The organism is Humidesulfovibrio idahonensis (genome assembly GCF_054657715.1).
In genome coordinates this window covers 1368460-1424635 of record NZ_BAAHYE010000003.1, presented here as the reverse complement: position 1 = coordinate 1424635, position 56176 = coordinate 1368460, and the positions used below count along the sequence as shown (strand labels likewise).

The 56176-nt window shown below is 66.0% G+C and carries 49 protein-coding genes, 1 tRNA gene and 1 other RNA gene (1 of these 51 cut by a window edge); 25 read left to right on the top strand and 26 right to left on the bottom strand.

Annotated elements, in window-relative coordinates; translation table 11 throughout:
• The 3 genes from ACYQ4W_RS12720 to ACYQ4W_RS12710 all read right to left on the bottom strand — a co-directional run.
• A protein-coding gene (locus ACYQ4W_RS12720; RefSeq protein ID WP_459857239.1) for a sigma-54 interaction domain-containing protein crosses the window boundary here: on the bottom strand, positions 1 to 867 show its 5' portion. The gene continues 426 nt to the left of window position 1, outside the view; 867 of the gene's 1293 nt are visible here — the first part of the coding sequence; its start codon is at positions 865 to 867; its stop codon lies beyond the left edge, outside the window.
• Between the two features lie 69 nt (positions 868 to 936).
• Positions 937 to 1365: a DUF1634 domain-containing protein gene (locus tag ACYQ4W_RS12715; protein WP_459857237.1), complete on the bottom strand. Its 429-nt coding sequence runs from the start codon at positions 1363 to 1365 to the stop codon at positions 937 to 939.
• Between the two features lie 82 nt (positions 1366 to 1447).
• A complete protein-coding gene (locus ACYQ4W_RS12710; protein WP_459857235.1) occupies positions 1448 to 2461 on the bottom strand; it encodes a sulfite exporter TauE/SafE family protein in 1014 nt (337 codons plus the stop codon).
• A gap of 342 nt (positions 2462 to 2803) precedes the next feature.
• On the opposite strand from ACYQ4W_RS12710, the gene ACYQ4W_RS12705 reads away from it, so the two are divergent.
• From ACYQ4W_RS12705 to ACYQ4W_RS12650, 12 genes are all read left to right on the top strand, one after another.
• Positions 2804 to 3871 (top strand): sigma-54 interaction domain-containing protein, encoded by a 1068-nt coding sequence (locus ACYQ4W_RS12705; protein ID WP_459857233.1) that lies wholly within the window; start codon positions 2804 to 2806, stop codon positions 3869 to 3871.
• 258 nt (positions 3872 to 4129) lie between these two features.
• Positions 4130 to 4555, top strand: a complete 426-nt coding sequence (locus tag ACYQ4W_RS12700) for a hypothetical protein (RefSeq protein ID WP_459857231.1) — start codon at positions 4130 to 4132, stop codon at positions 4553 to 4555.
• Positions 4552 to 4938 (top strand): response regulator, encoded by a 387-nt coding sequence (locus tag ACYQ4W_RS12695; protein ID WP_459857229.1) that lies wholly within the window; start codon positions 4552 to 4554, stop codon positions 4936 to 4938. The genes ACYQ4W_RS12700 and ACYQ4W_RS12695 overlap by 4 nt, the downstream gene beginning before the upstream one ends.
• An 88-nt stretch (positions 4939 to 5026) precedes the next feature.
• On the top strand, positions 5027 to 6289 hold the full coding sequence (locus ACYQ4W_RS12690) for a sulfite exporter TauE/SafE family protein (protein WP_459857226.1): 1263 nt from the start codon (positions 5027 to 5029) through the stop codon (positions 6287 to 6289).
• A gap of 2 nt (positions 6290 to 6291) precedes the next feature.
• Positions 6292 to 7020, top strand: a complete 729-nt coding sequence (locus ACYQ4W_RS12685) for a hypothetical protein (protein WP_459857224.1) — start codon at positions 6292 to 6294, stop codon at positions 7018 to 7020.
• Between the two features lie 181 nt (positions 7021 to 7201).
• Positions 7202 to 7813, top strand: a complete 612-nt coding sequence (locus ACYQ4W_RS12680) for a hypothetical protein (RefSeq protein WP_459857222.1) — start codon at positions 7202 to 7204, stop codon at positions 7811 to 7813.
• Positions 7814 to 7953: 140 nt separating this feature from the next.
• Entirely contained in the window at positions 7954 to 10065 is a 2112-nt protein-coding gene (locus ACYQ4W_RS12675) for a PEP/pyruvate-binding domain-containing protein (protein ID WP_459857219.1), read from the top strand.
• A gap of 6 nt (positions 10066 to 10071) precedes the next feature.
• A complete protein-coding gene (locus ACYQ4W_RS12670; RefSeq protein WP_459857217.1) occupies positions 10072 to 10296 on the top strand; it encodes a DUF4911 domain-containing protein in 225 nt (74 codons plus the stop codon).
• A 465-nt stretch (positions 10297 to 10761) separates the two neighbouring features.
• Positions 10762 to 11067 carry a hypothetical protein gene (locus ACYQ4W_RS12665; RefSeq protein ID WP_459857214.1) on the top strand — a complete coding sequence of 102 codons (306 nt, stop codon included), beginning with the start codon at positions 10762 to 10764 and terminating at the stop codon, positions 11065 to 11067.
• Positions 11064 to 12614: a portal protein gene (locus ACYQ4W_RS12660; RefSeq protein WP_459857212.1), complete on the top strand. Its 1551-nt coding sequence runs from the start codon at positions 11064 to 11066 to the stop codon at positions 12612 to 12614. The genes ACYQ4W_RS12665 and ACYQ4W_RS12660 overlap by 4 nt, the downstream gene beginning before the upstream one ends.
• 114 nt (positions 12615 to 12728) lie before the next feature.
• Positions 12729 to 13310, top strand: coding sequence for a phage connector family protein (locus ACYQ4W_RS12655; protein ID WP_459857209.1), 582 nt, complete (start codon positions 12729 to 12731; stop codon positions 13308 to 13310).
• A gap of 171 nt (positions 13311 to 13481) precedes the next feature.
• Positions 13482 to 15011, top strand: coding sequence for a GGDEF domain-containing protein (locus ACYQ4W_RS12650; RefSeq protein ID WP_459857207.1), 1530 nt, complete (start codon positions 13482 to 13484; stop codon positions 15009 to 15011).
• Positions 15012 to 15552: 541 nt separating this feature from the next.
• On the opposite strand, the gene ACYQ4W_RS12645 is transcribed toward ACYQ4W_RS12650, so the two are convergent.
• The 3 genes from ACYQ4W_RS12645 to ACYQ4W_RS12635 all read right to left on the bottom strand — a co-directional run bounded on the left by ACYQ4W_RS12645 (position 15553) and on the right by ACYQ4W_RS12635 (position 20018).
• Positions 15553 to 17808 carry a vitamin B12-dependent ribonucleotide reductase gene (locus tag ACYQ4W_RS12645; RefSeq protein WP_459857205.1) on the bottom strand — a complete coding sequence of 752 codons (2256 nt, stop codon included), beginning with the start codon at positions 17806 to 17808 and terminating at the stop codon, positions 15553 to 15555.
• A gap of 197 nt (positions 17809 to 18005) precedes the next feature.
• Positions 18006 to 19223 carry a radical SAM family heme chaperone HemW gene (gene hemW, locus ACYQ4W_RS12640; protein ID WP_459857203.1) on the bottom strand — a complete coding sequence of 406 codons (1218 nt, stop codon included), beginning with the start codon at positions 19221 to 19223 and terminating at the stop codon, positions 18006 to 18008.
• 3 nt (positions 19224 to 19226) lie between these two features.
• A complete protein-coding gene (locus ACYQ4W_RS12635; RefSeq protein ID WP_459857201.1) occupies positions 19227 to 20018 on the bottom strand; it encodes a C40 family peptidase in 792 nt (263 codons plus the stop codon).
• A gap of 383 nt (positions 20019 to 20401) precedes the next feature.
• Between ACYQ4W_RS12635 and ACYQ4W_RS12630 the strand changes: the two genes are divergently transcribed.
• Positions 20402 to 21580: a MerR family transcriptional regulator gene (locus ACYQ4W_RS12630; protein WP_459857199.1), complete on the top strand. Its 1179-nt coding sequence runs from the start codon at positions 20402 to 20404 to the stop codon at positions 21578 to 21580.
• 24 nt (positions 21581 to 21604) lie between these two features.
• Positions 21605 to 22189 (top strand): LOG family protein, encoded by a 585-nt coding sequence (locus ACYQ4W_RS12625; RefSeq protein WP_459857197.1) that lies wholly within the window; start codon positions 21605 to 21607, stop codon positions 22187 to 22189.
• Positions 22190 to 22221: 32 nt separating this feature from the next.
• Here the strand turns inward: ACYQ4W_RS12625 and ACYQ4W_RS12620 are convergent, their stop codons facing one another.
• Positions 22222 to 22467, bottom strand: a complete 246-nt coding sequence (locus ACYQ4W_RS12620) for a DNA-binding protein (RefSeq protein ID WP_459857195.1) — start codon at positions 22465 to 22467, stop codon at positions 22222 to 22224.
• 507 nt (positions 22468 to 22974) lie between these two features.
• Here ACYQ4W_RS12620 and ACYQ4W_RS12615 point away from each other — a divergent pair.
• Positions 22975 to 23721: a S24 family peptidase gene (locus ACYQ4W_RS12615; protein WP_459857193.1), complete on the top strand. Its 747-nt coding sequence runs from the start codon at positions 22975 to 22977 to the stop codon at positions 23719 to 23721.
• 91 nt (positions 23722 to 23812) lie between these two features.
• Complete coding sequence (locus ACYQ4W_RS12610; protein WP_459857191.1) at positions 23813 to 24307, top strand: bactofilin family protein; 495 nt, start codon at positions 23813 to 23815, stop codon at positions 24305 to 24307.
• Between the two features lie 71 nt (positions 24308 to 24378).
• Here the strand turns inward: ACYQ4W_RS12610 and ACYQ4W_RS12605 are convergent, their stop codons facing one another.
• From ACYQ4W_RS12605 to ACYQ4W_RS12545, 13 genes are all read right to left on the bottom strand, one after another.
• Entirely contained in the window at positions 24379 to 25053 is a 675-nt protein-coding gene (locus ACYQ4W_RS12605) for a hypothetical protein (RefSeq protein WP_459857188.1), read from the bottom strand.
• 68 nt (positions 25054 to 25121) lie between these two features.
• A complete protein-coding gene (locus tag ACYQ4W_RS12600; RefSeq protein WP_459857185.1) occupies positions 25122 to 28013 on the bottom strand; it encodes a [protein-PII] uridylyltransferase family protein in 2892 nt (963 codons plus the stop codon).
• 22 nt (positions 28014 to 28035) lie between these two features.
• Positions 28036 to 28374, bottom strand: a complete 339-nt coding sequence (locus tag ACYQ4W_RS12595; RefSeq protein WP_459857182.1) for a P-II family nitrogen regulator — start codon at positions 28372 to 28374, stop codon at positions 28036 to 28038.
• Positions 28375 to 28398: 24 nt separating this feature from the next.
• On the bottom strand, positions 28399 to 29604 hold the full coding sequence (locus ACYQ4W_RS12590; protein WP_459857179.1) for an ammonium transporter: 1206 nt from the start codon (positions 29602 to 29604) through the stop codon (positions 28399 to 28401).
• 474 nt (positions 29605 to 30078) lie between these two features.
• Complete coding sequence (gene ispD / locus ACYQ4W_RS12585; RefSeq protein ID WP_459857176.1) at positions 30079 to 31317, bottom strand: 2-C-methyl-D-erythritol 4-phosphate cytidylyltransferase; 1239 nt, start codon at positions 31315 to 31317, stop codon at positions 30079 to 30081.
• A gap of 242 nt (positions 31318 to 31559) precedes the next feature.
• Positions 31560 to 31932, bottom strand: an RNA gene (gene rnpB, locus ACYQ4W_RS12580) — RNase P RNA component class A.
• Between the two features lie 9 nt (positions 31933 to 31941).
• A complete protein-coding gene (locus ACYQ4W_RS12575; protein ID WP_459857174.1) occupies positions 31942 to 32676 on the bottom strand; it encodes a zinc ribbon domain-containing protein in 735 nt (244 codons plus the stop codon).
• An 81-nt stretch (positions 32677 to 32757) separates the two neighbouring features.
• Positions 32758 to 33804, bottom strand: a complete 1047-nt coding sequence (locus ACYQ4W_RS12570; RefSeq protein ID WP_459857172.1) for a Nif3-like dinuclear metal center hexameric protein — start codon at positions 33802 to 33804, stop codon at positions 32758 to 32760.
• Positions 33805 to 34025: 221 nt separating this feature from the next.
• Positions 34026 to 34101, bottom strand: a tRNA-Ile gene (locus ACYQ4W_RS12565).
• Positions 34102 to 34252: 151 nt separating this feature from the next.
• On the bottom strand, positions 34253 to 34765 hold the full coding sequence (gene rfaE2, locus ACYQ4W_RS12560; RefSeq protein WP_459857170.1) for a D-glycero-beta-D-manno-heptose 1-phosphate adenylyltransferase: 513 nt from the start codon (positions 34763 to 34765) through the stop codon (positions 34253 to 34255).
• A gap of 4 nt (positions 34766 to 34769) precedes the next feature.
• Entirely contained in the window at positions 34770 to 35558 is a 789-nt protein-coding gene (locus tag ACYQ4W_RS12555; protein ID WP_459857168.1) for a YkgJ family cysteine cluster protein, read from the bottom strand.
• Positions 35555 to 37357: a glycosyltransferase gene (locus ACYQ4W_RS12550; RefSeq protein ID WP_459857166.1), complete on the bottom strand. Its 1803-nt coding sequence runs from the start codon at positions 37355 to 37357 to the stop codon at positions 35555 to 35557. Before ACYQ4W_RS12550 ends, ACYQ4W_RS12555 begins: the two co-directional genes overlap by 4 nt.
• The gene (locus ACYQ4W_RS12545; RefSeq protein ID WP_459857164.1) at positions 37342 to 39525 is read right to left on the bottom strand and encodes a glycosyltransferase; all 2184 of its coding nucleotides are present in this window, start codon (positions 39523 to 39525) and stop codon (positions 37342 to 37344) included. The genes ACYQ4W_RS12550 and ACYQ4W_RS12545 overlap by 16 nt, the downstream gene beginning before the upstream one ends.
• A gap of 147 nt (positions 39526 to 39672) precedes the next feature.
• Here ACYQ4W_RS12545 and ACYQ4W_RS12540 point away from each other — a divergent pair, with 147 nt between their 5' ends.
• The 3 genes from ACYQ4W_RS12540 to cysS all read left to right on the top strand — a co-directional run bounded on the left by ACYQ4W_RS12540 (position 39673) and on the right by cysS (position 43874).
• On the top strand, positions 39673 to 41307 hold the full coding sequence (locus ACYQ4W_RS12540) for a sigma-54 dependent transcriptional regulator (protein ID WP_459857161.1): 1635 nt from the start codon (positions 39673 to 39675) through the stop codon (positions 41305 to 41307).
• 443 nt (positions 41308 to 41750) lie between these two features.
• Positions 41751 to 42119 (top strand): hypothetical protein, encoded by a 369-nt coding sequence (locus ACYQ4W_RS12535; RefSeq protein ID WP_459857158.1) that lies wholly within the window; start codon positions 41751 to 41753, stop codon positions 42117 to 42119.
• Between the two features lie 297 nt (positions 42120 to 42416).
• Positions 42417 to 43874 carry a cysteine--tRNA ligase gene (gene cysS, locus ACYQ4W_RS12530; protein WP_459857156.1) on the top strand — a complete coding sequence of 486 codons (1458 nt, stop codon included), beginning with the start codon at positions 42417 to 42419 and terminating at the stop codon, positions 43872 to 43874.
• A 129-nt stretch (positions 43875 to 44003) separates the two neighbouring features.
• On the opposite strand, the gene ACYQ4W_RS12525 is transcribed toward cysS, so the two are convergent.
• From ACYQ4W_RS12525 to ACYQ4W_RS12515, 3 genes are all read right to left on the bottom strand, one after another.
• Positions 44004 to 45083, bottom strand: coding sequence for a glycosyltransferase family 9 protein (locus ACYQ4W_RS12525; RefSeq protein ID WP_459857153.1), 1080 nt, complete (start codon positions 45081 to 45083; stop codon positions 44004 to 44006).
• 14 nt (positions 45084 to 45097) lie between these two features.
• On the bottom strand, positions 45098 to 46792 hold the full coding sequence (locus ACYQ4W_RS12520) for an ABC transporter ATP-binding protein (protein WP_459857151.1): 1695 nt from the start codon (positions 46790 to 46792) through the stop codon (positions 45098 to 45100).
• 243 nt (positions 46793 to 47035) lie between these two features.
• The gene (locus tag ACYQ4W_RS12515) at positions 47036 to 47551 is read right to left on the bottom strand and encodes an acyl-CoA thioesterase (protein ID WP_459857149.1); all 516 of its coding nucleotides are present in this window, start codon (positions 47549 to 47551) and stop codon (positions 47036 to 47038) included.
• A gap of 166 nt (positions 47552 to 47717) precedes the next feature.
• Here ACYQ4W_RS12515 and ACYQ4W_RS12510 point away from each other — a divergent pair, with 166 nt between their 5' ends.
• Together ACYQ4W_RS12510 and ACYQ4W_RS12505 are read left to right on the top strand one after the other, a co-directional pair.
• Positions 47718 to 48629 (top strand): protein-L-isoaspartate O-methyltransferase family protein, encoded by a 912-nt coding sequence (locus tag ACYQ4W_RS12510; protein WP_459857148.1) that lies wholly within the window; start codon positions 47718 to 47720, stop codon positions 48627 to 48629.
• An 8-nt stretch (positions 48630 to 48637) separates the two neighbouring features.
• Positions 48638 to 49942 carry a CE1 family esterase gene (locus tag ACYQ4W_RS12505; protein ID WP_459857145.1) on the top strand — a complete coding sequence of 435 codons (1305 nt, stop codon included), beginning with the start codon at positions 48638 to 48640 and terminating at the stop codon, positions 49940 to 49942.
• 334 nt (positions 49943 to 50276) lie between these two features.
• Here the strand turns inward: ACYQ4W_RS12505 and ACYQ4W_RS12500 are convergent, their stop codons facing one another.
• The 3 genes from ACYQ4W_RS12500 to ACYQ4W_RS12490 all read right to left on the bottom strand — a co-directional run bounded on the left by ACYQ4W_RS12500 (position 50277) and on the right by ACYQ4W_RS12490 (position 52969).
• On the bottom strand, positions 50277 to 50810 hold the full coding sequence (locus ACYQ4W_RS12500; RefSeq protein ID WP_459857143.1) for a carboxymuconolactone decarboxylase family protein: 534 nt from the start codon (positions 50808 to 50810) through the stop codon (positions 50277 to 50279).
• Positions 50811 to 50929: 119 nt separating this feature from the next.
• Positions 50930 to 51532 (bottom strand): TetR/AcrR family transcriptional regulator, encoded by a 603-nt coding sequence (locus ACYQ4W_RS12495; RefSeq protein WP_459857140.1) that lies wholly within the window; start codon positions 51530 to 51532, stop codon positions 50930 to 50932.
• A gap of 72 nt (positions 51533 to 51604) precedes the next feature.
• Positions 51605 to 52969, bottom strand: a complete 1365-nt coding sequence (locus ACYQ4W_RS12490; protein ID WP_459857138.1) for a phosphomannomutase/phosphoglucomutase — start codon at positions 52967 to 52969, stop codon at positions 51605 to 51607.
• A 496-nt stretch (positions 52970 to 53465) separates the two neighbouring features.
• Between ACYQ4W_RS12490 and ACYQ4W_RS12485 the strand changes: the two genes are divergently transcribed.
• From ACYQ4W_RS12485 to ACYQ4W_RS12470, 4 genes are all read left to right on the top strand, one after another.
• Positions 53466 to 54191, top strand: coding sequence for a LexA family transcriptional regulator (locus tag ACYQ4W_RS12485; RefSeq protein WP_459857136.1), 726 nt, complete (start codon positions 53466 to 53468; stop codon positions 54189 to 54191).
• 174 nt (positions 54192 to 54365) lie between these two features.
• On the top strand, positions 54366 to 54596 hold the full coding sequence (locus ACYQ4W_RS12480) for a hypothetical protein (RefSeq protein ID WP_459857134.1): 231 nt from the start codon (positions 54366 to 54368) through the stop codon (positions 54594 to 54596).
• An 82-nt stretch (positions 54597 to 54678) separates the two neighbouring features.
• Positions 54679 to 55311, top strand: a complete 633-nt coding sequence (locus ACYQ4W_RS12475; protein WP_459857132.1) for a hypothetical protein — start codon at positions 54679 to 54681, stop codon at positions 55309 to 55311.
• Between the two features lie 51 nt (positions 55312 to 55362).
• Positions 55363 to 56154, top strand: coding sequence for a GGDEF domain-containing protein (locus ACYQ4W_RS12470; protein WP_459857130.1), 792 nt, complete (start codon positions 55363 to 55365; stop codon positions 56152 to 56154).
• Positions 56155 to 56176: the final 22 nt, after the last annotated feature.

The following is a 56176-nucleotide window of genomic DNA, read 5'->3' as shown; positions in this document are numbered from 1 at the left end:
GAGGCGCATGGGGCGTTCGCCTCCTGCGGGCACCACGGCCTTTTCGTCCAGCAGGCGCAGCAGGCGGCCCTGCTGGGCCAGGGGCATGTCGGCGATTTCAGAAAGATAGAGCGTGCCGTTTTGTGCCAGCTGGAACTTGCCGGGCCTGGGCGCGTTGCTCTCGCCCGATCCGCCTGCCTGGCCAAAGAGCTCCACGTCGAGCAGGGCCTCGGGCATGGGCGTGGCGTTCACGCGCACGAAGCTCTCGCGGGCGCGGGGGCTGGCCCGGTGCAGGGCCTCGGCGAGCAGGTCCTTGCCCGTGCCGGACTCGCCCGTCAAAAGCACGGTGGCGTCGCTTGCGGCCACGGCGGGCAGAATGCGCAGCAGGTGCTCCATGGCGGAGCAGCGGCCCACGATGGCGCCGGGGCCGGCCGTGCGCGTGAGCCGCGCCTCCAGCTCCTTCAGCGCGGTCAGGTCCTCAATGACATCGAGCGTGCACAGAAGATCGCCGCCCTTGTCGAGCACGGGCACGCTGGTGAGGCGCACCGGCACCTTGCGGCGGTGGCGGTTGATGAGCGTGCCCTCGCGGCTTTCCGCCTCGCACACGGGTATTTCGCTCTTGGCGCAGGCCACGCGCGGGCAGGCATGCAGGCAAAAGCTGCCGCGCAGCACATGCCGGCAGGGCACGCCGGCCACTTCCTCGCTGGTGTAGCCGGTAAGGCGCTCCAGCACGCTGTTCATGAACAGCGTGCGCCGCTCGCGATCAAGCACGGCCACTCCGAAAGGAAGGGCGCGCAGGATGTGCGGCAAATCGGCCCGATCCAAGCCGGCGGCGATGAGCCCGGCAAAGGGGGCCAAGGAAACGCTTGATGCCAAGGTGTTTTCCACGTTCATCTCCTCCAGGGGGGAAGTGCGCTTGTGTGCGGGCGCACTCCCCCTGCCCGGAAGGGCTGGAGGCTAGTGCCCGCCGCTGTTGACGAGGCCGGATGCGGCCAAAGCCAGCACCAGAATCTCGGCCAGAGCCATGAAGGCGAAACCTTTTTCGCCACGCTTGAGCATGGCTGGAATAAGCGGAATGTAGCAAACAAGAGTCATGGCCGCCAGGAGCACTATGCCCACGAAGTTGAGGAAGTCACCACTTCCGATAAGCGAGACCCAGCCCCAGCCGTGGGGCACATGGCCGAGCTCAAGGTAGGTGTTCACCGGCTGCGACCAGAGCAGCGGGACCTCCTTCAGGGGCACGTGCGGCGTGATGATGCCCGTGACATACAATATGTAGGTGACGGCCATGATGGCAAGGCCGCTCCAGGAGCCGTAAAACAGCATGTTGGCGTAGGTTATCTGCGCGGGCGAGGCCTTGCCATCGTGCTTCATCTTTTCGCTCATCGTCTTTCTCCTTATGGATGCGCTACCGGGCCGAATACGCCGGCCCGCGAATTGTCGTGAAGAAATGCGCGTGGTGCGCGGATTAGATGCCCAAGCCCTTCATGAGAGCCTTGCCGCCCGCCAGGAGCAGCACGCCGATGACCATGTACCGGATGAAGGTGGGCTTGGCCTTGGCCAAGAGCCGCACGCCGACAAAGGATCCCAGCATGAGGCCGATGATGCTCGGAATGGCCATGAGCGGGATGACGCAGCCCTTGTTCAGGTAAACCCAGGCGGCGGAGGTGTCGGTGATGGAGAGCAGGAACTTGCTGGTGCCCACGGCCACCTTCAGGGGTGCGCCCATGAGCAGGTTCAGCACCGGGACGTTGGCCCAACCGGCGCCCAGGCCGAACATGCCGGCCATGATGCCGATGATGACGAACAGCAGAAGGCCGGGCAGGGTGCGGTGGGTCTTCCATTGCACCAGTTCGCCCGTGGCGGGGTCGTTGTAGGCTCCATCCATGCCCAGGGCCATGCTCAGCGCGTCCTGCTTGGTCACCACGGGGTGGGCGGTGTTTTTAGACACCAGAAGCAGCACGGCGATGAACATGATGGTGCCGCCCAAGCAGAGCTGGACCACGTTGGTCGGCAGCGCCATGCCAAGATATGCGCCTACGATGGCGCAGGAGGAGGCGATGAGCGCCACGGGCATGGCCAGGCGCAAGCTGGCGAAGTTGCGCTTCAGCAGGCCGGGACCGGCCGCCAGGGCGCCTGCCAGGGCCACCATGAGGCCCGCGCCGCGCACGAAGTCGAGGTGGAAGGGAAAGAATCCGCTCACCAGGGGCACATACAAAACGCCGCCGCCGACACCGGCCAGCACGGCGATGATGCCGAGGATGAAGCAGAAGAACAGCAGCACGGTGGGCCACACCCACCAGGCGATGCCCGTCTCGGCGCCAAGGTGGGCCGCGCTTTGAGCCACTTCGGCGCCGGCATTGGCCACCGCGCCGGAAACGGCTTCGTTGCCGGAGGCAAAGGCGGCCACGGCAAAGAGCAGCACGCCGAACAACACGAACAGGGCGATTTTCGCCGGGAGACTCAGTCGATCCATCTTCATTCCCGCTCCTCTGAATCATCTCTGGATTGCCCAGCCTGCCTCGCCGGCCCTCGGCCCGCGCAGTGGACGCCCCCTCTTTATCAAGAAGCGGGCCAATAGCTAACATATTGAAATTACATGCTTGACTCTGTTTGTTGAAGCATGTAAACGGCAAGAACTTGCCGCATGGGCGGCAAGGACGTGCCGCAAGCGCGTGTTTGGCGACCCTGAGGCGCAATGTTGCGGACAAAGATGTTCGCCACTGCCGGCCCCAGAGCGCAAAACGCACGCAGCAGCCCCGCCAAGCCCGGCGGAAACGCCCACACTGCGCGGATATCCGCGAAAAGTGCGAGGAAGTTCATCATGATGGATCCGCGCGCCTATGGCGGCAAGATTTTGCCGCAGATGCTGGAGGCCGACCCCGAGGCCAGCGCCGCCATGCACGAGGCCGGGTTGCTCTTCCGGTCCGAGGCCATGCGCGCGCTGTATCGCGTGGCCATACAGGTGGCCGGCAGCGACGCGCCGGTGCTTTTGACGGGCGAGTCCGGCACGGGCAAGGAGATTTTCGCCCGGCTGCTGCACACCCTGAGCAACCGCAGCGGCCGCCCTTTTGTGCCGGTGAACTGCGGCGTGCTGACGGGCGAGCTCTTTGCGGACAAATTCTTTGGGCACGAGCCCGGCGCCTTTACCGGGGCCACACGGCTGCAGAAGGGCAGTTTCGAGCTGGCGGCGGACGGCACGCTGTTTCTCGACGAGGTGGGGGAGATCCCGCTTACCAACCAGGTGGATTTTTTGCGCGTGCTGGAGGAGCGGACCTTCAAGCGCCTGGGCGGCGAAAAGGACCTCGGCTTTCGCGCGCGCATCGTGGCCGCCACCAACCGCTCCCTGCCCGAAATGGTCCGCGCCTCGCGCTTCCGGGCGGATCTGTTCTACCGCCTGAACGTCATTCCCATAGCCTTGCCCTCCCTGCGGGAACGCAGCGACGATGTCGCGCCCCTGGCCGAGTACTTCCTTTGGTTGTTCGGGCACCACTACCATCGGCCGAACCTTCAGCTTTCGCCGGAGGCCATGGTGCTGCTCGGCCGGCACCATTGGCCGGGCAACGTGCGCGAGCTGAAGAACCTTATGGAGCGCGTGGCCCTGTTGCACAAGACCGACGAGCCCGTGCGCCCGGAGGACCTGCCCCTGGAGATGCGGTTGGAGCTGGGCCACGAGCTGCATCCGAATCTTCACCCCGCCTCCCCGCACCACCACCACGCGGAGCCGGAGGAATTGAACCTGGACGCCGTTGTCCGCTGCGCGGAAATAGGGGCCATGATGCGGGCCTTCAAGCACGCGGGCGGCAGCAAGCAGCGCACGGCCGAGCTTTTGGGCATCAGCCCGCGCACCCTGCGGCACAAGCTCGCCCAGTACAGCCTCAAGCTGGAGTGACCGCAGATCCGGACTCCGGCCTGCCGCGCAAAACTCCGGCTTTGTCCTGCCTCGTTGTATCGTTTTATTTCCCTCCATCTTGTCTGTTTTTCCATAGATCCATGCCGCGTTTAACGGACTGTAAAAAAAGCTGACACCATTCGGGGGCGGCGGGTGTCGCCCGCGCCGACACCTGGTCTACAAGTATCGTGATTTAAACATGTTGCGTGTGTTCCTCCCGTGGCATGGGAATTGCCTTTACCGAGGCCAGGAGCACCCATGTCAGTTGTACCCCGCCTCGACATCGCCATCATGGACAGAAACCCGCACGTTCGGGAGTTTCTCTGTCGCGAGCTGGCAGGGTTGGGACATGCGGCAAGCGCCTTGACGAGTCCCGTCAGTCTGCTGGAGGCCCTGTGCGGGCCGACGCCCCCGCAGGTGCTGGTGCTTGATCCGGAAGCGGCGGGCACCCGCCTGCCCGAAGTCGCCAAACGCCTGCGGGACCGCGCGGCCCAGGTGGCGGTTGTGCTGCACGTGTTCGAAGGGGCCGACCCTCAGCCCGGTTTTGATGGCGCGCTTGTGGTGGAAAAGCAGCCGGACATGGGGGCGCTCAAGGCAGCCCTAGCCTCCCTGGCCGCGCATATTTCCCGGCTTTCTGAGGCCGACGACGCACTGCGGCTGCGCCAAACGCGGGAGCGGGCATGAAGGTGCTTCTGGTTGATGACGAACAGGATTTCCGCGAGACCCTGGCCAAGCGCCTGGGCCGCCGCAACATCGAGGCCGCCACGGTTGGCAGCGCGGTGGAGGCGCTGGCCTGGCTCAAGGAGTCTTCCGGGGTGGACGCCGTTGTGCTGGACGTGAAGATGCCCGGCATGGACGGCATCGAGGCCCTGAAGCACATCGCGGCCAGCCACCCTGGCGTGGCCGTGCTCATGCTTTCCGGCCACGCCCATGTGGAGACGGCCATGAAGGGCCTGGAGCTGGGCGCTTTCGATTATCTGATGAAGCCCGTGGACATTGAGGAGCTTGTGTTCAAGCTCCAAGACGCCTGCGAGCACAAGGCACTTAAGGGCAAGACCGCCTCGTAGCGGGACGCCTGTTTTGTGGGGCAACGACTCGGGATTGCCAGACCGCAGTTCCGGTGAACCGACAACGTTTAGCATGGAGGAGAGATTGATGGGATTCAGTAGAGATCTCTACGAGATGATGAAGCAGGGTGCCATCGCCCAGGCGAAATGGGACATGGAGATGTCCCTGTCCATCCTGCACAACAGAAAGAAGATGCTGCTTCTGGCGCTCATGATCGTGCCCATCTTCGTCATCAACTACGCGTTCGCTTCCGACTTCATCGGCAGCAAGCACGCCTACGGTCCTGCCTTCTACTCCGACACCATCTTCCTGGTGTCCATCGGCATCGGCCTGGCGGCCGGCCTCATCACCGGCTGCATCGGCGCCGGCGGCGGCTTCATCATCACCCCGGCGCTCATGGCCGCGGGCGTCAAAGGCATCCTGGCCGTCGGCACGGACATGTTCCACATCTTCGCCAAGGCCATCATGGGCACCGCGGTGCACAAGAAGCTTGGCAACGTGTCCATGAAGCTGGCCATCTGGTTCCTCATCGGCTCCACGGGCGGCACGTTCGTCGGCGGCGCCATCCAGAACGGCCTGTACAAGAAGGACCCCATTCTTTCCGACCTGTTCATCAGCCTGGTGTACGGCGTCATCCTGGGCTTCCTCGGCTTCTACGCCCTGTTCGACTTCCTGAGCGCCAGCCGCGCCAGCAAGAAGCCCGGCGCGGTGAGCGGCGACGCCCACGGCGGCCCCTCCGGCACCACGGGCCTGGCCACCAAGCTGCAGAACTGGAAGCTCGCCCCCATGATCACCTTTGACGAGGACTTCGTTCCCGGCGGCAAGCAGATCTCCGGCTGGATCGTGGCCGTGGGCGGCCTCATCGTCGGCATGCTGGCCACCCTCATGGGCGCCGGCGGCGGCTTCGTCACCTTCCCCATGTTCGTGTACGTGTTCGGCGTTTCCTCCATGACCACCGTCGGCACCGACATCCTGCAGATCATCTTCACCGCGGGCATCGGCTCCATCACCCAGTACGCCATCTACGGCTTCGTGTTCTACTCCCTGGCCATGGGCATGCTGCTCGGCTCCCTTCTGGGCATCCAGATCGGCGCGCTGACCACCAAGGTCGTCAAGGGCATCCACATCCGCGGCTTCTACGCCATCAGCATCCTGGCCGGCTTCGTCAACCGCGTTGCCACCCTGCCCAAGAAGCTTGTGGAGCTCGGCTACCTGAACCTTTCCAAGGACATGATCAACGGCATCGAGATGGTTGGCAACTGGCTGTTCTGGGCGGTTGTGGCCTTCTTCGGCGTCTGGGTCTTCTTCAAGTTCTTCTCAAACATCGGCAAGCTTCGCGGGGAGGCCTAACCATGCTGGTTCATAACAAAGGACTGTTCGTTAAGGGGCTGACGCTGCTCGGATCCTTCTTCGTCGTGCTGTTTTTCATCTTCTCGCCCGTCATCACCGATGAGCAGGGCAAGAAGGTCAACGGCCTCACGTATTCCGACGAGCTGTTCAACAGCCTCGCCAAGGGTTCCGCCTATTACATTCCGGACGTGAGCAAGAAGCTGACGGGCATTGACGGCAAAACCGTGGACATCACCGTGAAGCAGAAGGACGAGGCCGCCGCGGCCGACGCCGCCAAGCTGGTGACCCTGGCCGGGCTGACGGCCGAAGCCAAGGACAACAGCGTCCACATCACCGGCGACCTGGGCAAGATGCTCACCGTGGTGGTGAGCGCTTCCGACAAGCTGTACATGAATGACGCCGATTCGGTTGGCGCCATGTTCGGCGGCGGCGACGGCATGAAGACCATGAAGACGTGGTGGGGCGTTCTGAACCCCATGGTGAAGGAGCTGCAGAAGCAGAAGAAGGTCGAAGAGGCCGACGCCGTGGCCATGGTCAACGCCAAGGCCATTGAGCCCGCCTACAACTTCTTCGGCATCAAGGGCGAGAAGGTTTCCGAGCGCGCCGGCGTGGCCGCTGGCCTCCTGTTCTTCTACGTTCTGTACACCATGTGGTATGGCTACGCCATTTTCGACATCTTCAACGGCATCGGCCTGTCCATGAGCAAGGCCAAGGTGAAGCAGGAAGCCTAGTCTTCCCGCCGCCTGACAAAAGACCAAGCACCCCCGGTGACCCTATGGCTGCCGGGGGTGCTTTTGTGTTCGGCGCAGGGGCAGGGCGGTCGCCAGCCCCGTAGTCCCGCCGGTTGTGGTCCGAGTTCGCGCGGGCCAGGGATGTTCTGCACCGCAACCCCAATTCGTAAATGAGGCCGACATGAGGAAACGGGTGATCCCGCTCTTGGTTGTTCTTGTCCTGGGCATAGGGGTGTATTCAAGCTACGAGGCCTATGCCTACTACCGGTACACCAAGGCCGTGCACGGCGCGTTGCAGTCCTGCTCCGCAAGAATCTCCCTTGTCCTGTCCCACACGGAGTACGAGCCGGCTGATCTGGAACGGGCCTTGCGCAACATCAACGAGGCCATCGCCTACGTCGACGGCATCGTCGCCGGCGTGCATGTCCATGCGGATGGCACCGTGCACTTCCGCGACGAGCAGAGCATGAAGTACATGCAGCTCTGCGCCGAGACCCTGCGCAAGGACAAGACCTTTGTCGAGGCCGCGCTCGAATACGCGAAAAGCCGGACGGATTCCGCGGCGCATGGGGTGGTTGGCGGCGGCGGGCCAGGCCATGGCGTCATGAGCCGCGAGCAGCGGTTCGGCGAGTTGATGCGCCAGCACGCGGCCCTGCGCGAGCAGCTGACCGAACTCTACAACGAGAATTATGAAATGCGCGAAGTGGCGGTCCCGCTGGAGGAGCTTGTCGACAGCGGGTCCATTGAGCACGCGCAGCAGGTGATCAACGCCTGCTACAATCAGCCGGGCTGAGCTGCCTTCCGTCCGCGCGGGCCAACGTCGGCACGCAACGGCCGGGTGCGGGGCGGGGCCCGGCGGCCTTGGCGCGGAGCCTGATGGGATTTGCTTTTTGCGTGCCGCGCCAGTATGACTAAAGCGTGAGGAGGCTGCCTGTGGCCGGTTTGTTTCGCGCTATCCGTTCCCTATTCGGCCATGCACAGCCGCGCGCGGCGCTGGACACCGGCGAAGCGCAGCGCATCGGCGCGGAGTTCCGCCGCCGCCATACCAATTTCCGCCTGCTGCTCACCGCGGGCAAACGCCTGCTTTCCACCATTGCCGACATGGAGCGCGCCACAACCGACGGCCGCGTCTTCGGCATGACCTTTCTGCGCGCGGGCGCAACCGCCGTCATCGTCAACGCCTTCCGTATGATCAAGCACCTGGAGGCCCTGGCCCCGGCAAGCGCCTCGCGTCTGCGGCCCCGGTTTCTGGAGCTCAGCGCCCAGGTGGAGGAAGTGCTGGGACGGCGCAAGCCTCCGGCCTGCGGCGAGCTGGTGGCCGACCTCGCCACCGTGGACGCCGGCCAGGCCGACCTCATGGGCGCCCGCCTGGCAGAGCTTGGCGAAGTGAAGAACCGCTTGGGACTGCCCGTGCCCGAGGGCTTCGTTGTCGGCGCGTGCGCGTATGAGCTGTTCGCCTCCCAGCCCGGCCTGCGCGAGGAGATGGCCCGGCGCATCCAGAGCCTGTACGACGCGGGCGCGCAGGACGATGGGGACGATGAGGGGCTGGCGAGCCACATTCCGACCATTTACGGAGCCGACGACGCGGCCCTGCAGGCCATGAGCCGCGAGATTCAGGCGCTCATTTTGGCCGCGCCCCTGCCGGAGGCCTTGGAGCGCGCCATTGCGGACGCCTGTGCCGGGCTCATGCAGTCCTGCGGCGAGGCGCATCTGTGCGTGCTGCCGAACAGCCTCGGCGAGGGCCAGGGCTTCACCGGCTCGTACCCGGCGCAGTATTCCGTGCCCTGTGCGGACGTTCTGAACGCCTACCGCCGCGCCGTGGCCAGCAAATACACCGCGCAGGCCATGGCCCGCAGACTTTCGCGCGGCATCCCGGACATCGATGTCTCCCTCTGCGTGGGCATGCTCGCCGTGCCGGAGTCCTCCACCCGCGGCACGTGCGGAAGCTCAAACCCCAGCGTTTCGGCCCGGGCGGCCGGCTTGGAGCCGGACGAGGCCCTGCGCCTGGCCGGGCTGGCCAAGCAGCTTGAGGAAGGCCTTGGCGCGCCGGTCCAGTTTGAGTGGATGCAGCGCCAGGACGGCGTCTTCAGCCTGCTGCGCTGCGGCCCGGAGCCCGCTGCGGACCAGGCCGGGCAGGACGAGTCCGCCGTCGCGCCCACAGGGCACTCGCACATGGAGGGCTCGCCCGTGCACATGCGCCTGCGTGAGCTGCTGGAGCTGCTCTCGCCCGCAACCCTGCCCGCGCCGGAGGACCCCGATTTCCGCGCCGCCAACTGCAAGAGCGTGCGCGACGTGGCGCGCATCGCCCACCAGCGCGCCGTCGACGCCATGTTCGACTTCGGCCGCAGCCAGCAGGACTTCTCTGAGCGGCAGGCCAAGCAGCTTTGGGCCAATGGCGCGGCCATGCAGTGGTGGATCATCAACCTTGAGGACGCCTTCTCCGCCGCGGCGGAGGGCAAGTTCATCCGCCTGGAGCACATCGACTCCCAGCCGTTCCAGGCCGTTTGGGCGGGCATCAGCGCCGTGCCTTGGGCCGGGCCGCCGCCGGTGGACATGCGCGGCTTTCTGTCCATCATGTACGAGTCCACCACCAACCCGGAAATCTCCATCACCGGCGATTTCGACTTTGGCGCGTGGAACCACATCCTGCTCTCCAAGGCCTATGTCTCGCTGTCCTCGCGCTTCGGCTATCATTTTGTGACCATCGAGGCCCTTGTGGGCGAACGCGCGCGCGAGAACTTCGTGAGCTTCCAGTTCCGGGGCGGCGCGGCGGAGATAACCCGGCGCGAGCGGCGCATTGCCTTTGTCTCCAGCATCCTGGCGGAGTTCGGCTTCGGCATCGAGGTGCGTGAGGACGCGCTCATCGCCCGCGTGGAGGGCCTGCCCACAAGCGAGCTCATGGACCGCCTGCGCGTGCTGGGCTATCTCATCATCCACACGCGCCAACTGGACATGATCATGCGCATTCCCGAGCAGGTGCGCATGCACCGCGAAAAAATCCTCCGCGAGATTGGCGAAATGCTCGCGCAACCCACCGCCAACTGAGGTCCCATGCGCTCCGAGATGCTCTACCTGCGGCTTGCCCGTGCGCAAGTGGCGTTTTTCCGTTTTCTTTTGGAGGCGCACGAGGGCCTGGCGCTGTTCACTTCCCTGGGGGCCGACGCCCAGGGGCGTGAGGTGCTTTGCCTGCGCTTTGCACCAAGCGCCAGGGCGGACGTGCGGCGCTTCCTCGCAAACGCCGGGCCCCATTGCACTCCCGAGATCCTCGTCGGATAGGGCGCCACATCTTCAACCGGGTGTTTGCACATCGCCCCTGCACTTTGGTGCACATGCCTGCACAAAAAACTTCGGCCGTCCTTGGCGAATGTCATGCGCCAACAGTATTATGTGCTGATAAAGCAGGAGAAAATAGTGTTGGCACGGCGCATGCTCAATAGGCAATAGATTTTGCGCAACGCGGGTCCGGGAGACGAACACCAAACCCACCCCACCCGAACACCCCACCCCATCTTACGGGCCAGCGGCGCACTATCTGGACTCCTTCCCCCTCCTCCCGAAAAAGGGCCGCTGCAACCGGCCCTTTTTCCTTTTTCAGCCCCTGGCAAAAAACCTGTCAAGACGCTAAAATTGTCCTTTTACCGGCCAATTCCTTGCCGATTTTGTCCTGCCGCCTTTGCCCGGGCTATACTCCCGTCAAACGGCCGGGCAAGCCCGCCCGGCCTCAAACCAAAGGGGGCCCCTATGGGCGGAGGCGGAGGCTTTTCTCCCATTTCCATCATCAGCGACGTGTTGTTCAGCGCTGCCAGCGGCGCGCTTGGCGGCAGGGTTCCTTCCGTGAGTTCAGCGGCGGACACTTCCGCCGCCGATGCCGCGCTGGAAGCCGCCGAGGCGCGGCGCAAGGCGGACCGCAAGAAGGCCGAGACCGCGCTCTTGGCCAAGGCCCGCCAGGCCGACCGCGCCGAACAGTCCGGCCAGGACGCCGCGGCCGAGACCCTGGGCGCGCCCAACGTGGCCGCCGTGCAGCTCAAAGAGAGGCTGGGGCAATGAGCGCGCACGAAAATACGGAGCGCAACGGCTCCCCCGCAGGGCAGCAAAAGGCCCTGGCCGTCATGGACCGACTTGCGGCGCTGCGCGTCGCGCGGGACCACTGGACGTCCACCTGGCGCGAACTGGCCGCGCAGATCATGCCCCGCAAGGGCGGCAATCTTACGGCCCAGGGCCAGCGGACGGACGATTCCGCCGTGTTCGACTCCACCCCGGCGCATTCGCTGGAACTGCTCGCCTCCGGACTGGGCGGACTTTTGACCAACCCGGCGCTGCCCTGGTTCGACCTGCGCCTGGGCCACGGCGCGCCGGACGGAGAGAACGTGCGGGCCTTTTTGGCGCAATGCCGCGAACGCCTGCTGGCCATCTTCAACACCGAGGCAACGGGATTCCAGGCCTGCGTGCACGAACTGTATCTGGACATCTGCCTCTTCGGCACCGCTGTGCTCTATGTGGAGCCCGACAGCGAATCCTTGGCGCGGTTCAGCGTGCGGCCCCTGTCCGAGACCTTCCTGGCCGAGGACGTGCGCGGCGTGGTGGACACGGTCATCCGCACCTATTCCCTCACCGCGCGCCAGGCGTGGCAGCAGTGGGGCCAGGCCTGCTCCCCGGATGTGCAAAGGCTTGCGCGCGAGAACCCCGAGGTGCGCGTCGACCTGGTGCACGCCGTGTTTCCCCGCGCGGACCGCGATCCGGCCAGTCCGGCCAACACGGACTTCCCCTTTGCCTGCTTCTTTCTGGAGCAAAATTCCGGGGTGATTCTGGAGGAGTCCGGCTATCTGGAGATGCCCTACATGTGCCCGCGCTGGGGCAAGGTCTCCGGCGAGGCCTATGGCCGCGGTCCCGGCCTCACGGCCTTGTCCGACGTGCGCGTGCTGAACGCCATGAGCCGCACCGCGCTGATGGCGGCGGAGAAGATGTCCGATCCGCCGCTCATGGTGCCGGACGATGGTTTCCTCGGCCCCATCCATTCCGGTCCCGGCGGCTTGTCGTATTACCGCGCGGGCTCGCAGGACCGCATCGAGGCCTTGCCCATCCGCGTGGACCTGGGCTCGGTGGAGGCCATGATCGAACGCCGCCGCCAGTCCATCCGGCGCATCTTCCTGGCCGATCAGCTCGCACCGGAGGCCGTGAACAGCACCGCCACGGAGGCGCTCATCCGTCAGAGCGAGAAGATGCGCATCCTCGGCCCGGTGCTGGGGCGCATGCAGACCGAGTTCCTCGCGCCGCTCATCGAGCGGGTGTTCAACATCCTGCTGCGCGAGGGCGAGCTGCCGCCCTGGCCCAAGTCCTTGCCGCAAGGCTCCCTGCGGGTGGACTACGCCACGCCCATCGCCCAGGCCCAGCGCCAGGCCGAGGCGGACAACCTGAACCAGGCCGTGCGCTACCTGCAGCCGCTGCTGGCCCAGAACGACCCCTTCCACATCCTGGACAACTTCGAGCCGGACGCCATCGCCCGTCATGCGGCGGATCTCTTCGGGCTGCCGCAGGACTACCTGCGGCCCAAGGAGACCGTGGAGACCCTGCGCCAGGCGAGGCAAAGGCAGTAGGCCGAACGGCCCTTCCCCAGGGGCGGGCCGTCAGAACCGGCCGCCGTGGAGAGCATCAAACACCGTCGGGGGGCCGATTCACCCCGGTCCCCGCAACGGGAAGAGGAGAACCACATGGCAACGAGCGTCATTGAAATTTGCAACAACGCCCTTATCGACCTGGGGGAGGAAGCCATCGCCTCACTGACGGACAGCACCAAGGCCGCGCGCCTGTGCAACCAGCGCTGGCCCGCCGTGCGCGACGCCGTGTTGCGCGCGCATCCGTGGAACTGCGCCACGCTGCAGGTCGAGCTGGCCGCAAGCGCGGGCGGGGCGGGCTGGCAGTATGAGGCCAGCTATCCGCTGCCCACGGACTGTCTGCGCGTGCTTTCGGTCTGCTCCGGCGGCGCGGCAGTCGAGGCCTGGGAAGTGCAGGCCGGGGCCATTCTCTGCGACGAGAGCGGCCCGCTCCAGGTGGCGTACATCACGCGCATAGACGACCCGCGCCTGTATGACCCCCTGCTGTGCGAGGCGCTCACCGCCAGGCTTTCGGCGACCCTGGCCTATCCCATCACGGCCTCCACCTCGCTGGCGCAGTCTTTTTGGGGCATGTACGCCGACAAACTGCGCGAGGCGCGCGGCGTCGACGCCCGGGAGGCTTCGCCCGTGGCCGCGCCGGCGCCCACAACCTGGCTGGCGGCAAAACTCGGCCGCTAAGCGTCGGCCTTTCCTGGTGCATCCGTATGGCCGGTGGCGCGTCTCTGAGTCGCCGGCCTTTTTTGACGGCGGCGAGGCGCAGGAAAAACAAGATGTACGTAGCGGGATGTCTTGGCTTCTTGTCCGGGGCGGGGCACAATCAAGGCGCTGGAAGCCGGGGCCCCCCTGAACATGGCGAACGAAGCAGCGGGAGAACGCACCACAGTGATGCAGAACAGGACAAGCCCGCTTTCCTGGGGCGGAGAATTCCGCGATGCCTTTCAGGAGGCCGTCTACCAGGACGAACGCATGCCCGAGCACCTGCGGCACGTGCGGCTGGTGCTGTTCTTCTCGTTCGTCTGCAACCTGCTGTTCCTGTACAATGACTGGCGATTTTTCGGCCAGCCGCATTTTGTCGCCGCCCTTGGCTCGCGCGCGGGCATCGCGGCGGCCTCTCTGGGCGGCCTGCTCGTGCTGCGCAGGATGCAGACGTTCCGGCAACTGCAACGCCTTTGCCTCGCCTGGGCCGCTCCGGTCATCATCGCCAGCGCCGTGCTGCTCAGCCCGGGCACCGATGTGGCCCTGGTCATCCTGTTCATGCTTCCCATCCTGTTCTATTTGGCCATGCCCATGTCCTTCAGCCGCACCGTCGCCACAGGCCTGGCCTGCAGCCTGGCGACGCTGTCGGGGTTTTTGTGGGCGGATCCCTCCTCGCCCACCCGCTATGGCGTGGGCCTGGCGCTGGCGACCGTCAACGTGGTGCTGGCCTTGGTGCTCATCCGCATGAACAGGCTGCAGCGCCTGGAATGGGCGGCGACGCGCGCGGTGTGGGCGGCGAACAGGGAACTGGCGGAGCAGCGGCAAATGCTCCAGACCCTGCTGCGCGCCGTTCCCGCGCCCCTGCTCATTCTGGCCCGAGACACGGGTCGGCTCATCCAGGCCAACGATGCGGCGCGCGCCTATTTCGGGTCAGAGACCCTCGGCGATTTGGCAAGACTGCTGGGAGCCTTCGGGCTGAAGCCCCAGGGGCTTGGGCGAGAGCCCGTCCTTGGCGAATGGACGGGCGCGGAGGGAGAGGTGCGCGAGGCGGAAATGGCTCTGGATCTGGGCGGCGGGGTGCGGCGCGATGTCTTGCTGGTGACCACCACGACCCAGGTGCGCGGGGAAGAGGCGATCCTGGCCGTCGTGGTCGACATCACGGCGCGCAAGGAGCTGGAGGCCCATTTGCAGCAATTGGCCAGCACCGACCCCCTGACCGGCCTGGCAAACCGTGGCGGCTTCTTCAGCCTCGCGGCCGAGGAGCTGAAGCGCACCCAACGCTACAAGCGGCCCTTGGCCGTGGTCATGCTCGACATCGACCACTTCAAGGACATCAACGACAGCTTCGGGCACGAGGCGGGCGATGTGGCGCTGCGGGCCTTTGCCGCCCTTTGCCGTTCGCTGCTGCGCGAGCTGGACGTCATGGGGCGCATCGGCGGCGAGGAATTTGCCCTGCTGCTGCCGGAGACGAGCCAGGAGAGCGCCAGGGTTCTGGCCGAGCGCCTGCGCGCGGCCGTGGCGGAACTCCGCCTGCCGGGCCTGTGCGCCTCCATGACCGTGAGCATCGGCATTTCCGAAGTATTGCCCGAGGAGACCGAGATCAGCCAGGCCCTTTCCCGCGCGGATCAGGCCCTCTACGAGGCCAAGCGGGCCGGGCGCAACCGCATCGCCGTGTTCATCTAGGGACGCCCCTCGCGACAAGGAGAAAGGGCTTGGGCGCGCTGCTGCACCCAAGCCCTTTTCGCTTCATGAGCACCCTCGACCGGGGAGCGCTTCCCTCGGTGTGGGCACCATATAATCCCACCATCATGACTGCCGGTTATGACCGCGCACGCACAAACCACGCACGGTTTGGCCGGATGAAAGCGGGCAGGACGTGGCTGCACGTCGCGCATCGGGGGAATCGGCGGATCAAGGGGATGACAGGAGGCGTCCAGGGCCTCTGGCCGTGCCGCCTGTCGATAGAACAATTCCGCTCTTCTTTTCGCCGGGTCCGGGGGCGGCCAGCCCCCGGCCGCCGGAGGCATACCCATGCACCCCAGTCGGCGTCACCTGGAGAATCAAGGGGCGCGGCCCCTTGGACCCCGCCAGAAGGCACGGGGCCCTCTGGACTCCCCATATAAAGAGAGAAGGCAGGTGGCGCGCTCTTGCCTTGGAAAAGAGAAGGGGCTGGAGGGTGAAGTCCCCCCCCAGCCCCCAGAGGCATATTTCTGTCGTTCTTATTTTAGCCGCACTTGGTGTAGCCGCACTGCTTGCAGCAGTGGCAGCCTTCCTCAAAGGTCAGGGCCTCGCCGCATTCCGGGCAGGTCTCCTTGCCCAGGGCGTTGGCGTGGGCGTTGGCGTGCTTTTCGCCGGTCATGTAGCGGTTCTCCAGCACCCAGGCCACGGCGTCGGGGATGGACTGCAGCAGGATCTTCTTCTGGAACTTGGGGTGCTCGCCGCCGATGCCCTTGAGCTGCTCGACGATGTCGCGCACCTCCACGCCGCTGCGCAGCGCCAGGGAGACGAGGCGGCCGATGGCCTCGGCCTTGGCGGTGATGGACTTGCCGGACTTGCCGATGGTGGCGAAGACCTCAAAGGGCTTGCCGTCCTGCTCGTTGATGGTGAGGTAGAGCGCGCCCAGGCCGGTGTCGACCTTCTGGGTGAAGCCGTAGACGATGTCCGGCCGCTTGCGCACCACGGTCTTGGGCTTGGCGCCCTCGGCCTCGCCGTCCTTCTTGTCCTGGCCGTCGCCGGTGCACAGCACCTGTGAGGCCTTGCAGCCGTCGCGGTACACCGTGACGCCCTTGCAGCCGTACTCGTAGGCCTTCCAGTAGATGTCCCAAATGTCTTCCTGGCTGGCGGAGCTGGGCAGGTTCACGGTCTTAGACACGGCGTTGTCGGTGAACTTCTGGAAAGCGGCCTGCATCTTGAGGTGCCAGATTGGCTCGATGTCCATGGCGGTGACGAACACGCGGCGGATGTCGGCGGGCAGGTAGTCCATGGACTGGATGCTGCCGCCCTTGGCGACCTCCTCCATGAGCTTGGGGCTGTAAGCCTCGGCCTTTTTCAGCGCCGCCTCGAAGAAGGGGTTCACCTCCACCAGCTTGTCGCCGTCCATGACGTTGCGCACAAAGCTGAGCGCGAACAGCGGCTCGATGCCGGAGGAGCAGCCCGCGAGAATGGACAGGGTGCCCGTGGGCGCGATGGTCGTGGTGGTGGCGTTGCGGTAGGGGCCCTGCTTTTTGGCGGCGTAGGTGCTGCCCTCATAGGCCGGGAAGGCGCCGCGCTCGTCGGCCAGGGTCTTGCTGGCCAGCTTGCTCTCGTCCTGGATGAAGCCCATGAGCCTTTCGGCCAGGGCGACGCCCTCCTGGGAGTTGTAGGGCACGCCCAGCTGGTACAAGAGGTCGGCAAAGCCCATGAGCCCCAGGCCGATCTTGCGGTTGGTGCGCACCATGTCGGTGATCTGCTGCAAGGGGTAGACGCTGGCCTCGATGACGTTGTCGAGGAAGTGCACGCCCTGGTGGATGACGGTGCGCAGGCCCTCCCAATCGATGCGGTCGTGGGCGGCTTCGTCGTAGAAGGCGGCCAGATTGATGGAGCCAAGGTTGCAGGCCTCGTACGGCAGCAGGGGCTGCTCGCCGCAGGGGTTGGTGGCTTCTATCTCGCCCAGCTGCGGGGTGGGGTTGTCGCGGTTGATGCGGTCGAGGAAGACCATGCCGGGATCGCCGGACTCCCATGCCTTTTGCACCAGCATGGAGAACACTTCGCGGGCCTTCAGGCGGTCGCGCACTTCTTTGTTGTTGGGCGCGACGAGGTCGTACTCCTCATCCTTGTCCACGGCCTGCATGAAGGCTTCGGTGAGGCCCACGGACAGGTTGAAGTTGTTCAGCTCGCCCTCGCGCTCCTTGGCCTTGATGAAGCGCAGGATGTCCGGATGGTCCACGCGCAGAATGCCCATGTTGGCGCCGCGGCGGGTGCCGCCCTGTTTGATCTGCTCGGTGGCGGTGTTGAATATGCGCAAGAAGGAGAGCGGGCCGGAGGCCACGCCGCCCGTGCTGCCCACGCGGGAGTCCGTGGGGCGCAGGCGCGAGAAGGAGAAGCCCGTGCCGCCGCCGGACTTGTGGATGAGCGCCGCGTGCTTCACGGCGTCGAAAATTTCCTCGATGGAGTCGCCCACGGGCAGCACGAAGCAGGCGGCCAGCTGGCCCAGGTCCGTGCCCGCGTTCATGAGCGTGGGCGAATTGGGCAGGAACTTGAAACTGGTGAGCAGCGTGTAATACTCCAAAGCCCTTTCGGCCACCTTGGCCTTGCCGCCCTTGAAATTGGCCTCCTGGGCCGCAATCTTGGCCGCCACGCGCCAAAAAAGCTCCTTGGGCAGTTCGTAGGGCTTGCCGTCCGGGCCTTTGCGCAGGTAGCGGCGGGAAAGCACCACTTTGGCGTTCTCGTTGAGAACAACATCGGGCAGGTCGGCAGGCATCGGCAGCAAGGTTTGGGTCATTGAAGCTTCCTTGAGGTGAGGTTAAGTTTTGAACCGGAGCTCTCTCCGGGGATTATAATGGGAAATCAGGCAAGTGGTGAGTATGGCTACTTACTATCAACATTCTCTAGAATAATCCATAAGCCGGGAAAGCAGGAACACCAAGGGCTTTCGGCGAAAATCCGCATGCCGCAACGGCTCCTGAGGCGGTATTTTTCTCATGTCTCAGGAATAATCCCAAGCCCCTCTTCAAAACCCAATGCGCGGATTATGCTGTTCGATACGAGCATGCCCGCGCGGGTCAGGCGCAGGCGCTGCGGCGACAGGGTGACGAGCCCCGCCTGGCCCAATTGCTCCAGCAGCTGCGGGTGCCGGCTGCGCAGGTCTGCTCCGGTGCGGGCCATGTGCGCTGCCAGGTCCAGACCATCCGCCGTGCGCAGGCCGAGCATGAGGGCCTCGCGGCCGCGGACTTCCGCGGAGAGTTCTTCGCGTCCAGCCTGCCCGACGTTGCCTGCCAGCACCAGCGCCTCCCAGGCGGCGAAGCTGGCGGGATTGGCCCAGCGCCATGCCTGGGCGGGCCTTTGCGCCGCGGAGGTCATGGTCGAAACCGCCGCCGGCCCGAACCCCAGCACATCGCGCCCCTGCCAGCAGGCCAGATTGTGGCGGCACTGCCGCCCCGGCCTTGCGAAGTTGGAGATTTCATACTGCGCGAAGCCCTCGGCTTCCAAAAATTCCCCGCCGCGCAGAAACATCTCGGCCTGGGCGTCCTCGTCCGGCAGGGCGGCCAGGGTTGCGGCGTCCGCAGCCAGCGGCGTGCCGGGCTCAATGGTCAGCCCGTAGCAGGACAGATGCTCCGGCTCCAGGGCCACGGCCTGGCGCAGGGTGGCGAGCCAGCTTTCCGGCGTTTGCCCCGGCAGGCCGAAGATGAGGTCCAGGCCGATGTTGTCGAACCCGGCCGCGCGGGCGTCGTGGAAGGCGTCCATGGCCTGCCGCGCGTCGTGCACGCGGCCCAGGGCGGCCAGGGCGCGGTCGTCCAGGCTCTGCACGCCCAGGCTCAGGCGGTTGACGCCAAGGGCGCGCGCCGTGCGCAACAGCTCCGGTCCGGCGGAGTCCGGGTTGGCCTCCATGGTGATCTCGGCGCCTGGCGCAAGGGGAAAGCGCTCACGCACCAGATCGAAAACGCGGGCCAGCCCTTCCGGGCCAAGCAGGCTTGGCGTGCCGCCGCCGAAAAACAGGCTTGGCGCCGGGCCAAGGGCGAAATTGTCCGCCCAGGCCGGGGCCTGCAGGGACATCTCCGTCTCCAGGGCGGCAAGGAAGCGGGCCAAGGCCGAGGCATCAGGCCCGCCCGGGCCCACAGGTTCGGAGAAGAACGCGCAGTAGCTGCACTTGGCCCGGCAGAAGGGCGTGTGCACATAGAGGGTGGGCGGCTGGCGCATGGCCTAGCGCGTGTATCTGCGCGCGCCCAGGTAGCGTTTGGACCAGTAGCCGTCGTCCATGTTGGCTTCGGAGATGCCGCGTCCGGGCCTGGGACTGTGCACGAACACGCCGTCCTCCATGTAGATGCCCACATGCCAGCGGCCGCGGCGGTTGATCTTGTAGAAGACGAGATCGCCGGGCTTGAGCGCGCTGCGGGGCACGGGATGGCCCACCGCGTACTGTTCCGCCGCGCTGCGCGGCAGGCTGATGCCGTGCTGGCGGAAGGTCCACTGGGTGAAGCCGGAGCAGTCGAACCCGGTGCCGGGCGAGGTGCCTGCGCGACGGTAGCGGCGGCCCTTCTGGGTCAGGCCGGTGCGCACTACGTCGAGGCCCAGGGAGGGCGGCAACTTGGCCAGGCGCTCCAAACGGGCTTCCACTTCCAAGTCGTCCAAGGTGGGGAATTCCGGAATATCCGTGGCCTTGGGCGGCGCCTCGGCCAGGCCGGGCAGGCGCAGCGAACCGGTTCTGCCGGGCGGGGTCAGGGGCACCTTGCCGGGCAACGGACCGGGCAGTTCTTGGGGCGCGCTGACAATGTAGCGCTCCGAATCCGGCAGGTGCTGCTCGGCCAGCAGGCCGGCGTTTTCGGCGCTGATGGGGTCCGGACCTGCGGAGGACGGACGCACGGAAGCGGGCAAGGGGGCGCAGGCCGCGCAGAAGAGGACTCCGGCCATGAGGCCCAGCATGCGGGCGGTCCGGTACTTTCGGCCAGGGGGGGCGCTGTTGCGGGCGGCGCGCCCGCGGGGGGTATGTGTCACGATGCGGTGTTGCTCCTTGGGGCCGCTCCGGTCATGGTTCCAGAGGAGGGTTCCATCTGGAATGAGGGGGAAGGACTTGGGGCGGCCAAGTGTCGGGGTCCGGTTCGCAGGCCAGCCAGGATGGGGCGGGCGTGAGGGGAAAGGCGTCGCCGGAGCGCGGTTCGAGGAGCTATAGCCTGAATTCCCCTCCGCCGCCAAGTGAAAAAGCGCATTGAATTCTTGTGCAAGTAATTGCCCGCCGCTTTGCGCACCGGGAGGCCGACCCCTCTTGACCACGCTTCGGCAAGAGGCTATCGAAAAGCATAAAAGCTTTGCAGTGCAATGGTTCATGTGACCTATCGGCAAGCGTCGATTATCGGACTGACGGAAGGCGGAGCGGCTTTATGACGGCGCAGACATGCACGCACCGGGATCTTGCCCGCGAACTTGGGGTCTCCGAGACCACCATCAAAAGTTACCGCAGCAAATTCCCCACATTTCTGCCAGTGGCGCGTGAGGGCAAGCCCGTGCGCCTGCACTCCGAGGCCCTGCCCGTGTGCCTGCGCATTCGCGATCTCTTTGCTCAAGGCTTATCGATAGTTCAAGCTGCGCAGGTTCTTAAAGCTGAATTCAAAGAATATCCTTTGAATCGTCGCTTGTCGAATCGTCAAGAGCCACGGGCGGGCGGCGGCCTTGCTGCCCCAGGCGACAGCGTCGAGACGGACCGTCCCGATGCCTTGGCCGCGCGCATCGAAGCGCTGACCAATGGGCAGGAGCAGGCTCGCGTCCGCATGGAGCAATTGGAGGCGGAGGTGCGCAACCTCGCCACCCTGGAAGCCGCGTCCAAGGCCCTGGTGGCGGAACTTGTGGCCGAGTTGCGCGCCGCCCGGGCAGTTGTTCCGCCTGGCGCAAACACGTCCGGCCAGGGGAGCGCGCAGACCGCGGCTGCCGGTTCAGGCGCTTCTCCAATGGCCGCGCCCGTGAATTCTTCTGCCGCGAACCACTCCGCGACTGCCCGCGCCGATGCGCCGGACATGGCGCGTCGCGTCGTGGACGCCGCAGCCAGGGCCTCCTCCCCTGCCGCTCCGCCGACGTCCGCAAGGGCGGATGCCGGAGCCGAAGCCGACAGCCGCGCGACTGTGCTCACCGCCCGCAAAATCGTCACAGTGCACGGCGCGGCCGGGCCGGTGGCCTCCTATGCCTTGGGCCGCGAGCCGGCCCCCGCGCCCCCCTTCCCGGAGCCGGAGACGCCGTCGCCCGTGTTCATGGCCTTGCCGGCCGTCATCCGCTCGGACCGGGGCGACTTTCTGGGCCTGCCTGGAGGCCAGAGCGTGCGGCGGCTGGTGGAGGTGCTTTCGCCCGACGGCGCAGCCAGTGTGACCTGGTTCGCCGAAGGGGCGGAGGCCTGGACCTGCGCCATTCCCCTGGGCCGGGCCCAGAACCGCGAGATTCTCTTTGAGCGCACCACCACCCCGCGCGGCAACCTCGTGGGGCTCATCCGGCGTATGCGCATCAACGAGGCTGAGGCGACCCCCGTGCAATTGCAGGAAATTTTCCGCCAGCTGCGCGACCAGATGGCGTGATCCCCCCATCCCCAAGGAGCAAGCATGAAGAGTGTCTGTGTCTTTCTCGGTTCAAATCCCGGCAACAAGCCCGAATATCTCGCCGCGGCCAAGGCCACCGGCACGGAGTTGGCCCGGCGCGGTCTGACCACGGTTTATGGCGGCTCCAATGTCGGGCTCATGGGCGCCTTGGCGGACGCGGCCCTGGAGGCCGGCGGGCAGGTCGTCGGCATCATTCCGGAGTCGCTGCGCAAAAAAGAGATCGATCACAACGGGCTGACCGAACTGCACGTGGTTGGCTCCATGCACGAGCGCAAGGCCCTTATGGCCAAGCGCTCCGATGCGTTCATCGCCCTGCCCGGCGGCATGGGCACCCTGGAGGAGCTGTGCGAAATCCTCACTTGGGCGCAGCTCGGATTCCACAAAAAACCCTGCGGCCTGCTTGATGTGGACGGGTATTACGCTTCGCTGGGGGCTTTTTTCGACAACGCCGTGTCCCAGGGCTTTGTGCAGCCCGCGCACCGGTCCATGCTGCTCACCGGGGCAACGCCCGGCGCCCTGCTCGACCAGTTCGCGACCTATGTCGCGCCCGTGGTCAACAAATGGATCGTCCGGCCGCAAGCTTTGTGAGGCGCGCGTCCGGCGTTGTCGTCGGGCCGGGGCTAGTGTTGGAGCGGAACGCAGGAGGGCAGGGTTTCCGGCAAATGCTGGTTGCGCTGCGCCAGCACCCAGCGCTTCAGGTCTTCCGGCAGGGCCCGCCAGGATCCCGATCCGTTCCGCCGCCAGGCAGGCAGGCCCATTTCTGCCACAAGGCGCACGATCTGTTTCGGATTTTCGCCCACGGCCTCGCAAATGGCCCGCGCTCCCTTGATGCAGATGCCGGCGTGCACGTCCATGATCGTCTCCATGTCTCACCTCTTTCGCTTGTTTTGTGTTGCGTCTGCCGGGGAGCCGCGGCTTCCTGCAGACGATGAAATTGCCGATTGACTATTCTCTGCGCCGCTCCATGTTGTGCTGCGCCCATCACGTGCACCCAGAATATTTGCCAATCACCAGACCGGCGGGCTGAGCCTGGATGCAACGTCTTGGGCCCTGCACGGATTGCCCGGCACGGCGGATAACCGGCACATGCTGCGCCTGTCCTGAATCATGCCATACAATCCAGGCTGTTCAGCCGATCTTTTCCCAGCCCGCGCGCCATTGCCGTCAGCCTGCGGCCTGGTGGGAGCGGCATCGTACAAGGCGGCAGTGGACTGCGCGGAATAGTCATCTTGCTTGCAATTATTTTGTCAAAACATCATCTAATTGTCAATATGATAAAACTATAAAGTATGGACTTGGACAAAATGTATGCTACAAATATGACAGACAGCTAACAGCGCGCACCTCACGGCGCGCAAGCACAGGGGGCTATTGTGGATTTCACCAGCAATCTGCGCGAGATGCTCTGGGCCAGAGTGGGAGAAAACAAGGACTTCGCCAACCGCAAGCGCATGGCCGACGCCCTGGGCATAGACCCGTCGCAGCTCAACCGTTTTATGGACGGCGAGCGCGGGCTTTCCGTGGAGTCCCTTGGGCGCATTCTGGACGGCTTGGGCGCGCGGGTCGTGCTCCCCGGCGCAGTGGAGCCGGATGATTCGGCTCGTGAAGTCTGCTTTGTGGCCCCGCGCCCCACAGGCACCGGGCGCGACGTGGCCCCGCCCAGCGCGGAGGACTATTTCGCCGTGCCGCTGGCCACGGAGGCTGTGGCCGCAAGACCCGGCCGCATCCCGCAGTCCGACATCCAGGGCTGGGTGCTGGTGTGGCGGCACCACGAATCCGTGCGCTTCCGGTCTGATCTGGTGGCGGTGACCGTGGCGCCGGGCGAGTTTTCCATGACGCCCATGCTCCATCCCGGCGACATCGTCCTGGTGGACCGAGCGGAAAAATCGCCGGACCCGCAAGGCAAAACCATGTTGGTGTGCGCGCCCGACGGCGCGTGCGCGGTCAAGCGCGTGGCCACCCAGACGGTGGAGGGCGACACGGAGTTGGTGTTCTACTCGGAAAACCCCCGCGAGTTTCCGCCGCGGGTCCATCGGCTGAACCGCGACTACGGCGGCGATCTTGGCCGCGCAATTGGCGGCAGGGTCGTTTGGGCCTGGAGCGACATGACCAGGAAATAGCCTTCCGCTGCGGGCAACGAAAAAAGCTGGATTTTTCTGATAGCAGCAGGTATTCTTACGAAGAATTTTCTATATGACGTTGAGGTGTGGCATGAAATGGTTCTCGAAGATTTTTTCCGAGTCGGCGGATCAGGACAATACCTCCGGTGAACTGAACGCCTTTCTCGGCACGGGCACGAAGTTCACCGGGCATCTGTCCTTTGAAGGGTCCGTGCGCATCGATGGGCATTTTCTGGGCACCATCAACGCCACGGGCACGCTCATCCTCGGGCGCGACGCCTTGGTCAAGGGCGAGGTCGAAGTGGCCAGCCTGAATGCCAACGGCACGCTCATCGGCACCGTGCGCGCCACCCGCCATGCCCATCTGCACGAGCACGCCGTGTTCGACGGCCACATCATCACGCCCGAACTCAGCATGGACCAGGGCGCTGTGCTGAACGGCTCCATCGAAATGCCCAATCCGAACCCGCGCCCTGAACTGGCCGACAGCCAGGATGAAGTGCCCCTGCTGCCCACCTCTGGCGGGCGGCGCGCCGTGGGCGCCAATGCCGACCAGGTCTCGCCCGACTCCGAAGACCTGCACTAGCCGCACAGGCTTGCCGGGCACACAAAAAGCCCCCCGCTTCCTTGGAGGCGGGGGGCTTTTTGGTTGGCGCGCTAGTTGTTGAGATCGGATTCCGGGGTGGCGGGCGCGGCCTCTGGGGCAGCTTCCGGCTCCGGGTTGATGATGACCGTGGGCTCTTCCTCCGGCTTGGGCGCCTGCACCGCGCTTGCGGCGCTGGCAGCCGCCGCTGCGCTGCCGCCGCTGCGCCGCGCCTTGAACTCGGCCACGGACTTTTCCTTCACGGCCACGCGCTGGGTCCAGTCGCGCACGAAAAGCGTGGACTGGGCGATCTTGGACTTGTACTCGGAGCGCTCGGTTTCATTCTTGGCGCGGTCGGTCTTCAGGTCCTTGAGGATCTTCTCGTTTTCCTGCGCGTTCCCCAGATTGCTGCCGATGATGGCCTCCATCTTGGCGATGTCGAGGGCGATTTCCGCCGCGCGCGACTGGGATTTGGCGAGCTTGGTGTTCAGGTTGGCCAGGTCGTCCTGCTTGTCGGCCAGCTCCTCCTTGAGCTTGGCCAGCTCCAGGTCCTGGTTGGCGCAGGCCAGTTCGTAGTCGGCCTTGTTCATGGCCTCGCGCTTGTTGGGCGGCACCTGGGCGGCCAGCTCCGCGTCCACGGGCGAGCCGAACAGCCCGCCGAAATTGATGGCCTGGGCGTTGGGCGCAGGCAGCGCGAACGCCGCCAGCAGGGCGGCGGAAACAATGACTTTGCAGAGGGGATGGCGCATGGGGCCTCCAGGTTCAAGGGGTGCCGACGAGAGGCACGCTAGCGGAAAGAGCTTGCCAAGGCAACGCCTCAGCGCGCCGCCGTGAGCAGGGCTTTCTTGAGCTCCTCCATGCGCGCGGGGTCGGTGAGCTTGAGCCCTTCGTCCGTGCGCACGTAGAACACGTCGTGGACCCTGCCCGCGCTGGTGGCGATGCGCGCCAAGTGGATGCGCAAATGGTGCGCGCAGATGCACAGGCCCAGGTCGTGCAGCAGGCCCAGGCGGTCGGGCGCGGCCACCTCCACCAGGGTGTAGAAGTCGCTGAACGCGTTGTCCAGGCGCACCATGCGGCGGCTCTTCGGCGCGCGCGAGGGCATGTTGAGGGGCGAGGTGCGCTTCTGCTCCAGGCGGTATTCCAGAGAGAGCTTGCCCGTGAGCGCATAGGAGACCGCGCGGCGCACGCGCTGCCACAGGTCTTCCAGATACAGGCCCTCGGCCGGTTCCTTTACCAGAAACACGTCCACGGCCAGGTTGCCGCCCATGCTGCCGGTGCCGCCCTTCCAGGTCAGCACCTCGGAGGACAGGATGTTCAGGTCGTGCAGGGCCAGCACCCCGGCCATGACGGCGAACAGGCCCGGCTGGTCCAGGGCGGCCAGGCTGACCTGAAAGGCCTTGCCCTTCACGGCCACGGCGTCGATCTCCACCACGCCGATGCCGGCCTTGCCCGCGGGCTTGCGCACCAGATCCTCGTCCAGGGAGGTTTGAAAGCGCCGCGCCAGGCGCATGTGCCGGGCGATGGTGGCGGCGTCGAGCACCAGCAGGGCGCGCGCGGGCATGCGCTCCAGGCAGGCTTCGGCAAAGGCCGGGTCCAGGGCGGACTCCTGGCCCTCCGGTCCGGCAAAGGGCTTGCCCGCCAGAGCCAGGGCAGCCTCCCGCGTCTGGCGGCTTTTGTCCACGGCATGGGGCGCGGCCAGGGGGCCGTCGGTGAGCAGGCGGCGCGCCTTGCGCGTCAGCTCGTCAAAGAGCGAGGCCGTCCAGGGGTTCCAGGCGCGCGGGCCGGTGGACCGGCTGTCGGCCACGGCCAGCAGGTGCAGCATGTCCAGACGTTCCGCCGTGCCGCAGGCCTCGGCCACGCCGACGGCCACGGACTCGTCGGAAAGATCGCGCCGGGTGGCGATTTTGGGAATGAGCAGATGCTGGCGCACCAGAAACGCCACATCGTCCAGGGCCGGTTTGTCGGCGCCCAGGCGTTGCAGAATGGCCACGGCCAATTCCGCGCCAGCGCCGGAATGGTCGCGGTCCGGCTTGGCCAGGTCGTGGCAGAAGCCCGCCAGGAGCAGATGGTCGAAGTGCGGCAGACTGCCCGCGCGCTGGCGCAGCTCGGGGGTGATGTCGCCGCTGTCCTCGCCGCCCTGGGCCTCGGGCAGCATGGTGGCCAGGGCGCGCACCACCTCAAGGGTATGCTTGCCCACGGGATGGATGTGGAAGTCGTCGAACTGCACCAGATGCTCCACCGGGCCGAACTCCGGCACCAGCGCGCTCATGAGCCCTGTGTCGAGCATGGACTGCATGGCCGTGGCCACGGCTGGGGCTGTGTTCTGGGCCGGGGCTGTCTCCTCGCCGGGCACGGGGGCCGGAGCGAAAAAGCGCTTGATGGCTTTGGTGAGTCCGCCGGGCTTGGGCTTTGGCGGCTCGGCCTGCGGGGGCGAGCTTTCCGTGGGCTGGCCCGAGGCGCGGAAGATCTCCAGAAGGGCAGGCAGAATGCCCGGCAGCGCGGCAAAGGCCTTGCGGCGCTCCGGGTCGGCCAGGGCGGCGCGGGTGGCGCGCTGGGCCGACCAGCACACGGGCCGGGCCTGGCGCGCCGCGGCGACGTAAAGCTCCAGGAGGAGCGCGGGGTCGTTCTGCGCGGTTTCGGGGTCGCGCAGGGCCATGCCCGTTGGACCGCAGAAAATGGCGTTGGAGCTGCCGCCCGGCGTTGCGGGGCAGGCCTCGGGCCGGGGCGGAAAGGCCTCCAGCCAGCAGGCCTGGCGCATGGCCCGGATGCGCGTCATGGACTGGTGCAGGCGTGAAAGAAACGCCTCCACGGCCAGCCCGACGCTCATGGCCGCGTCCGCGTCGGAACCGTCCTCGCCGGGGTCCGCACCGGCAAAGCCCATGTGCCGAGCCACCTGCGGCTGCAGGTCGAAATTCAGGCGGTCGGTTTTGCGCCGCGCCGCCAAATGCAGGGCCACGCGGGCGCAAAGCACAAAGCGGTAATCCGCCTTGAGCAGCTCAAGATCCTGCGGGGTGAAGGGTGCTGCCGGGCCATTGCGCAGCTCCGGGTCCACGCCGAGCAGCCAGTGGATCTGGTGCACGTCGCGCAGGCCGCCCAGTCCGTTCTTCAGGTCCGGCTCCAGCAGTCCGCTGGAGTCGCCGTATTCCACGCGTCGCGCCGCGTTGTGGGTCAGCACCCATTGGCCGAACACGCCCACGTAGCCCTTGAGCACCTGCTGGGTGAACGCGCGCACCAGCTGGGCCACGAGGTTTTCGTCGCCGGCGATGCGCCGGGTGTCGAGCAGCGAGGTGAGCACCTGCGTGTCCTCGCGCGCAAGGCGCAAGCAGTCGTCCTGGGCGCGCACGCCGTGGCCCAGGTCCAGACCCAGGTCCCACAGGGGGTGGAAGATGCCGCGCGAGAGTTCGTCGGCCACCTTGGGGATGGCGTCGCCATACAAGAGCAGCACGTCCACGTCCGAGGCGGGGCAAAGCTCGCTGCGTCCGTAGCCGCCAACGGCGATGAGGGCGAAGGGGGCGTCGAAAAGATGCGGCGACTGCGCGCCGAGTTCTTCCAGCCGGTCGCGGAAATAGGCGTCCATGAGGGCGGAGCCGGCTTCCGGGTACCGGTCGAGGGCGCCGGTCTTGGCCGCCTCGGCCAGATCGAGGCGGCCCTGCCGCAGCCGTTGGGCGGCTGGCGGCAGGGCCGGGGTGTTCGCTTGTGTCTCGTCCACGGGGGAGGACGCTTTCGGTTGGCTAGACGGCGGCGTCGCCGGTTTCGCCGGTGCGGATGCGCACCACTTCTTCCACAGGGATGACGAAGATCTTGCCGTCGCCCACCTGTCCGGTGCGGGCGGCCTTGGTGGCGGCGGAGATGACGTCGGCCACGCGGGCGTCCTCCACCACGACCTCGATCTTCACCTTGACCACGAAGTCCACCTGATATTCAGCGCCGCGGTACACTTCCTTGTGGCCGCCCTGGCGGCCGAAGCCCTTCACTTCGCTCACGGTCATGCCCTTGATGCCGATTTCGGACAGGCCGGCCTTGATGTCGTCGAGCTTGAAGGTGCGGGTGATGATTTCAACTTTCTTCATGAGGGATTCTCCTTGGCGGCCGGGCTACGCCTGGTAGCCGGTCTCGTTGTGCTGGGACAGGTCAAGGCCACGATCTTCCTCGTCCGCCGTGGCGCGCAGGCCGATGGTGGCGTCGACCACCTTGAAGAGAATGAGGCTGACCGTGAAGCAGAAGGCCCAGGTGGCGGCCACTGAAGCCAACTGTATCCAAAGCTGGGACGGATTGCCATAGAAAAGCCCGGTGGCCTTGTTTATGCTGGCGAAAAGCCCCGTGGCGATGGCGCCCCAGGTGCCGCCCACGCCGTGCACGCCCACGACGTCGAGGGAGTCGTCGTAGCCGAGCTTGCCCTTGAGCAGAATGCCCAGGTAGCAGAACACGCCGCCGCCCAGGCCGATGATGATGGCCGGCATGGCGGTGACGAAGCCCGCCGCCGGGGTGATGGCGACCAGGCCCGCAACCGCGCCGGAGGCCGCGCCAAGGGTAGTGGCCTTGCCGGAGTGGCGCCATTCCATGAAGATCCAGGCCAGGGCGGCGGCTGCGGCGGCCAAATGCGTGGTGACGAAGGCGTTGGCGGCAAAACCGTCGGCCGCAAGGGCGCTGCCCGCGTTGAAGCCGAACCAGCCGAACCACAGGATGGCCGCGCCGAGCACGGTCATGGGCAGGTTGTGCGGCATGAAGGCCTGGGTGCCGTAGCCCTTGCGCTTGCCAAGAACCACGGTGGCGGCCAAGGCGGCCGCGGCGGAGCTCATGTGCACCACGGCGCCGCCAGCGAAGTCGAGAGCGCCCATCTCGGCCATCCAGCCCTTGCCCCAAACCCAGTGGGCCATGGGCGCATAGACCAGGAAGATCCAGAGGGTGGTGAACACCAAAAAGCCGCCGAACTTCATGCGCTCGGCAAAGGCGCCGGTGATGAGCGCGGGCGTGATGACCGCGAACATGCACTGGAAGATCATGAAGGCGAGGTGGGGGATGTTGTCCACAGGGCCGCCGGTGGCGTCCATGCCCACGCCGTTCAGGAACAGAAAGTCGAGGTTGCCGATGATGCCGCCGATGTCTTTGCCGAAAGCCAGCGTGTAGCCGCCCAGGGCCCAGAGAACGGACACCAGTCCGACCAGGATGAAGCTCTGCATGATGGTCGCCAGCACGTTTTTGCTGCGCACCATGCCGCCATAGAACAGGCCCAGGCCCGGGGTCATGAACATGACCAGGGCCGAACAAATGAGCACAAACGCTGTATCCGCCGCATTCATAGAGGGATCCTCCCTTGTGTTTTCGTCAGGAACCGTCTCGCGGGCTGTGCCGCAGGACCGAACAACGCCTTAACGAATTTGTCCAATACTCTTCAGAAACGTCAACTCGCCAGCCATGCTCCGCTCGTCTAAAACCTTTCCAGCAAGGGGATTGCTGAGCAGGTCGTCAAGATGGTCCTTGCAGCGAATACACATTTGTCATGAACAATGCGTTTTCGTCGGCAATGACCGGAAATGAAGCAAGAGCTGGACCAAAGTGGATTTATGTTGCCTATCATGCTTGAAAACATGGGTATTCCGTCTCTGACGGATTCAATGGCACAGCCGTGAATATAGCAAGAGTGGAAAATGGATGACATTGAAATACATAAATGTCAAAATTGATGATTCGAGCTGGCGGGGGCGCCGCGCGCGCGAAAACGCGCCGGGCCCGAAAGGACTGGCGATTAGGGAAAAGTGAACGATGGAAGGAGGCTAGTCTTGTGCAGCTGTGACCACGGCAACGGCCTTGAGGCCGCGCTTTTCGCCGGTGAAGCCGAGGCCTTCCTCGGTGGTGGCCTTGACGTTCACGGCGTTGGCCGGGAGTTCGAGCAGCTGCGCAACCTGCGCGGCGATGCGCGTTTTGTGGGCGGCGAGTTTCGGCGTCTGCGCCACAACGGTCAGGTCCGCGTGCACCGGGCGGTAGCCGGCGGCGCGCACCCGGCGCAGGGCCTCGGTGACGAACACGGCGCTGGGCATGTTGTCAAAGCTGGAGTCCGTGTCGGGGAACAGTTGGCCGATGTCGCCCGCGCAGGCGATGCCGAGCAGCGCGTCGGTCAGGGCGTGCAGCAGCACGTCGCCGTCCGAGTGCGCAACGACCCTTGGCGCGCCGGGAATGACCACGCCGCCCAGAACCATGGGCCGGGCCTTGGCATGGGTTTCCTCCGCACCCAGGTAGCGGTGCACGTCATAGCCCCAGCCCGTGCGCGGCGTGGCCGCGGCGGCGGGCTGCAAAAGCCGCAAATCAGAAGGGTTGGTGATCTTCACGTTGGTCTCCTCGCCTGGAACCATGACAACCGGGTGCCCGGCGCGCTCCATGAGCCCGGCGTCGTCCGTGACCTCCCACCCTTCAGCCTCGGCGCTTGCGTGCGCGGCCCAAAGCGCGGCCAGGCCGAAGCCCTGCGGGGTCTGCACGGCGCGCAGGGCGGCGCGTTCCGGCGTGTCCACAACAACCTCGTTGTGGTCCACGCGCTTGATGGTGTCCGTGACGGCCAAGCCGGGCACCACGGCCACAGCGCCCTGGTCCAGGGCGGCCAGCACGCGGCGGGCCAGCGCCGCAGTGGCGAAGGGCCGGGCGGAGTCGTGCACCAGCACATGTCGGGAAGAGCCGACGGGGATTTGCCCCAGCCCCAAGCGCACGGAGTCCTGACGCCTTGTCCCGCCAGCGCACACGCGCCAGGGCAGGCTCAAGGGGTCGCGGGCGTTCAAGTCGTCCACAACGGCGGCCATGCGCGGCAAATCGTCGGGCGGAAAAACGAACACCAGACCCTGCACGGCCTGGATGCGGGCGAAGGTCTGGGCGCTGCGCCAGAAAAGAGGCGCGCCATCGAGCTCAAGGTACTGCTTGCGCGCTGGCCCGCCGGATTCGGCCAGGGCCTGCGCCAGGCGCGTGCCGCTGCCCGCGGCCAGGATGACGGCCCAGGCGGAGGTAGTGTGCGGATGCGCGGCTGTCATGAGGCGGTGTCCTTTGCAGTGGTGCCGTGCTGTCGTTGCGGGCTGGGCGAAAATCGAGAGGGCGCCGCCCCCTCGAACTCCCCCGCAAGGGGGACAAGCCCCCTTGAGCCCCTCTGCCCGATTTGGCCGCGCAGTGCAAAGCGCCGCTTGGCAAAATCGTTGTGTGGGTTCCAAGGGCGCATGCCCTTGGCGGTGGGGGCCTGGGGGGAGGCGAAACCTGCCCCCCAGGTTTGTCTTCAAAGTGCCGGAGTCGGACTGTAAGCCGGGTTTTGTCACCGCCCGCGAACGGACGGGAGACCGTCATTCCTCTAGGATGGCCGTTACCGGCCACCTCAAGCAACCTACCCGGAGGCAATAGCCGGGCCAGCCTGCCTCCCTATTTGGTCTTGCTCCAGACGGGGTATGCCTAGCCGACCGTGTCGCCACGGCCGCTGGTGGGCTCTTGCCCCACCGTTTCACCCTTACCGGGGCGGCCCGAAAGCCGCTTCGGCGGTCTGCTTTCTGTTGCGCTTTCCGGGGATCGCTCCCCCTGGGAGTTACCCAGCGTCCTGCCCATTGGAGCCCGGACTTTCCTCCCCGCTCCTTGCGGAGCGCGGCGACGGTCCGTCCAACTCCGGCGTAATGCTATTTCTCTTCGTCGATCTTGGGGCTGTGCTCAACCCAGTACACGATGCGCTGGCAATTGGGGCAGCCGAGGATCTGCTTGCCCTTCTGCAGCTCGTTGTAGGCCTGGGGCGGAATCTTGATGTGGCAGCCGCCGCAGATGCCGTCGGAAACGGACACGATGACCGGGTGGTCGATGCGCGAGCGGATGAACTCGTAGCGGCCCAGGATGGGGGGCGGCACGACCTTGCCGGCCTTGGCGCGGCGCTTGCCCAGGGCGTCCAGGCGGCCCTGCGCCTTGCCGATGCGCTCGTCGAGGGTGGCCTTTTTGGCGTCGTAGCCTTCCATCAGGCCTTCGATCTCGGTGACCACTTCCTGCATGGCGGCGTTCTGGCGCTCAAATTCTTCCATCACCGCAATGCGTTCTTCTTCACGCAGGCGGTTCAGTTTCTCCATGGAGTCCATCTCGCGCATCATGGCGTGATATTCCTTGGAGTTGCCAACGGCCATGAGCTTGTTCTTGCTCTTTTTGATCTTGTGGCCGTCGTCCTCGATCTCGCCCTCGAGCCGCTTCTGCTGGCCCTTCAAGATGTCGAGGCGTTCCTGAACCTGGGCCTGGCGCTCGCGCAGCTGTCCAACCTTGGACTCCAGGGCGGTAAGCTCCAGGGGAGCCTCGCGGACCTCGGCCTCAAGGATCATGATTTCGTCATCAACGGCCTGCAGGACCACCAACTGCTCGATCTGTTTCTGATACATCGGCACCTCGCTTTATTAGGGCCCGGACCATGCCCGGACCGGAAACATATTGCTTTGTCCCAGTTCCGCCAGCGGCCGGCCTTAGGCCAGCACCCGGAAGCGGAAGGGACTTTTGCCCGGGAAAAAACGCACCTCGACCTCTTTGCCGAGGTCCTTCTGCAACTCCTGGGAGAACAGACGCATCATCTCTTCCTCCAGGATGAAATGCCCAACATCGAGCACCAGCCCCGCGCTCTCCATGGCTGCGTGATGCTTCACGTCGCCGCAGATGAACACGTCGGCCCCGGCGGCAAAGGCGGCCGGAATGAGCGACCCGCCCGACCCGGTGCAGTAGGCCACGCGGCGCACGGTCTTGGGCTTCGGCCCGCACTCGGACCAGGCGATGCGCTGGGCCGCGCCGTCCGCACCGGGCATGGGCATCTGGTTCTTGAACAGGGTGTGCTCCAGAAGCTGGGCGAAGTCCTCATAGGCCATGGCCTTGGGCAGGTCGCCCACCTGGCCGAAGCCCACGGTATTCACCGGCGACTCCAGCTTGCGCACATACTGTTCCAGCGGCTTTGCCGCGAACACGGCCCGGAACTGCTCGAAAACCTCAGGCAGGGCGTGCTCGTCGGCCACCACCCGCACCTCGCCCGCGGCGCTTTGCGAAAGGGCGTGCACGCCTTCCATCTCTGCCAGGGGCCGCGCCTCGCGCTCGGTGAAGCGCGACGGTGCCTGAAAGAAAACTTCGCGCACGGGGAAGGTTCGGCAGATCTCGATGCTTGCGCAGTTCCCAAGCTCCAGGGCGCGGCCGAGCCAGAAGGCCGGACCGTCGGGGCGGCAGTCCAGGCTGGTGTGCGCGGCGTAAAGCCAGGAACCGGCGGCCATGAAGCGCCGCAGCACGTCCAGGTAGAGTCCGGGCGTGGTGGGCGCCAAGGGCTTGAAGTACAAGGGGTGGTGGGTCAGCACCAGGTCCGCGCCCCAGGCCAGGCACTCGTCCATGCGCTCCGGGGCTGGGTCCAGGGCCACGGCGAGCTTTTTGACATCCTCGCGCGTGCCCATGATCTGTACATTGGAGTTGTCCCAGTCTGCGGCGTAGGCCTCTGGTGCCAAAATGCGGATGCGGGACAGGGTGTTATCTGCGTTCATCGTCCCCTCCAAAACGTCAGATGCTCCCGTAGGGATTCCCCCTGGGAGCATCTGCAATCGCCTGCACTAGTCCGGGCGGTGAGTTTGGCGGCCTTCGCTTTGGCGCGTCTGGTCAATGTGCGTCCTTGGTGTCGGGCTGTGTCGGGCGAATATTCCGCCAGGCTTCAGGTTCGCGCCTGGGCCTTGTCCGGCCGGGCCTACGGCTGGCGGCCAGTGTCGTCTGGTGGGCCAACCAGGGGTCGAACCTGGGACCATCCGGTTATGAGCCGGGGGCTCTACCAACTGAGCTATTGGCCCGAATCCGTCCGAGCAGAACTGCATAGCCCGACGCGGGGAGGATGTCAAGACGCGCCTGGCGAGGCCTTGGCATCCTGCGCCGACCCAGGGGGCAATGGCTGCGTTCTGCGTTGGCGCGTTGGCGTCCGTTGAGGGACCGCGTGTCCCGGCTTCAGCCCCGGCCCGCGGCCGTGAGCCGGGCGATGAGCCCTGTGGTGGAATAGCCCGGCAGGAGCGGCAGGCTCACCACCTGGCCGCCGTCGGCCTCCACCGCCTCGCGGCCCACGATGCGCGAGACGTCCCAGTCGCCGCCCTTGACCAGCACTTGCGGCCGCACCGCGCGGATGAGCGCAAGGGGCGTGTCGTCGTCGAACAGCACCACGAAGTCCACGCTGGTCAGGCCCGCCAGCACGAAGGCGCGCTCGGCCTCGCTGTTCACCGGGCGTTTGGGGCCGGGCAGGTCGCCCTTGATGCGCCTGACCGAGGCGTCGGAGTTGAGGCCCAGGATGAGGCCGTCGCCCAGGGCGCGGGCGCGGGCCAGCAGGTCCACGTGGCCGGGGTGCAGAATGTCGTAGCAGCCGTTGGTGAACACCAGCCGGAACCCGGCGGGGAACGCGGCCTTCTTGGCCAGGAACTCCGGCAGGGTCAGGATCTTGGGATGGGAGAGGGCGCTGCCAGCGGTCATGTGCCTATCCTTTGGGATGCAGGTGCTCGGTGTGTCCCATGAGGGAAAGCTCCAGCCAGTCGAAGCCGAAGTCGAGGCAGGCCTCCTCGTCGTGCAGCACGTCGTCGCGCCGGGCGTCGCTCATGTCCAGGCGGTCCATGAGGTGCGAACCCGAGAGGAAGCGCTGGAAATCGTCGGGCTGGTAGAGCGCCAGGCCGCTCATGCCCGTCTGCTGGCTGGACAGGTGTTTGCCCGTGTCCTGCCCGAACTGGCGCAGATCAGCGGCCAAGGCCATGAAGCGGTCATTGGCCGCGTTGTATGCCGTCAGCCCCTGGTCGGCCATCCAGGTGGCCGGGCTCCAGTGCGGGGCTTCCGCAAAGCCTTTGCAGTGGGGCTCGCGCACCACGAAGATCTGTTCCTCCACGCCGCCGGGGCAGGGGCGCGTGGCGCGTCCCAGGGGATAGGTGCGGCAGGCCGAGGGCCGGTTCTCATACACGGCGCAGCCGCCGTTGTGCGAAAAGGGGCAGCGCTTGGCCTCGGTGTCCTGCATGTGCAGGCTGAGCATGGGCAGGCCCACGCCGGGCATGGCGCTCATGTCCGCGTACTCGTGCACGAAGTCCTTGGACGACTGGTTTGTGCTGCGGCGCAGGCGCATGGCGTCGTACGGGGTGAGCATGAGGTCCAGGGCGGAGCAGCACGCCCCGAAGCAGCTGACGCCCGGATGGCAGGCGAAGCGGAAATCCTGGCCTTGCTGCAATTCCTCGTGCTGATCCAGAAACTCCTGGCTCAAATCCTTGTCTGGCCCGGTCATCATTCGTCTCCGTCGCGGTCCAGGTCGCAAAACGCCCGGGCCACGGCCCCGCCAAGCAGCAACGCCTGGGCCGAGGTGAATCCCGCCACTTCCGCGCGGGGGTGCATGGTCTGCATCTTGTAGCGGTTGCCGTTGGCATTGCTGGCCGCGGCTTCCGCGCCTTGGGCGGCCAGGCCGGAGCGCTTGCGGTGGCGCACGCGCAGGTGGCCCTGGTAGACGGCGTGGCGGCCCGCGCCAAGCATGCGCAGGTCGCGCTCAAAGTCATCGTATTGCGAAGGCCCAAGGGCCAGGGAGAAGCCCCCGCCCTGGGCGAAGGGCGCGGCCAGGGCCGCGCGCGTGAACAGGTGGCAGCACCCGGTGACGGAGGCGCAGGGGCCGATGAAGTCGAAGAGCCCCCAGTCCGGGCCTTGCAGGTGCGCGTCGAGCAGGCGGAAGGGGTTGGGCGTCAGGCTCTGGAAGTCCAGCTCCGGGCGGTTGTCGGGGGCGTCCGGCGGAATGACCAAGTGCCCGGCCACATTTTGCAGCAGGTGCGGGGCTTGATGGTCCGCCACCTTGCAGCCCACGACCCCGGCCCGCGGGTGCGCGGCCAGGGCCGCGCCCAGGCGTTGCAGCCAGTCCGGCGGCAGGTCCACGTCGTCGTCCAGATACGCCAGGGTTTCGGCGGCCAGGGCCTCGGGCGTGGCGGCCAGCCAGTTGCGGGCCGCGGGCGCGCCGATGTTCACCGGCAAATCCAGGCGCAGCAGGCCGTCGCCCACTCGCGCCTGCCAGGCGGACAACACCCGCGCGGTGCCGTCGGTGCTGCCGTTGTTCAGCACCATGACCCGCGCCCGCCCGCCCGCTGCCGCGGCAGGGCCCGTCGTGGAAATGCCCGTCGAGGCAAGGCCTGACGTAGAAAGATCGGAGGCGAACAGGCTGGCCAGGGTGGCGTCCAGGTCGGCTGCCTTGTTCCAGGTGTAGAGCATGACCAGGGCCGGACCGGGCGGTGGCGTCAGGGCGCGGCGCGCGCCGCTGCGGGCGTCGGCCGCGACCAGGGCCAGGCTGGCCTGCCAGGGGGCGGCGATGAGCGCTTGGCGCAGCAGGGGCAACGCTTGGGCGTCCTCGCCCGCGCGCAGCAGGGCCAGCCCCTTGCGCGCCGTGGTAAAGCCGGGGCCGAAGATCGCGTCAAAGGCCATGCCGGGCCGCGCCAGTTCGTCCAGGCAGCGGGTGGTGTCGCCCTTGACGAACGCGGCCTGCGCCGCGAGCACGCCCGCAACCGGCGCAAGGCCGGGGATTTCGTCCAGGCCGGACAGGGCCGTGGCTTCCAGGGCTTCGGCCAAGGCGCCTTGGCCGCAATACAGCGCCAGTCCCAGGGCCTTGTCGCGCCAGTAGAGCCCGGCCGGGTCCTTGGCCACCTGTGTGGCCAGAAAGTCCGCCAGCCGGGCGGTGTCGTGCTTGGCCGCCAGCCGCTCGAAATATGCTTGGCCGCCTTCCTTGCCAGCGGGGGCGTGCCAATGGGCGGCCACGGCGGCAAGGGACGCGCGCGCGGCGTCTCGCAGGGGCAGGCCCGGCGCGGCCAGCAGCTCCGCGGCCAGCGGGCCGGAAAGGGGATTCTCGCCACAGGCCCAAAGCAGCATGTCCGCGGCCAGGGCCGAAAGGCTGGTTTTCTTCGCGCCGCCCATCCCGTCGTTTGGCATGGCCTGGGCCAGGCGCAGGGTTTCGCCGCCGGCAAGGGCCAGGTGCCGCCACCCGGTGGAGGCCAGGGCCAGGCGCTCCCGCAGGGGCGCAGGCAGCGCGCTCCAGGCTTGGCTCAGGCTTTGCGGCATGGCGGGGCCTCGTTTTCCACGGCCAGGGGATGCTCCGCAGCAACCTGCGTGGCCAGGGCCTCGATGGGCAGCGGCTCGAACAGCGGCTCGCCGAAATACACGCGCAGCAGGGTCAGCGTCTTGGCCGCGTTGCCCAGATGCCGTTCCACCAGCCGCCGGTTGATGCGGCCCATGCGCAAACGCAGGGCCGGGTCCGAGGCCAGGCGCACAACGGCCTCGGCCAGTCCGCCGGCGTCACCGGACGGGCGCACGAAGCCGTTCAGGCCGTCGCGCACCAGCTCCGGCATGCCGCCCACGGCCGTGCAGACCACGGGCAGCGAGCTGGCAAAGGCCTCCAGCAGCACGTTGGGCAGGCTCTCCTGCCGGGAAGGCAGCACAAGAATGTCCGCTGTTTGCAGCTCCTCAAGCACTTGGTCGTGGGGCAGCTCGCCCAGCATGGTCAGGCGGGACAGGACCTCCGGGGCCACGTGTTCGCGCCAGGGCTCGTTCGGGTGCACGCCCGCCACAACGTACTCCAGGTCGCGCACGCCCTGGCGCACCAGCGTGAGGGCCATGGCCGCAAAGACCGCAAAGCCCTTGGCCGCGCCCATGTTGCCGATGAACAGCACGCGCGCGCCGCGCTTCTTGCGGGGCTGGCGCTCCGGGGGCAGCTGGCCGTTTTTGGGCAGAAAGGAATTGTACACGAGGCGCAGGCGGTTTTGCGGCACTTGGTAGCGGCGCAGCACCTCGGCGCAGACCTGGGAATTGCAGGTGACCCCGGTTGCGGCCAGGGCATAGAGGGCGAAAATGGTGTTGGGCGGAAAGATGACGCCCCGGTTGATGAACAGGCGGAAGCCGCCGCCCAGGAGCTTTGCCAGGGCCGCGCTCTTGTAGGCTCTGGCGTGGAAGGTGTGGATCACGTCGGCCTGCACCCGGCGGGCCAGCCCGGCAACGAAGGCCGCCGCGCGCACATATTGGCGGAAGCCGTCAAAGGGCACGATCTCCACGGGGTTTTCGCCCACGGCGAGCAGCGCAAGGGCCTTGTGCAGTTCGGTGCCGGGCGGCACCACGGCGGTAACGCGCAGGCCGCTCTCGCGCATGCCCAGGATGTTGTTCACCATCTGCCTGCTGCCGCCGGAGAGCTTGCCCGTGTCGGTCATGTAGACGACGCTCGCCACCTCGGGCCGCTTGCGCAGGTACTTGAAGAACACCTTGGCGCGCAGGGAGCCGGAATACATGCGCAGACGGCTTTGCACCCAGGCGCCGTCCTTGGTTTTGCCCACGCCGAGGCGATGGATGCGCATGGGGTCGCCGCCGGCGGTGTTGGCGCTGCGCTCCAGGGTGAAGGCCGCCTGGAAGCCCGCCTCGCGCATGCAGCTTTCGGCAAGGGCGTCGAACTGGCCCCAGGGCCAGCAGAAATATTGCCTGTCGCCGTAGCCGTTGATGTCGCGGATGCGCGCGTGGCAGCGCTGGAAGTCCGCAAGGCAGAAGGCCCGGCGCTCGGCGTCGGTGCGGCGGCGGTAGTACACGCCGCCTCCGGCCTCCAGGCCGCCGTGTTTGGGCCAGTAGCCGTTGTACACGTAGCCGCTGCCGGTCTCGAACAGGGGCAGGGACGGGGCGTCCTCTCCGTGGCGCATGTCCGGCGGGTAGATGCCCCAGGCGCTCCAGTGGGCGTGGGCGTCGCCCATGTTCGCGGTTTTGACCAGACTGCGGAAGCAGCCCTGGTGCCGCGCGCTGTGGCCGTGCACCTCGAAACCGTAGTCGGCGGTCATGGCGCGCAGCTCGGCCTCGTTCATGAACTGGCCGCGGTCGTCCGCATCAAGCACGCGGCGGAAGGACGCCGGGGCGGAGAGCAGTTCCGGGCCGCCCGCCTCCGGGGCCAGCTGCGGTCTTTTTTCGCCCGCGCCGATGAAGTCCGTGACGCAGAAGAACACGCCGGTCATGCCGTGCTTGGCCAAAAGGGGCGCGGCGATGGTCCAGTTGCTCAGGTGGCAGTCGTCGAAGGTGAGCACGCAGGCCCGGCGCGGCAGGGCGGCCTCGCCCCGCATGCCGGCCACCAGCTCGTGGGCGGAAAGAGTCTTGAATCCCGCATCCTTGATGGCGACGAGATGTTCTTCGAAGCGGCGCGGCGAGTGGCCGTCGACATCGCTGACGTTGTGGTAGCATAGAACCGGGATGCTTGTTGGCACGGCGTTCTCCTGCCCTGCCTGCTACCAGATGCCGCCCCGACACGCAAACCCGCGGCCCGGTCCTGCCGGGAAATGTCCGCGCCGGGCAGGAAAGCCGTAGAATCCCTCTATTGATAATCTTACAGGATGAGGCTACAAGCACAGGCTATGTCCGAGCGGACGATCCTCTTCATTGCCGAGCCGCAGTCCGTCAGCGGCATCTTTCCAGCCCTGCGCGACGCCGGGGTGCAGGCTGGCGTTGCCGATGGCCTTGGCTCCGCCCTGGCCTTCCTCAAACGCTCGCCCACTGCGCTCATCTTTTCTCGCCCCAGCCTGCCCGGCTACGACGCCCTGGCCTTGCTCTCCCGCTTGGCCGAGCTGACCGAGAACGGCGAGCCCGGCCCGCCGGTCATTATTTTTTCGCGCACGGGCAGCGCCGAGGAAGCCCAGAAGTACCTGGAGCTCGGCGCGCGCGACTACTGGCTCGAACCCCTGGCCTGGGAGAAGATCCACCTGGTGCTGCCCCAGGAGGACGCGCACTGCGTCCCCCCCGAGGGCGCCCGTTCCGGTGCTTCCCGTTTGGCCTCCAACTCCTCGGGCGGTTCGCGCTTCATGTCCAATGCCTCCGGCGCTTCCGGCCATGCCGTGCGGCTCATGTCCAACGCGGCGGCCAGCGGCGTCTCCAAAACCGCCAGCAATCCGCAGGAATCCGCCGCCGGGCGCTTCCAGATCATCGGCCGCCACCCGGCCGTGCAGCGCGTGCTGGCCCTGGCCCGGCAGGTGGCGCGCAGCAAGGCCACAGTGCTCATCAGCGGCCCCTCCGGCACCGGCAAAGAAATGTTCGCCCGCTTCATCCACCACAACTCCGACCGCGCGCGCGAGGCCTTCGTGGCCATCAATTGCGCGGCCCTGCCCGAGCACCTGCTGGAGAGCGAGCTCTTCGGCCACGAGAAGGGCGCGTTCACCGGCGCCATCAACCGCAAGCTGGGCAAGTTCGAACTGGCCCAGGGCGGCACCATCCTGCTCGACGAAATCACGGAGATGGACCTGGCTCTGCAGGCCAAGCTGCTGCGCGTGCTGCAGGAGGGCGAGATCGACCGCGTGGGCGGCGTGGAGACCATCAGCGTGGACGTGCGCGTGCTGGCCACCACCAACCGCGACATTGAGCAGACCGTGCGCGAGGGCAAGTTCCGCCAGGACCTGTTCTACCGCCTGAACGTCATTCCCCTGCGCCTGCCCGCTCTGAACGAGCGCGGCGGCGACGTGCTCATTCTGGCCGAATATTTCGCGGGAAAGTACGCCAGCGCCTACGGCATGGGGCCGCAGGTCTTTGCCGAGGACGCCCGCAGCTGGCTGGCCTCCTACGACTGGCCCGGCAACGTGCGCGAGCTGCAGAATCTTATGGAGCGCGCCGTGCTGCTGGCCCAGGGCGGGCCCATTCAGCAGCGGCATTTCCTGCTTGACGGCGACACCTGGGGCATCGACGTGCCCGAGGCCGACGCCCTGCCTGCCTGTGCCGACGGCTCCGGCAGCTCCGGCGGCGCTGGCGCCGTCGGACCTGGCAACGGCTCCGGCTCCAGCGCGGAAATGACCGGACTGGGCGTTTCGCCCGCGCCTCCGGCCAGCCTGAAGGAAGCCGTGTCCGTCATGCCCCTGCACGAGATGGAGAAGCAGCTCATTTTGAAGAGTCTGGACGAGACCAGCGGCAACCGCACCATGGCCGCCCAACTGCTCGGCATCTCCGTGCGCACCCTGCGCAACAAGCTGAACGAATACCGCGAGCAGGGCCTGGAAATTTCATAGGGACCAGCAATATACCGGTTTGATTAATAAATGCCGCTCCTCTCGACCCTGCCGCAGCGAACAGACAACAACAACGCGACACAGCACACATAGCCATACCTGGGATAATGTTGATCCCCCGGCGATACGGGGGGTTAGCGTTTGTTTTTGTACCTGCCGCGGAAAACTCACAATGCGGGTTGTTGGTATCTTCAACGTCTCGCAATATGTGTTTGTTCGAGCGGCACTCTACGCTTCCGCATAATTATGTTTCAACATACCGATTACTTTGGTAATTCTGAATTCACAAGGAGGTGGCTTGTGGTGACATTAAAAAAAGTGCGAAGAGCATCGCATACGAAGGGAAGTTCGAGGTGATCCGTGCGGCGCACTGGCCCGACTTGCAACCTAAAGAAATCTGGCGTCCGGAGGTCTCTTCTGGGTACACACAGGTGCCCAAGATAATGCCTCTTTTTCTGCACGGTATAGATTCAATTGAAGGGTACAAAAAACTGTCTGAGACGTATTTCGCTCTCTGGTGCCGTGCGACTGTAGGGGTTGTTGAGGTTGAAAGCGAACAGGCTATGGCGTTGGAGGCTGGGTTCACAGGGCAGCGTGCCATAGGAGCCTGGAAAGACCGAATCCGCTCACTTATTGAGCTAAAACTCATTAAGACAACACCAGGTTACGGGAATGACTTCGGTTTTATTCTCCTTCGGAACCCTTATCTCCTGTTGCATGAGTTGAAAGGTAAAATTGATCCGGGCATTTACTGTACGGCAGTGGCAAGAGCAGCAAAGTACGGTGCAGGCAAAGAGATTCGGGGCAGCTAGCAATGGAAAACTACATATATATAGGGTTCAAGCTCACTGGCTGGAGTTGGCTTGTTGTTCTCGTCGTGCCCGTCGTGATTATTCTCGCGAGTAGTCATAAGGCAAGCTGGACCTTTTTTGCCACAAATCGCAAGCGTAAGCAGGTGAACTAAAGCGCTGCTCCTTTGCCGGCCAGGGACCAGCGCCTGGCCTTGCCCTGTGGCTCGTCCTCTGGCAGTATGCGCCGCAAACGGCAGGCGGCACAAGGCTACGCCTCTCGCCGTACCCATAACCATAATCGCACCGCTTGGAGTTTGAATGCGTCTGTACAATACGATGGGCCGGGTGAAGCAGGAATTTACGCCGCTGCGTGGCAACGCGGTGTCCATGTACGTTTGCGGCATCACCGCCTACGACTACTGCCATATCGGCCATGCGCGCAGCGCCGTGGTTTTCGACGTCCTGGTGCGCTACCTGCGTTTCAAGGGCTATGATGTCACCTTTGTCCGCAACTTCACCGACGTGGACGACAAGATCATCAAGCGCGCCAATGAAGTGGGCGCCAGCTCCCAGGAGATCGCCGAGAAGTTCATCGGCGAGTTCTACGTGGACATGGACGCGCTCAGCGTGCTGCGCGCCGACGTGGAGCCCAAGTGCACCGAGCACATCGCGGAGATGATCGCCCTCACAAAGGGGCTCATCGAAAAGGGCCACGCCTACGCCACGCCGAGCGGCGACGTGTACTTCAAGGTGCGCAGCTTCGCCGACTACGGCAAGCTCTCGGGCCGCAACATCGAGGATCTGGTCTCCGGCGCGCGCGTGGAGCCCGGCGAGGAAAAGCTCGACCCGCTGGACTTCGCCCTGTGGAAGGCGGCCAAGCCGGGCGAGCCCTCCTGGGAAAGCCCGTGGGGCCTGGGGCGTCCGGGCTGGCACCTGGAGTGCAGCGCCATGAGCGAGAAGTACATGCCCCTGCCGCTGGACATCCACGGCGGCGGCCAGGATCTTTCCTTCCCGCACCACGAGAACGAGATCGCCCAGAGCGAGGCGGCCACCGGCAAGGAGTTCGCCAAATTCTGGGTGCACAACGGCTTTGTGCAGATCAACTCCGAGAAGATGTCCAAGTCCCTTGGCAACTTCTTCACCATCCGCGACATTCTGGCCAAATTTCTGCCCGAGGTGCTGCGTTATTTCCTGCTGACCATGCACTACAGAAGCCCGCTGGACTTCTCCTTCGACGCCTTGGAAGAGGGTGAGAAGGGCGTGCGCCGCATCTACACCGCCCTGGCCCAGGTGGACGCCGCCCTGGCCGGGACCAAGTGGTCCAAAACGCCCGTGCCCCAAGACATGCTGGACGAGCTGGCCGGGTACGAGCAGGGCTTCGCCGACGCCTTTGAGGACGACCTGAACACCGCCGCGGCCCTGGGGCATCTGTTCGGCATGGTGCGCCTTGCCGGGCGCGTGCTGGAGGACAAGGCTCTGCGCAAGGCCGAGGCCGGCCGCGACCTGCTTTCGCGCATCCGCGCCGGTGTGGCCAAGTGGTCGGGCGTGCTGGGCGTGTTCGGCTTGTCGCCGGAATCGTTTTTGGCCGAGCTCAAGACCTGCCGCGCCGCGCGCGCGGGCATCGAGGCCGCCAAGGTGGAGGCTCTATTGGCCGACCGCCTGGAGGCGCGCAAGAACAAGGATTTCGCCAGGTCCGACGCCATCCGCGACGAGCTTGCCGCCATGCAGGTGGAGGTGAAGGACACGCCGCAGGGCCAGGCCTGGGACGTGCTGTAAGAGATAAGGGGCGCTCGCCCCTTTGCCCCCGCCAAGGGCTTTCCCTTGGGCATCCGTGGGGCGCAAATGCGAAGGGCTCCTTCCGGCCATGTGCCGGAAGGAGCCCTTCGCATTTGTCTGGGCGTGGCGCTATTTGTCGAGCATGGCCAGCAGGCGCGGGAGCACGGCCTCAGGCTCCAGGTCGGTCAGGCACTTCATGCCCTTGGTGCAGCCGTTTTCGCTGCAGGGCTGACAGGGCAGGCCCAGGGCGATGTCCTCATGCCCGGGGCCGGGGAAGGTCCAGGCCGTGCTGGTGGAGCCGCGCACGGTGAGGGTCTTGGTGCCCACGGCCACGGCGAAGTGCCGAGGCGAGGAGCAGTTGCCCAGGTGCAAGGTGGCCTGAGCCTGCATGGCGGCCATTTCGCGCAGGCTGGTCAGCCTCGGGGGCAATATGATCTGCCCGGGGGACAGGCCGGCGGCCAGGGCCAGGGTTTGCACCTCGGTTGCCATTTCAAGCTCGCCAGGGCCGTACAGCAGCAGAAAACGAATGTCGGGACGCTGCGCCGCGGCCAGGGCCAGCAGCTTGCCATAATGGCGCGCGGGCCACAAACGGGTCGCGCGGCGGTGCGTGGGGTCCACGGTGACCAGCCGCTGGTCCGGCTTGAGCCCCCAGGCGGCCAGCTCGGCGCGGGCGTTCTCCCGCTCGGCCTCGGTGAGGTATATCTTGGGAGGATCGTTTACCCAGGGCAGGCCCAGGGCGTTCATGAGCACGCCGGCCTTGCATTTGGCGGCATAAGGACCGGAAACCGGCGCCCAGTGCGTGTAGAACGGCCGGTTGTACCACGGCGGCGAGTAGGAAAGCCGCACCGGCGCGTCGGAAAAAGCCAATACCCAGCGGATGCGCGGCAGCTGCTGGAAGTCGACGATCATGTCGTAGCGGCCGTAGTCGCCGCCGGTGCCCACCTCGTGGTAGAAGCGCAGGTGGGTGAGCACGCTCCTGCTGCGGTCCAACTGCCAGATGTGGTTGACGTTGGGGTTGTTCTCCAGCACCGGCGCGCACTTTTTTTCCGTGAACACGTCGATGGTGGCGTCCGGGTAGCGGCGGTGCAGCATGTCCAGGCTGGGGGTCAGCATCAGCACGTCGCCAATCTGGCGCAGCTGGCAGCACAGGATACGCCGGGGCTTCAGCTCGGCAAGACCGTTTATGCGGTAGGAAAGGTGGCTCGGCATAGGGGTTCCCGGCGCTAGTCCGCGCCGAACTGCATTTCGTAAAGGGTCCGGTAGATTTCGCAACGCTCCAAAAGTTTGGCGTGCTTGCCTTGGTCCACAATGCGGCCGTCGGCCATGACCACGATGAGGTCGGCCGTGAGGATGGTGGACAGCCGATGGGCGATGACCAGACTGGTGCGCTCCTGCATGAGGTTCTCCAGCGCCAGCTGGACGATGCGCTCGCTTTCCGTGTCGAGCGCGCTGGTGGCTTCATCGAGGATGAGCAGCGCGGGGTTCTTCATGATGGCCCGGGCGATGGTGAGGCGCTGCTTTTGCCCGCCGGAGAGCTTGACCCCGCGTTCGCCCACAAGGGTGTCGTAGCCCTCGGGCAGCTCCATGATGAAGTCGTGGGCGTAGGCGGCCTTGGCGGCCGATTCCACCGCCTCCTGGGTGTATTCGCCAACGGCGCCGTAGGCGATGTTCTCGCGCACGCTGGCGTTGAACAGGAAGGACTCCTGCGAGACCAGGCCCATGCTGCGGCGCAGGCTGTTCAGGGTGTAGTCGGCCAGGGGGCGGCCGTTCAGCAGTATCCTGCCCCCCTGCGGATCGAAGAAGCGCGGCACCATGTTGGCCAGCGTGGTTTTGCCGGAGCCGCTGGAGCCGACAATGGCGATGCGCTCCCCGGCCTTCACCAGCAGGTCGATGTTGTCGAGGGCCAGGCGGTTGCCGCCGGCGTAGGTGAACTGCACCTTCTCGAAGGATATTTCGCGGAAGGGACCGCTGAACTCCACGCTGCCGCCGCGCTCGGCCAGGTCGTCGGCCGTGTCCATGATCTCGAACACGCGCTCCGCGCCGGTGAGGGCCATCTGGATGTCGATGTTGGCGGCGTTGATGCGCTTGATGGGGTCGTAGAGCATGGCCAGGGCGGTGAGGAACGACAGCAGCGCGCCGGTGGTCAAGTCTCCCGCGATGACGCGGGAGCCGCCGTACCAGAGCACCAGCCCGGCCGCGAAGGAGCCGATGGTCTCCATGACGCGGGAGCTTTGCTCGCTGGCGAGAATCTGCTTGTTGCTGCTGCCCACGAGTTTTTCGTTCTCGCGCTCAAAGTGCTCCACTTCGCTTCTTTCCTTGGCGAAGCCCTTGATGACCTTGATGCCGGAGAGCCCTTCCTGCAGGCGCACGGAAACGTCTGAAACGTGCCCCTGGGTGCGGCGGCCCAGCTTGCGCATGCGCTTGCTGTAATAAATGAAGGGGTAGAGCGCTGCGGGCAAGACGATGGTGCCCCAGAAGGCCAGCTTCCAGTCCAGGTAGAACACGTAGAAGGCCAGGCCGATGACGGAGAAGAACTCGCGCGTCAGCATGACCATGGAGGGCAGGCTGGCGCGGATGAGGCCCACGTCGTTCAGCACGCGGCTCATCAGCATGCCCACCTGCGACTCGTTGAAGTAGTGCATGGGCAGGTAGACGATCTTGGAATACAGCTCGTTGCGCAGGTCGTTCACGGCGAGCAGTCCCGCCGTGTTCATGTAGTAGTTCTGCATGAAGCGGAAGATGCCCTTGGCCGTCATGAGCACCACGATGCCGACGGTGACGAACTTGAGGGCGACGATGTCCTTGTTGATGAGCACGTCGTCCACGGCTTTTTTGACCAGCCAGGCGCTGGCCGCCGCACAGGGCGCCACGACGGTCATGCCGACGATGGCCAACCCCACGCGGGCTTTGTAGCGCATGAAATACGCCAAGCAACGCTTGAGCATGTGCAGCGATTTGTGGCCGCTTTTGTCCTTGGGGTCTGTCAAACTGTGTCGCTCCGGATACGGGTTTCCCCGAAACGGTCTGACGGGGTGAGGCCCATATAATGGCCCTGCCCGCATATGGCAAGGACAGTGCGCCCCGCCCGGCGCGCTTTAAACAAGCTGCCGCGGCGGGCTGGCGGTGCCGCGTTTTGGAAGCGCTGCCGGCGGCGTTCTGTTCTAGCCGCGCCGCTCCTCGGCAATGGCCTGCCTGCGCAGTTCGCGGCGGCGCAAGGCCTGGCGGAAGCGCCGCTCGGCCACCTCGCCCTCCACGAGCAGGGGCGGGGCCGGCCTGGGGCAGCCCTTGTCGTCCAGGGCCACAAAGGTGAGGTAGGCGGAGTTGGTGTGGCGCACCGCGCCGGTGAGCAGGTTCTCGGCCTCCACGCGCACGCCTATCTCCATGCTGGTGCGGCCGACCATGTTCAGGCTGGCCTTGAGCACCACAAGTTCGCCCACGTACACGGGCTTGAGGAAGTCCATGCGGTCGATGCTGGCGGTGACGGCCCAGCCGCGCACGTGGCGCATGGCCACAACCCCGGCCGCGGTGTCGATGAGCTTCAGGATGACGCCGCCGTGCACGTTGCCCGCGGGGTTGGCGTCCTCGGGCAGCACCTGCTGGGTCATGGTCACGGCGGACTCTGCGGCGGTCTTGCCCTCGGGGGCATCGGTCTGGGCGTGGCAGGCGGGGTCGGTCATGGGTCCTCCGGTCGCCGCCGCAAGCGTTGCGGCGGGCAATCTGCAGTGAATAGGGCGCGGCGCGGCGCGGGTCAAGGGCTGCGGTGCGCCGGGGGCAGGGGGGCTTCCTATCCGCGCGGCCTCGTGGTAGCAGGTACGGATTACGAAATTTTGAGGAGTCTCATCCATGGCGATCATCATTCCGCGCCGTCTTGCGCGCGCGCTTGCTGTTTTGTGCTGTCTTTTGGCCTTCAGCGCCGCGGAGGCCAAGGCCGCCTCCGTGGCCTTGGCCGCGCCCGCGCCCACCGCGCAGCCCGCCTGGACCCCCGGCGCGGCCTGGAACTTCAAGACCTTCCAGGAGTCCATGCGCCAGTCCGGCCGCCAGGTGGAGCTGCAGGAGAAGGACTTCGCCGAGCTGCAGTCGCGCAAGGTCATGGCCATGGACGCCATCGACAAATACCTGAAGCGGCGCTTCGGCAAATCCGACCCGAACGTGCTGCGCGCCTTCCGCGAACTGCCGCGCGAATATTATCACTATGACTACCAGCGCAAGAAGCCCTTCGCCTCCAACTGCTACGAGCCCGCGCCCAAGCCCTGGGCCATCGGCTACGGCTCCGCCCTTTCCGACTATCTGGGCCAGGCCTACATGACCCAGCTGGCCAAGCCCCGCCCCGGCGACACCGTGCTCGAGGTCGGCACCGGCTCCGGCTTCCAGAGCTCGCTTTTGTCGCGCATCGTGAAGGAAGTCTACTCGGTGGAGATCATCAAGCCCCTGGGCAGCGAGGTCGCCAAGATCTACAAGCCCCTTGGGCTTGAGAACGTGCACACCCGCGTGGGTGACGGCTACTTCGGCTGGCCCGAGGTCAAGGGCGGCTTCGACATCATCATGGTCACCTGCGCCGCGCGCTACGTCTCGCCCGAGCTCTTGAAGCAGCTGAAGCCCGAGGGCCGGCTCATCGTGCCCATCGGCCAGCCCTTCAAAAAGGGCCAGGTGCTTTACGTGTTCACCAAGGACAAGTCCGGCAAGGTCCATTCCCGCAAGGACATGGGCGTGTTCTTCATCCCCATGACCGGCAAGATCATGGAGAACAAGTCCTAGCCGCGGCCATGGGCGCGCGTCCGCATTTTGCCGCAACGCCCGTGCGCGGGTTTTGGCCCGCGGCGGCGCTGGTCCTTTGCGTTTTGCTCGGCCCGGCGCAGGCCCTGTGCGCGCAGAGCGCCGGCGGCATGGTGCAGGACGCCCTCGACTCCCTGACCAAGTCGCCGGATTCCCGCGACAAGGGCCACGGCGTCTCCCAGGGCGGCCCGGTGGCGCCGCAGCAGCCCAAGGCGCCGCAAGTGCCCGGCGCGGCCAATGCTTCCCAGGGCGGTTCGTTCGGCGCTGGAAACAAGGGCGAAGCCGATCCCTTCCGGCCCGGGCAAGCCCAGCCCAATCAGCCCAATCAGGCGGGCCGCAAGCAAGCCCCGGCCAACAACCAGGCCCGGCAGCAGGTTTTGACCCTGCGCCACGACGGCGTGGACCGCCGGGCCCTCTTGACCCTGCCCAAGGCCGCGCCCCTCAAGAAAGGCCAGGCCGCGCCGAAAACTCCCGTCATCATCGTTCTGCACGGGGCCGGGGGCTCCGCCCTCCAGGCCATGCGCCAAACCGGCCTGGCCGGACGCGCCGCCGCCGCCGGGTATCTGGCCGTGTTTCCGGACGGGCTCGGCCCGGCCGAGGCCAACGGCGAAGGCCAGACATGGAACGCCTGGACCTGCTGCGGCTACGCCCGCGACCAGCGCGTGGACGACGTGGGCTTCCTGTCCGCGCTCATCAATCGCCTGCGCACGGACTACGGCGCCGACCCCCGGCGCATCTATCTTGCGGGATTCTCCAACGGCGCCATGCTCGCCAGCCGCTTCGTCCTGGAGCGCTCCGGCGCTGCGGCGGCCCTGGCCGTTGTGGCCGGCTATCTGCCCTGCGATGCGCCGCGCCCGGCCGAGCCCCTGCCCGTGCTCATCATCCACGGCGCGCAGGACAACGTGGCGCGCGTGGCCCCCACCAAGGCCCACCCGGCGACCGGGCGCTTTTGCGAGGACCACCCCGCCCGCGCCCAGGTGGATCATTGGGTGAACGGCATGGACCTGAGCCCCAAAGGCCAGGTGCGCGACAGCGCCGCCGTGCGCGTGGAGGAATATGGCCCGGCCAATGGTTCTGCCAAGGCGGGCGGGCGGGGGCAGGTGCGCGTGGTCATCGTCAAGAACGGGGGCCACGCCTGGCCGGGCGGCGCGCGCGAACGCTACCGCTATTGCGATGCGCCGAGCGCCGGGCCGGACGCCACCGGGCTGGTGCTGGAATTTTTCGGCCGGCAGCAGGGGGGGCCGGCGGCTCCTGCCAAAGCCGCAGTGAAGGCCGGAGCAAAAGCGAAGAAGTAAAAGAAACCGGGTGCTGCCTGCATCTCCGGCCAGCAGAGCAATTCCGCTCCCCATTTCGCCGGGTCCGGGGGTGGCCAGCCCCCGGCCGCCGGAGGCATCTCCAGCCCCACCTCCGGCGTTGCCTGGAGACCCCAGGGGCGTCGCCGGAGAATCCAGGGGCGCTGCCCCTGGAACCCCGCCAGAGGGCACGGGGCCCTCTGGACTCCCTCGGCAACGGAAAAGGCTCTTCCGCGCAAAGCCGCTGGAAGAGCCTTTTCCGTTGGTGCGTTGTGCGGTGGCGGGAGGACCCGCACCAGGGGAGAGGGGGCCCCGGAGCCCTCCCGCCGCGTGTCCGCTAACGCTTCAGGGCCTTGAGCAGCAGGGCGGGCACCTGCATGTTCGCCGCCTGCATGGACGCGTCCATGATGTCCGCATCGGTCCAGCCGTGCTCGCGCAGGGTTTCGATATGCGCGTCCGTCACCGTCGTCGGCTCGCCCACCAGGCGCACCACATACGCCAGCAGGGCGCGCTCCGCCGGGGTGAACTCGCCGCCGGACTCGGGCAGGGCGGAAAGCTCCTCGTCGGAAAAGCCTGTTGCGCCCAGCAGCTTGCCGTTGAAGAGCAGGCAGGCCGGGGCGGAAAGCGTGCGCGAGGCCAGGTAGCGGATGGCGGCCAGCAGCTCGGGGCTCAAGTGCGCGTGCGTGCCGAAGTAGCTGAACACGGAGAACTGCGCCTCCACCATGCCCGGGCTGGCCGAGAACAACAGCATGGGCTCGGGCACGCCCACCTGCGGCGGAAAGCGCTTGAAGGCCTGGACCATGAACCCGGTGGCGGTTTCCGGGGTCTGGGTGGCGATGCGGTATGGGGCGTTGTTGTTTGCGGTCGGCATAAATGGCTCCTGCTGGTGTTGTTGGTTCCGGCTGGCTGCGCCGTGCATATTATTAGACCGGTCTATTCAATGTCAGGCCAACGGCTGGCCGCGTGGGCTCCGCTTTGAGCGCCGTGGGACTAGCGCGTCAGCAGATCGATCAGGACATCGCGGGCGCGGAGCAAGGGCTCTGGCCCGCCCGCGGCCTTCATGCGCAGGATGGCCCCCTGCCAGGTGGCCACAAAGAACTGCGCCATCTCGTCAGGATCGTGCCGGGCGGCGATTTGGCCCTGGGCCTGGCCTTGGCGCAGCATGTCGGCGATGGCCAGCTCCATGCGGTGCAGCACGCTGTCCAGGCGCTGGCGGAACTCCGGCCCCATGGGCGAAAGCTCCTGCACCAGGTTGCCCACCGGGCAGCCGCAGGTGCTGAAGGGCCCATCCGGGTCGCGTTGGCGCAGCAGGGCGTTGTCGAAAAAATGACGCACACGGTCCAGCGGGGGCAGAGACTCGTCGCCGAAGAGCTGCACCGCGCGTTCCGCGAAAATCGCGGTGTAGTTGTCCAGCAGGGCCAGGGCGAAGTCTTCTTTGCTCTTGAAGAAATGATAGAAAGAGCCCTTGGGCACACCGCAGGCTTCCAGAATTTGCTGGATGCCCGTGCCGTTGTAGCCTTGGCGATGAATGATGGCCGCGCCGGCCTCGATGAGCCGCTGGCGTGTGTCGTCGCGTTTGGTGTTGCTGCGCATGGGGAAGTGACTAGACCGGTCGTCTCGAAATGTCAACACACTTCTTGCGCAGAAGACGCACAGGGGCAAATCTCAAGACATCTCGGCTATCCAGCGGGCCAGGGGCTCTTCCACCAGGGTGCGCAATTCCGCCAGTCGCGCCTCGCTCTCGGCCTCGAAGCGCATCACCAGCGCGGGCTGGGTGTTGGAGGCGCGCACCAGGGCCCAGCCGTCGGGAAACACAAGGCGCGCGCCGTCGTCGCCCTCAAGCGTGTATTGTTTGGCGAATTCCGCAACGGCTTTCTCGGCCACGGCGAATTTTATGGCTTCCGGGCAATCGATGCGCAATTCGGGTGTAACAAAAGTCAGGGGCCAGTCGTCTAGGAGCCTGGACAAAGCCAGAGTAGAATGGGAGAGTATCTCCACGAGGCGCAATGCGGCATAGGGCGCGTCATCAAAGCCGTAGTAGCGGTCGGCGAAGAACATATGCCCGCTCATTTCCCCCGCGAGCGCGGCCTTTTCGGAGAGCAGTCTGTCTTTGATGAGTGAGTGCCCAGTTGCGGACATGATGGGCCGGCCGCCATGTTTGGCGATGTCTTGGAAAAGCAGGTGCGAGCATTTGACATCGCCGATGATGGCCGCGCCGGGTTTTTCGGCCAGCACCGCGCGGGCGAAGATGGCCAGCAGGCGGTCGCCGTGGAGCACATGGGCGTTTTCGTCCACCACGCCGATGCGGTCGCCGTCGCCGTCCAGCCCGATGCCCAGCTCTGCGCCGGTCTCGAGCACCTTGGCCTTGAGCGCCGTGAGGTTCTTTTCCTCCACCGGATCGGGGTGGTGGTTCGGGAAGCGGCCGTCGGGCTCGCAGAAGAGTTCGATGACCTCGGCTCCGGCCCGGGCGAGCAGGTCGCGGGCCACAAGTCCGGCCGCGCCGTTGCCGCCGTCGAGCACGACCTTGACCGGCCGGCCGAGGGCCACCAGCTTGGACACCGTGTCCAGATAGGTGGGAACGATGTCGTGCCGGGTGGCCAGTCCGCTGCCTGCCGGGAAAACGTCCCGGGCCATGAGCCGGGCGATGTTTTGGATTTCCTCGGAGTGGATGGTGCTTTTGCCCGCCCACACCTTGAAGCCGTTGTATTCGGCTGGATTGTGGCTGGCGGTGATCATGACCCCGGCCTGGTAGCCCAGGTGCCGTATGGCGAAGTAGCAGACCGGAGTCGGCACCATGTCGAGGAAGAGCACGTCGACGCCGGTGGAGGCGATGCCCCGCACCATGCGCTCTTGGAATGCGGCCGAGGTGAGGCGGCAGTCGTGGCCGACCACGGCGCGCGTGTGCCCGTGGGACAGAAAATAGGCCCCGCAGGCCTTGCCGAGTTGTTCCACCCAGGCGGCGTCGAAGTCGCGGCCGACGATGCCCCGGATATCGTATGCGCGGAATATGCGCGAGGTGTTGTCCGTCATGTTCGCCTTCTCGTGTTCTGGAATGCCCTGGCCGGGCCGCGGCCCGCGCCTTGCGCCTTTGCGCCGTGCGCCCCTGCGTACGCTGGATAGCACAGCCCCCGGCGGGAGGGAAGACGCCGCGATATGCCGGGCATACTGGTGTAGGGTAAGTACATTGAGAACCTGCAGGGAATAATGCTTGCCTCTTGACGTGGGTATATCCCTTGGCCGGTGGTATTGTGTATTGATACTACTTAATTTTTGGTAACGCATATTGACAGGGAACTCTGCTATTATAAGATAAAAAAATCGTGGTGCAGCAGCTATGTCAGAAATGACAGTATACAATGAGCCGCGACAGCATTGTGAGGACCGTTGTCCTTGGTGTATTTCTGCTTGACGGCAGCAAATCGGAGCAACTATAGTATCGTTAAGCATAGTCCATAATGCGCAAGCAAAAGTAACAAGCGCAGACGTGCAGTTTTACGATACAGGAAGAACAATACGGAGGATCGCAGTGGCAAAGTTGAAGAAAAAGTGCGACGAGCGCCTGGAACGCTGGTTCGAGGAAGCCATGGAGCGCATCAAGAAGGCCACTGGAGCGCGGACTCAGGTGCAGTTGGCGGAGGTTCTTGAGGTGCGGCAGTCGAGCATTTCTGATGCGAAACGCCGTTGCTCCGTGCCCTCGGATTGGTTCCTCAAACTGTACCGCAGCCATGGGCTGAACCCCAATTGGCTTTCCGACGGCCAGGAGCCTGTGTACTTGAACGCCAGCAGGGGCGGCGTCTCCGCCGAGAACCTGCTGCGCGAGACCCCGGCCACTTACGGGCGCACCAATGCGCGCGGCCGCGTGGTTCCGGTTTCGTCCATGATGGGCAGCGGCGCGGACGCCAATGTCTGGCAGCCCCAGCCCGTTGAGGACCTGTCCATTCCCGATACGTTTTTCAGTCCGGAGCTCGTGGTTTTGCGCGTGGATTCCGCGGGCATGGAGCCGGTCGTCATGCGCGGCGCCTTTGTCGGCGTGGACATGGCCCAACGCCAGCACCCCGATGGCGACCTGTGCGCCGTGCATTTCCCGCATCAGGGGCTGCTCATCCGCCGCGTGTACTACGTTGACGGGCAGTTCGTGCTGCGCGCCGAGGACAAGACCCACGCCGACCTGCACGTGCCCGCTGCGGAAATGTCCGCGCGCACCCTGGGCCGCGTCGTCTGGGTCATTCAGAATTTGGCGCCGCAGGCCTAAGGGTCCGGGAACACCGCTCGCGAAATGGCCCCCTGCTCCGGCGGGGGGCTTTTTTGCGCGTTGTGCAGGCGCGGCTGCATCTTCCGACTGTAGTACGGTTTTGCAACCCATTGTGCAGACGATGGATTCATTGCAAGGTCCGTATATTGCAATTCAGCAAGGCAGGAGGACGCCATGAGCACCACCGCCGCCACCCCGACCTTGCCCCTGGACCTGTACCGCGTCTACGAAGCAACCGACCCCTTCCATGCCGGGCCGTATCTGCTTGGCCTGCGCCTGACGCGTGAAAAGCGCCTGCTTGCCGACATAGACTCCGGCCGCAGGCTTGTGCGCCTGGGGCGGATGGTGCTGGAGACCACGGAGCTGGCTCTGGCCCGCGCGCGCTCCCAGGCCCTTTACCTGTAAAAAAGCCCCTGGCGGCACTTGATTTCCCGGCAGAGACAGGGGAGTATCAGACTCGGCGCGCGTTCGCGCCACCGGAGGCTCCATGCGTTTTCCCCTGGCCGCCCTCGCCCTGGCGGCGATCGTTTCCTTCTCCTTCTGCCCCGGCTTCGCGGCCGAGGGCCCTGCCACGCTTTCCGGCGCCGACAAAGCGCCCGCCACGAGCCCCGCCGGCCCGGCGGCAGCACCGGCCGTGCCCGAGCCGACAGGCGCAGCGCCGGCCGGCGCAGACACGCCGCCGCCCTTTGTCGTTCGGCCCAAGCTGCCCGCAGCGCCCGCGCGGCCCGACCTGACCTATGCCATGAGCCCGGCGCCCACGGAATTCCGCGGTTTGGCCTGGGGCACGCCGCTCGACCAGGCCAAGACCAAGCTGGGCCTTGTGCCGGTTGTCAGCCCCCGGCCCCTTCCCAATACCTATCATAAGCCGGACGAAGTGCTGAAACTCGGCATGGCCGACGTGGGCACCGTGGCCTACTATTTTCCCAAGGGCGTGTTCTCCGGCGCGGGTGTGGTCTTTGCGGGCGAGTCCAACTTCTTCATGGTCAAGGACCACCTCATCGAGCTGTACGGCCCTGGCCGCCAGGTGGGCAACCGCTACGGCTGGACCTGGACCCACGTGAATATTGACCTGCGTCTGCGCGACGGCATGGGCGAGTTGCGCTATACCTACGAGCCATAGCCCGAGGGCGGGCCGCCGGGATTGGGCGCGCCGCGGGGGGAGGGGAAAGCGATGCCGCAGGACGAAAGTCACGCCTTGAACGCCGCGCCGCCCGCCAGCCGCGCGCTGCTGGTGTTTCTGGCCCTTTCCCTGGCCTTGGCCGCCGCGCTGCTGGTCGAGTTCTCCATCGCCTACGGCCTGCTGCGCGACCACCCCACCCACGCGCCCGCGGCCCTGCACGAGACCTATGCGGCCCTGGCCGCCGGGCTGATCTTTCTGGTGGCGCAGGCTGCGCTGGTGTATGCCGCGCTGGTGCGCCCCTACCGCGAGGCCGCAATCCGCGTGGAGAGCCTGGCCCAGGCCCTGGACCAGCACAGCCACCGCGATGTGCTGACCGGCGCGCTCAACCGCACGGCCTTCGACCAGCTCATCGTGCGCGAGCTGGAGGCGTTGCGGCGTTATGGCGTCGGGTTCTGCGCCGTGCTGCTCGATGTGGACGGGTTCCGCAAGGTGAACGACCTGCACGGCTACGAGACGGGCGATCAGGTCCTGTTCGAGCTGGCGCAGCTGCTGAAGACGCACATGCGCAAGGCCGATTTTCTGTTCCGCTGGCGCAGCGGCAGGTTCATGATCCTGGCTTCGGGCATCGACGCCGCCCAGGCCCTGCGCTTTGCCCGCAAGCTCGGCGAGCTGGTGGCGGGCAACGGCTTCCGCCAGGGCCTGCGCCTCACCGCCTGCATTGGCGTGGCCCAGGCCGAAGCCGAGGACTCCCCGGAGCTCTTGGTGGCGCGCGCCAAGGCCGCCCTGGCCCAGGCCAAGGAGCAGGGCCCGGGCAGCGTGGCCGAAGCCGGCGCCAGCCTTTGATTCTGCGCCCCTGCCGCCGCCC

Excerpts from the sequence above, each read along its gene's own strand:
- ACYQ4W_RS12650 (WP_459857207.1), top strand. The coding sequence starts at position 13,482 with ATGGCGAACGAAGCAGCGGGAGAACGCACCACAGTGATGCAGAACAGG.
- ACYQ4W_RS12610 (WP_459857191.1), top strand. The coding sequence starts at position 23,813 with ATGAAATGGTTCTCGAAGATTTTTTCCGAGTCGGCGGATCAGGACAAT.
- ACYQ4W_RS12520 (WP_459857151.1), bottom strand. The coding sequence starts at position 46,792 with ATGCGCTACAAAGCCCGCGTGGGGTTGGCCATCGTCGGCATGACCGTC.
- cysS (WP_459857156.1), top strand. The coding sequence starts at position 42,417 with ATGCGTCTGTACAATACGATGGGCCGGGTGAAGCAGGAATTTACGCCG.
- ACYQ4W_RS12700 (WP_459857231.1), top strand. The coding sequence starts at position 4,130 with ATGTCAGTTGTACCCCGCCTCGACATCGCCATCATGGACAGAAACCCG.
- ACYQ4W_RS12590 (WP_459857179.1), bottom strand. The coding sequence starts at position 29,604 with ATGAATGCGGCGGATACAGCGTTTGTGCTCATTTGTTCGGCCCTGGTC.
- ACYQ4W_RS12490 (WP_459857138.1), bottom strand. The coding sequence starts at position 52,969 with ATGACGGACAACACCTCGCGCATATTCCGCGCATACGATATCCGGGGC.
- ACYQ4W_RS12620 (WP_459857195.1), bottom strand. The coding sequence starts at position 22,467 with ATGGAGACGATCATGGACGTGCACGCCGGCATCTGCATCAAGGGAGCG.
- ACYQ4W_RS12570 (WP_459857172.1), bottom strand. The coding sequence starts at position 33,804 with ATGAACGCAGATAACACCCTGTCCCGCATCCGCATTTTGGCACCAGAG.
- ACYQ4W_RS12625 (WP_459857197.1), top strand. The coding sequence starts at position 21,605 with ATGAAGAGTGTCTGTGTCTTTCTCGGTTCAAATCCCGGCAACAAGCCC.
- ACYQ4W_RS12510 (WP_459857148.1), top strand. The coding sequence starts at position 47,718 with ATGGCGATCATCATTCCGCGCCGTCTTGCGCGCGCGCTTGCTGTTTTG.
- ACYQ4W_RS12470 (WP_459857130.1), top strand. The coding sequence starts at position 55,363 with ATGCCGCAGGACGAAAGTCACGCCTTGAACGCCGCGCCGCCCGCCAGC.
- ACYQ4W_RS12685 (WP_459857224.1), top strand. The coding sequence starts at position 6,292 with ATGCTGGTTCATAACAAAGGACTGTTCGTTAAGGGGCTGACGCTGCTC.
- ACYQ4W_RS12475 (WP_459857132.1), top strand. The coding sequence starts at position 54,679 with ATGCGTTTTCCCCTGGCCGCCCTCGCCCTGGCGGCGATCGTTTCCTTC.
- ACYQ4W_RS12540 (WP_459857161.1), top strand. The coding sequence starts at position 39,673 with ATGTCCGAGCGGACGATCCTCTTCATTGCCGAGCCGCAGTCCGTCAGC.
- ACYQ4W_RS12695 (WP_459857229.1), top strand. The coding sequence starts at position 4,552 with ATGAAGGTGCTTCTGGTTGATGACGAACAGGATTTCCGCGAGACCCTG.
- ACYQ4W_RS12665 (WP_459857214.1), top strand. The coding sequence starts at position 10,762 with ATGGGCGGAGGCGGAGGCTTTTCTCCCATTTCCATCATCAGCGACGTG.
- ACYQ4W_RS12515 (WP_459857149.1), bottom strand. The coding sequence starts at position 47,551 with ATGACCGACCCCGCCTGCCACGCCCAGACCGATGCCCCCGAGGGCAAG.
- ACYQ4W_RS12535 (WP_459857158.1), top strand. The coding sequence starts at position 41,751 with ATGCCTCTTTTTCTGCACGGTATAGATTCAATTGAAGGGTACAAAAAA.
- ACYQ4W_RS12495 (WP_459857140.1), bottom strand. The coding sequence starts at position 51,532 with ATGCGCAGCAACACCAAACGCGACGACACACGCCAGCGGCTCATCGAG.
- ACYQ4W_RS12550 (WP_459857166.1), bottom strand. The coding sequence starts at position 37,357 with ATGCCGCAAAGCCTGAGCCAAGCCTGGAGCGCGCTGCCTGCGCCCCTG.
- ACYQ4W_RS12595 (WP_459857182.1), bottom strand. The coding sequence starts at position 28,374 with ATGAAGAAAGTTGAAATCATCACCCGCACCTTCAAGCTCGACGACATC.
- rfaE2 (WP_459857170.1), bottom strand. The coding sequence starts at position 34,765 with ATGACCGCTGGCAGCGCCCTCTCCCATCCCAAGATCCTGACCCTGCCG.
- ACYQ4W_RS12555 (WP_459857168.1), bottom strand. The coding sequence starts at position 35,558 with ATGATGACCGGGCCAGACAAGGATTTGAGCCAGGAGTTTCTGGATCAG.
- ACYQ4W_RS12690 (WP_459857226.1), top strand. The coding sequence starts at position 5,027 with ATGGGATTCAGTAGAGATCTCTACGAGATGATGAAGCAGGGTGCCATC.
- ACYQ4W_RS12605 (WP_459857188.1), bottom strand. The coding sequence starts at position 25,053 with ATGCGCCATCCCCTCTGCAAAGTCATTGTTTCCGCCGCCCTGCTGGCG.
- ACYQ4W_RS12705 (WP_459857233.1), top strand. The coding sequence starts at position 2,804 with ATGATGGATCCGCGCGCCTATGGCGGCAAGATTTTGCCGCAGATGCTG.
- ACYQ4W_RS12630 (WP_459857199.1), top strand. The coding sequence starts at position 20,402 with ATGACGGCGCAGACATGCACGCACCGGGATCTTGCCCGCGAACTTGGG.
- ACYQ4W_RS12715 (WP_459857237.1), bottom strand. The coding sequence starts at position 1,365 with ATGAGCGAAAAGATGAAGCACGATGGCAAGGCCTCGCCCGCGCAGATA.
- ACYQ4W_RS12670 (WP_459857217.1), top strand. The coding sequence starts at position 10,072 with ATGCGCTCCGAGATGCTCTACCTGCGGCTTGCCCGTGCGCAAGTGGCG.
- ACYQ4W_RS12660 (WP_459857212.1), top strand. The coding sequence starts at position 11,064 with ATGAGCGCGCACGAAAATACGGAGCGCAACGGCTCCCCCGCAGGGCAG.
- ACYQ4W_RS12480 (WP_459857134.1), top strand. The coding sequence starts at position 54,366 with ATGAGCACCACCGCCGCCACCCCGACCTTGCCCCTGGACCTGTACCGC.
- ACYQ4W_RS12680 (WP_459857222.1), top strand. The coding sequence starts at position 7,202 with ATGAGGAAACGGGTGATCCCGCTCTTGGTTGTTCTTGTCCTGGGCATA.
- hemW (WP_459857203.1), bottom strand. The coding sequence starts at position 19,223 with ATGCGCCAGCCGCCCACCCTCTATGTGCACACGCCCTTCTGCCGGGCC.
- ACYQ4W_RS12710 (WP_459857235.1), bottom strand. The coding sequence starts at position 2,461 with ATGAAGATGGATCGACTGAGTCTCCCGGCGAAAATCGCCCTGTTCGTG.
- ispD (WP_459857176.1), bottom strand. The coding sequence starts at position 31,317 with ATGACAGCCGCGCATCCGCACACTACCTCCGCCTGGGCCGTCATCCTG.
- ACYQ4W_RS12500 (WP_459857143.1), bottom strand. The coding sequence starts at position 50,810 with ATGCCGACCGCAAACAACAACGCCCCATACCGCATCGCCACCCAGACC.
- ACYQ4W_RS12645 (WP_459857205.1), bottom strand. The coding sequence starts at position 17,808 with ATGACCCAAACCTTGCTGCCGATGCCTGCCGACCTGCCCGATGTTGTT.
- ACYQ4W_RS12655 (WP_459857209.1), top strand. The coding sequence starts at position 12,729 with ATGGCAACGAGCGTCATTGAAATTTGCAACAACGCCCTTATCGACCTG.
- ACYQ4W_RS12525 (WP_459857153.1), bottom strand. The coding sequence starts at position 45,083 with ATGCCGAGCCACCTTTCCTACCGCATAAACGGTCTTGCCGAGCTGAAG.
- ACYQ4W_RS12575 (WP_459857174.1), bottom strand. The coding sequence starts at position 32,676 with ATGTATCAGAAACAGATCGAGCAGTTGGTGGTCCTGCAGGCCGTTGAT.
- ACYQ4W_RS12505 (WP_459857145.1), top strand. The coding sequence starts at position 48,638 with ATGGGCGCGCGTCCGCATTTTGCCGCAACGCCCGTGCGCGGGTTTTGG.